This window comes from Enterococcus caccae ATCC BAA-1240 (assembly GCF_000407145.1).
Lineage (GTDB): Bacteria > Bacillota > Bacilli > Lactobacillales > Enterococcaceae > Enterococcus_L > Enterococcus_L caccae.
In genome coordinates, this window is sequence record NZ_KE136475.1 from 1 (window position 1) to 57,671 (window position 57,671).

Annotated in this window: 49 protein-coding genes and 8 tRNA genes (1 of these 57 running past the window's edge); 38 read left to right on the plus strand and 19 right to left on the minus strand. The window is 36.0% G+C overall.

All coding sequences use genetic code 11. The annotated features are described in order from the left end of the window. The first annotated feature begins 11 nt into the window (after window positions 1-11). The 13 genes from I580_RS12770 (at window position 12) to gor (ending at window position 7,758) form a co-directional block, all read left to right on the plus strand. A tRNA-Val gene (locus tag I580_RS12770) sits at window positions 12-84 on the plus strand. Between the two features lie 6 nt (window positions 85-90). Further along, window positions 91-163, plus strand: a tRNA-Lys gene (locus I580_RS12775). 12 nt (window positions 164-175) lie between these two features. Then, window positions 176-257: transfer RNA gene (locus I580_RS12780), tRNA-Leu, on the plus strand. 31 nt (window positions 258-288) lie between these two features. Next, a tRNA-Thr gene (locus I580_RS12785) sits at window positions 289-361 on the plus strand. Between the two features lie 8 nt (window positions 362-369). After that, window positions 370-441: transfer RNA gene (locus tag I580_RS12790), tRNA-Gly, on the plus strand. Window positions 442-451: 10 nt separating this feature from the next. After that, window positions 452-537, plus strand: a tRNA-Leu gene (locus I580_RS12795). Between the two features lie 43 nt (window positions 538-580). After that, window positions 581-654 (plus strand) — tRNA-Arg (locus tag I580_RS12800). 84 nt (window positions 655-738) lie between these two features. Further along, window positions 739-812 (plus strand) — tRNA-Pro (locus tag I580_RS12805). Window positions 813-977: 165 nt separating this feature from the next. Then, the gene (locus I580_RS12810) at window positions 978-1,445 is read left to right on the plus strand and encodes a CtsR family transcriptional regulator (protein WP_010771936.1); all 468 of its coding nucleotides are present in this window, start codon (window positions 978-980) and stop codon (window positions 1,443-1,445) included. Window positions 1,446-1,449: 4 nt separating this feature from the next. Then, window positions 1,450-3,939 carry an ATP-dependent Clp protease ATP-binding subunit gene (locus tag I580_RS12815; protein ID WP_010771937.1) on the plus strand — a complete coding sequence of 830 codons (2,490 nt, stop codon included), beginning with the start codon at window positions 1,450-1,452 and terminating at the stop codon, window positions 3,937-3,939. 225 nt (window positions 3,940-4,164) lie between these two features. Then, on the plus strand, window positions 4,165-5,085 hold the full coding sequence (locus I580_RS12820; protein WP_010771938.1) for a peptidase U32 family protein: 921 nt from the start codon (window positions 4,165-4,167) through the stop codon (window positions 5,083-5,085). Window positions 5,086-5,098: 13 nt separating this feature from the next. Then, the gene (locus I580_RS12825; RefSeq protein WP_010771939.1) at window positions 5,099-6,340 is read left to right on the plus strand and encodes a peptidase U32 family protein; all 1,242 of its coding nucleotides are present in this window, start codon (window positions 5,099-5,101) and stop codon (window positions 6,338-6,340) included. A gap of 65 nt (window positions 6,341-6,405) precedes the next feature. Continuing rightward, window positions 6,406-7,758, plus strand: a complete 1,353-nt coding sequence (gene gor, locus I580_RS12830; protein ID WP_010771940.1) for a glutathione-disulfide reductase — start codon at window positions 6,406-6,408, stop codon at window positions 7,756-7,758. A gap of 146 nt (window positions 7,759-7,904) precedes the next feature. Here the strand turns inward: gor and I580_RS12835 are convergent, their stop codons facing one another. The 4 genes from I580_RS12835 to I580_RS12850 form a co-directional block, all read right to left on the minus strand. Next, window positions 7,905-8,891: a polyprenyl synthetase family protein gene (locus I580_RS12835; RefSeq protein ID WP_010771941.1), complete on the minus strand. Its 987-nt coding sequence runs from the start codon at window positions 8,889-8,891 to the stop codon at window positions 7,905-7,907. 39 nt (window positions 8,892-8,930) lie between these two features. Next, window positions 8,931-9,491, minus strand: coding sequence for a Gx transporter family protein (locus I580_RS12840; RefSeq protein ID WP_010771942.1), 561 nt, complete (start codon window positions 9,489-9,491; stop codon window positions 8,931-8,933). 16 nt (window positions 9,492-9,507) lie between these two features. Further along, window positions 9,508-9,930, minus strand: coding sequence for a NusG domain II-containing protein (locus I580_RS12845; RefSeq protein WP_010771943.1), 423 nt, complete (start codon window positions 9,928-9,930; stop codon window positions 9,508-9,510). A gap of 109 nt (window positions 9,931-10,039) precedes the next feature. After that, window positions 10,040-11,947, minus strand: a complete 1,908-nt coding sequence (locus tag I580_RS12850) for an NAD(P)/FAD-dependent oxidoreductase (protein ID WP_010771944.1) — start codon at window positions 11,945-11,947, stop codon at window positions 10,040-10,042. Window positions 11,948-12,214: 267 nt separating this feature from the next. On the opposite strand from I580_RS12850, the gene pplA reads away from it, so the two are divergent. From pplA to menA, 3 genes are all read left to right on the plus strand, one after another. Continuing rightward, entirely contained in the window at window positions 12,215-13,144 is a 930-nt protein-coding gene (gene pplA / locus I580_RS12855) for an extracellular electron transfer flavoprotein PplA (RefSeq protein ID WP_010771945.1), read from the plus strand. Between the two features lie 172 nt (window positions 13,145-13,316). Beyond that, window positions 13,317-14,390, plus strand: coding sequence for an FAD:protein FMN transferase (locus I580_RS12860; RefSeq protein WP_010771946.1), 1,074 nt, complete (start codon window positions 13,317-13,319; stop codon window positions 14,388-14,390). Window positions 14,391-14,401: 11 nt separating this feature from the next. Continuing rightward, window positions 14,402-15,355, plus strand: coding sequence for a 1,4-dihydroxy-2-naphthoate polyprenyltransferase (gene menA, locus I580_RS12865; RefSeq protein WP_010771947.1), 954 nt, complete (start codon window positions 14,402-14,404; stop codon window positions 15,353-15,355). Window positions 15,356-15,747: 392 nt separating this feature from the next. Here the strand turns inward: menA and I580_RS12870 are convergent, their stop codons facing one another. After that, window positions 15,748-16,734, minus strand: coding sequence for a biotin--[acetyl-CoA-carboxylase] ligase (locus tag I580_RS12870; protein WP_010771948.1), 987 nt, complete (start codon window positions 16,732-16,734; stop codon window positions 15,748-15,750). A gap of 290 nt (window positions 16,735-17,024) precedes the next feature. On the opposite strand from I580_RS12870, the gene I580_RS12875 reads away from it, so the two are divergent. Continuing rightward, window positions 17,025-17,621 (plus strand): hypothetical protein, encoded by a 597-nt coding sequence (locus I580_RS12875; protein WP_010771949.1) that lies wholly within the window; start codon window positions 17,025-17,027, stop codon window positions 17,619-17,621. Between the two features lie 213 nt (window positions 17,622-17,834). Continuing rightward, complete coding sequence (locus tag I580_RS12880; protein ID WP_010771950.1) at window positions 17,835-18,047, plus strand: zinc ribbon domain-containing protein; 213 nt, start codon at window positions 17,835-17,837, stop codon at window positions 18,045-18,047. A gap of 83 nt (window positions 18,048-18,130) precedes the next feature. On the opposite strand, the gene I580_RS12885 is transcribed toward I580_RS12880, so the two are convergent. From I580_RS12885 to I580_RS12895, 3 genes are all read right to left on the minus strand, one after another. Then, window positions 18,131-18,934: an ABC transporter ATP-binding protein gene (locus I580_RS12885; RefSeq protein WP_010771951.1), complete on the minus strand. Its 804-nt coding sequence runs from the start codon at window positions 18,932-18,934 to the stop codon at window positions 18,131-18,133. Beyond that, entirely contained in the window at window positions 18,934-19,884 is a 951-nt protein-coding gene (locus I580_RS12890; RefSeq protein ID WP_010771952.1) for an ABC transporter permease, read from the minus strand. Before I580_RS12890 ends, I580_RS12885 begins: the two co-directional genes overlap by 1 nt. 96 nt (window positions 19,885-19,980) lie before the next feature. Beyond that, a complete protein-coding gene (locus tag I580_RS12895) occupies window positions 19,981-20,958 on the minus strand; it encodes an ABC transporter substrate-binding protein (protein ID WP_010771953.1) in 978 nt (325 codons plus the stop codon). A 492-nt stretch (window positions 20,959-21,450) separates the two neighbouring features. Here I580_RS12895 and I580_RS12900 point away from each other — a divergent pair, with 492 nt between their 5' ends. From I580_RS12900 to rpoC, 3 genes are all read left to right on the plus strand, one after another. Further along, window positions 21,451-22,023: a hypothetical protein gene (locus I580_RS12900; protein ID WP_010771954.1), complete on the plus strand. Its 573-nt coding sequence runs from the start codon at window positions 21,451-21,453 to the stop codon at window positions 22,021-22,023. Between the two features lie 365 nt (window positions 22,024-22,388). Continuing rightward, window positions 22,389-26,006 (plus strand): DNA-directed RNA polymerase subunit beta, encoded by a 3,618-nt coding sequence (gene rpoB, locus I580_RS12905; protein ID WP_010771955.1) that lies wholly within the window; start codon window positions 22,389-22,391, stop codon window positions 26,004-26,006. A gap of 137 nt (window positions 26,007-26,143) precedes the next feature. Further along, complete coding sequence (gene rpoC / locus I580_RS12910; protein WP_010771956.1) at window positions 26,144-29,797, plus strand: DNA-directed RNA polymerase subunit beta'; 3,654 nt, start codon at window positions 26,144-26,146, stop codon at window positions 29,795-29,797. A gap of 48 nt (window positions 29,798-29,845) precedes the next feature. Here the strand turns inward: rpoC and I580_RS12915 are convergent, their stop codons facing one another. Continuing rightward, window positions 29,846-30,565, minus strand: a complete 720-nt coding sequence (locus tag I580_RS12915; protein WP_010771957.1) for a glucosamine-6-phosphate deaminase — start codon at window positions 30,563-30,565, stop codon at window positions 29,846-29,848. A gap of 244 nt (window positions 30,566-30,809) precedes the next feature. Between I580_RS12915 and I580_RS12920 the strand changes: the two genes are divergently transcribed. From I580_RS12920 to msrA, 6 genes are all read left to right on the plus strand, one after another. Then, complete coding sequence (locus tag I580_RS12920; RefSeq protein WP_010771958.1) at window positions 30,810-31,706, plus strand: helix-turn-helix domain-containing protein; 897 nt, start codon at window positions 30,810-30,812, stop codon at window positions 31,704-31,706. Window positions 31,707-32,107: 401 nt separating this feature from the next. Then, window positions 32,108-32,314 (plus strand): hypothetical protein, encoded by a 207-nt coding sequence (locus I580_RS12925; protein WP_010771959.1) that lies wholly within the window; start codon window positions 32,108-32,110, stop codon window positions 32,312-32,314. Between the two features lie 33 nt (window positions 32,315-32,347). Further along, window positions 32,348-33,244 (plus strand): ABC transporter ATP-binding protein, encoded by an 897-nt coding sequence (locus I580_RS12930; protein WP_010771960.1) that lies wholly within the window; start codon window positions 32,348-32,350, stop codon window positions 33,242-33,244. Window positions 33,245-33,256: 12 nt separating this feature from the next. Beyond that, window positions 33,257-33,979: a hypothetical protein gene (locus I580_RS12935; protein ID WP_010771961.1), complete on the plus strand. Its 723-nt coding sequence runs from the start codon at window positions 33,257-33,259 to the stop codon at window positions 33,977-33,979. Between the two features lie 27 nt (window positions 33,980-34,006). Further along, a complete protein-coding gene (locus I580_RS12940; RefSeq protein WP_010771962.1) occupies window positions 34,007-34,570 on the plus strand; it encodes a hypothetical protein in 564 nt (187 codons plus the stop codon). A 290-nt stretch (window positions 34,571-34,860) separates the two neighbouring features. Continuing rightward, the gene (gene msrA, locus I580_RS12945; RefSeq protein WP_010771963.1) at window positions 34,861-35,394 is read left to right on the plus strand and encodes a peptide-methionine (S)-S-oxide reductase MsrA; all 534 of its coding nucleotides are present in this window, start codon (window positions 34,861-34,863) and stop codon (window positions 35,392-35,394) included. 47 nt (window positions 35,395-35,441) lie between these two features. Here the strand turns inward: msrA and I580_RS12950 are convergent, their stop codons facing one another. After that, on the minus strand, window positions 35,442-36,128 hold the full coding sequence (locus I580_RS12950) for a prepilin peptidase (RefSeq protein WP_010771964.1): 687 nt from the start codon (window positions 36,126-36,128) through the stop codon (window positions 35,442-35,444). Window positions 36,129-36,229: 101 nt separating this feature from the next. Between I580_RS12950 and I580_RS12955 the strand changes: the two genes are divergently transcribed. The 3 genes from I580_RS12955 to I580_RS12965 all read left to right on the plus strand — a co-directional run bounded on the left by I580_RS12955 (window position 36,230) and on the right by I580_RS12965 (window position 39,170). Then, window positions 36,230-37,759 carry a gluconokinase gene (locus I580_RS12955; protein WP_010771965.1) on the plus strand — a complete coding sequence of 510 codons (1,530 nt, stop codon included), beginning with the start codon at window positions 36,230-36,232 and terminating at the stop codon, window positions 37,757-37,759. Window positions 37,760-37,820: 61 nt separating this feature from the next. Then, complete coding sequence (locus I580_RS12960) at window positions 37,821-38,558, plus strand: DUF5105 domain-containing protein (protein WP_010771966.1); 738 nt, start codon at window positions 37,821-37,823, stop codon at window positions 38,556-38,558. A gap of 123 nt (window positions 38,559-38,681) precedes the next feature. Next, the gene (locus I580_RS12965) at window positions 38,682-39,170 is read left to right on the plus strand and encodes a Dps family protein (protein WP_010771967.1); all 489 of its coding nucleotides are present in this window, start codon (window positions 38,682-38,684) and stop codon (window positions 39,168-39,170) included. 53 nt (window positions 39,171-39,223) lie between these two features. Here the strand turns inward: I580_RS12965 and argH are convergent, their stop codons facing one another. Both argH and I580_RS12975 read right to left on the minus strand, forming a co-directional pair. After that, window positions 39,224-40,609, minus strand: coding sequence for an argininosuccinate lyase (argH, locus tag I580_RS12970; protein WP_010771968.1), 1,386 nt, complete (start codon window positions 40,607-40,609; stop codon window positions 39,224-39,226). Window positions 40,610-40,910: 301 nt separating this feature from the next. Then, a complete protein-coding gene (locus I580_RS12975; protein ID WP_010771969.1) occupies window positions 40,911-42,113 on the minus strand; it encodes an argininosuccinate synthase in 1,203 nt (400 codons plus the stop codon). A 362-nt stretch (window positions 42,114-42,475) separates the two neighbouring features. Here I580_RS12975 and rplM point away from each other — a divergent pair, with 362 nt between their 5' ends. Together rplM and rpsI are read left to right on the plus strand one after the other, a co-directional pair. Then, window positions 42,476-42,922 (plus strand): 50S ribosomal protein L13, encoded by a 447-nt coding sequence (gene rplM, locus I580_RS12980; RefSeq protein WP_303393681.1) that lies wholly within the window; start codon window positions 42,476-42,478, stop codon window positions 42,920-42,922. Window positions 42,923-42,935: 13 nt separating this feature from the next. Then, on the plus strand, window positions 42,936-43,328 hold the full coding sequence (gene rpsI / locus I580_RS12985; RefSeq protein ID WP_010771970.1) for a 30S ribosomal protein S9: 393 nt from the start codon (window positions 42,936-42,938) through the stop codon (window positions 43,326-43,328). Window positions 43,329-43,387: 59 nt separating this feature from the next. On the opposite strand, the gene I580_RS12990 is transcribed toward rpsI, so the two are convergent. The 6 genes from I580_RS12990 to I580_RS13015 form a co-directional block, all read right to left on the minus strand. Then, window positions 43,388-44,449, minus strand: coding sequence for a tyrosine-type recombinase/integrase (locus I580_RS12990; protein ID WP_010771971.1), 1,062 nt, complete (start codon window positions 44,447-44,449; stop codon window positions 43,388-43,390). Window positions 44,450-44,549: 100 nt separating this feature from the next. Then, a complete protein-coding gene (locus I580_RS12995) occupies window positions 44,550-44,738 on the minus strand; it encodes a MerR family transcriptional regulator (RefSeq protein WP_010771972.1) in 189 nt (62 codons plus the stop codon). Window positions 44,739-44,802: 64 nt separating this feature from the next. Continuing rightward, complete coding sequence (locus I580_RS13000; protein WP_010771973.1) at window positions 44,803-45,969, minus strand: replication initiation factor domain-containing protein; 1,167 nt, start codon at window positions 45,967-45,969, stop codon at window positions 44,803-44,805. A gap of 168 nt (window positions 45,970-46,137) precedes the next feature. Further along, window positions 46,138-47,466, minus strand: coding sequence for an FtsK/SpoIIIE domain-containing protein (locus tag I580_RS13005; protein ID WP_167324174.1), 1,329 nt, complete (start codon window positions 47,464-47,466; stop codon window positions 46,138-46,140). Window positions 47,467-47,470: 4 nt separating this feature from the next. After that, window positions 47,471-47,881: a hypothetical protein gene (locus I580_RS13010; RefSeq protein WP_010771975.1), complete on the minus strand. Its 411-nt coding sequence runs from the start codon at window positions 47,879-47,881 to the stop codon at window positions 47,471-47,473. A gap of 71 nt (window positions 47,882-47,952) precedes the next feature. Further along, window positions 47,953-48,165 (minus strand): hypothetical protein, encoded by a 213-nt coding sequence (locus I580_RS13015; RefSeq protein ID WP_010771976.1) that lies wholly within the window; start codon window positions 48,163-48,165, stop codon window positions 47,953-47,955. A gap of 145 nt (window positions 48,166-48,310) precedes the next feature. Here I580_RS13015 and I580_RS13020 point away from each other — a divergent pair, with 145 nt between their 5' ends. Further along, window positions 48,311-48,883 (plus strand): hypothetical protein, encoded by a 573-nt coding sequence (locus tag I580_RS13020; protein ID WP_010771977.1) that lies wholly within the window; start codon window positions 48,311-48,313, stop codon window positions 48,881-48,883. A gap of 69 nt (window positions 48,884-48,952) precedes the next feature. Here I580_RS13020 and I580_RS13025 read toward each other — a convergent pair whose 3' ends face one another. After that, on the minus strand, window positions 48,953-49,831 hold the full coding sequence (locus tag I580_RS13025; protein ID WP_010771978.1) for a hypothetical protein: 879 nt from the start codon (window positions 49,829-49,831) through the stop codon (window positions 48,953-48,955). Window positions 49,832-49,971: 140 nt separating this feature from the next. Here I580_RS13025 and I580_RS13030 point away from each other — a divergent pair, with 140 nt between their 5' ends. The 5 genes from I580_RS13030 to esaA all read left to right on the plus strand — a co-directional run. Next, entirely contained in the window at window positions 49,972-50,157 is a 186-nt protein-coding gene (locus I580_RS13030) for a YlcI/YnfO family protein (RefSeq protein WP_010771979.1), read from the plus strand. Window positions 50,158-50,220: 63 nt separating this feature from the next. Then, window positions 50,221-51,477, plus strand: a complete 1,257-nt coding sequence (locus I580_RS13035) for a DNA methyltransferase (protein WP_010771980.1) — start codon at window positions 50,221-50,223, stop codon at window positions 51,475-51,477. Window positions 51,478-51,501: 24 nt separating this feature from the next. Then, on the plus strand, window positions 51,502-53,652 hold the full coding sequence (locus I580_RS13040; protein ID WP_010771981.1) for an ATP-binding protein: 2,151 nt from the start codon (window positions 51,502-51,504) through the stop codon (window positions 53,650-53,652). A 1,169-nt stretch (window positions 53,653-54,821) separates the two neighbouring features. Continuing rightward, window positions 54,822-55,118: a WXG100 family type VII secretion target gene (locus I580_RS13050; protein WP_010761887.1), complete on the plus strand. Its 297-nt coding sequence runs from the start codon at window positions 54,822-54,824 to the stop codon at window positions 55,116-55,118. A 234-nt stretch (window positions 55,119-55,352) separates the two neighbouring features. Then, on the plus strand, window positions 55,353-57,671 hold the 5' portion of the coding sequence (esaA, locus tag I580_RS13055; RefSeq protein ID WP_010771982.1) for a type VII secretion protein EsaA. It continues 1,062 nt past the right edge of the window; only the first 2,319 of its 3,381 coding nucleotides appear in the window; the start codon lies at window positions 55,353-55,355; its stop codon lies beyond the right edge, outside the window.

A 57,671-nucleotide genomic window follows, 5' to 3' on the forward strand; every position in this document is an offset into this window, starting at 1 on the left:
AGTGTTGTCTTGGAGGTTTAGCTCAGCTGGGAGAGCACCTGCCTTACAAGCAGGGGGTCGGCGGTTCGATCCCGTCAACCTCCATTTTTTGAGCCGTTAGCTCAGTTGGTAGAGCATCTGACTTTTAATCAGAGGGTCGCAGGTTCGAACCCTGCACGGCTCATAGAAATATTTTGCGGGTGTGGCGGAATTGGCAGACGCACTAGATTTAGGATCTAGCGCCTTACGGCGTGGGGGTTCAAGTCCCTTCACCCGCATTTTTAGTCTCGTATAATACTTGGCGAATACGCCGGCTTAGCTCAGTTGGTAGAGCATCTGATTTGTAATCAGAGGGTCGAGGGTTCAAATCCTTTAGCCGGCATCCAAATTGCGGAAATAGCTCAGTGGTAGAGCACCACCTTGCCAAGGTGGGGGTCGCGGGTTCGAACCCCGTTTTCCGCTTAGCTTGTTCGCCGGGGTGGCGGAACTGGCAGACGCACAGGACTTAAAATCCTGCGGTGAGTGATCACCGTACCGGTTCGATTCCGGTCCTCGGCATTGCTTTGACACATTATGAATGTTGGAAAGCATAAAGTTTTAAGCACCCATAGCTCAACTGGATAGAGTGTTTGACTACGAATCAAAAGGTTAGGGGTTCGACTCCCTTTGGGTGCATAGTTGAAAGGTTTGACTGCGGATTAGAAGGTAATGAGTCTTAGTTCCTTTTAAGCGTTTAGTCTTTTTTTATTATTATAGCTACGGGAAGTAGCTCAGCTTGGTAGAGCACTTGGTTTGGGACCAAGGGGTCGCAGGTTCGAATCCTGTCTTCCCGATTTAAAGAACAGAGTAATTTCTCTGTTCTTTTTTGTTCTAACGTAAACAAATAAATACTTATTTATATTTACTTTTTCTTATCATGTTAGGCATTCTCCTTTATTAAACCCTTAAAATTATGTATAATTAAGGTCAGTATTAGTCAAGGGAAAAGGATGAGTGTGATGAGTAATCAAAATACTTCGGATTTAATAGAAGCATATTTAAAGAAGATTCTTGAAGAAAGCAGTAAGATTGAGATTCGCAGAGCTGAAATGGCTCATTTATTCAATTGTGTTCCTTCCCAGATTAATTATGTCATCAATACACGTTTTACGATTCAGCGTGGCTATTCTGTTGAAAGTAAACGTGGCGGTGGAGGGTATATTCGAATCGCCAAGGTACAAATTTCTGATAGTGATCAATTATTAAAGCAAATTGCCAAATTTACGGGAAATGAACTTTCGGAAAAAGATGCGTTGATTTTTATACAAAAGTTGTACGAAGAAGAAGTAATCACGAAAAGAGAAGGAAATTTGATGTTGTCTGTTCTTGGAAAACAAGTTTTAGGTAAAGCAGGATCGAACGAAGATTATTTACGTGCTCAACTGATGCATTCATTTTTAGAACGTTTGAGCTATGAGGAGGAATGAGAATATGGATGAATTATTTACAGAGAGTGCCAAGGCAGTATTAGCTATTGCGCAAGAAGAGGCAAAATATTTTAGGCATCAATCTGTTGGTTCAGAACATTTGTTGTTGGCATTAGTTTTAGAACCAAATGGAATCGCGGGGAAATCGTTACGCCAGTTAGATGCAGATAAAAATGATATTCGTGAAGAAATCGAGCACTTAACGGGGTATGGAACAGTAAAAAGCTATCCTAAAGGTGCTTATTTACCCTACTCTCCTCGTGCAAAACAAATTTTTGCCTATGCAGGTGATGAAGCAAAACGCTTAGGAGCACCTAATATTGGAACGGAACATATTTTATTAGGATTATTAAGAGATGAAGATATATTGGCTTCACGTATTTTATTGAATTTAGGTTTAAGTTTGTCCAAAATGCGTCAGCTACTGATGAAAAAAATTGGAATTACCGATCCACAAATGAGCGGAAATGTAGGTCGTCGCAGAAATAATCAAGCACAAAAAGCAGCGCCTAAAGGGACACCAACATTAGATTCGTTAGCACGTGATTTGACAAAATTAGCGCGTGAAAATAATCTTGATCCTGTGGTTGGGCGTTCACAAGAAGTTAGACGTTTAATTCAAATTCTAAGTCGCCGTACTAAAAATAATCCTGTTTTAGTTGGCGAACCTGGCGTTGGTAAGACTGCAATCGCTGAAGGTTTGGCACAAAAAATCGTGAATGGTGAAGTGCCAGAAGACATGCAGGAGAAACGCTTGATGATGTTGGATATGGGAGCGTTAGTTGCTGGTACTAAGTATCGTGGTGAATTTGAAGATCGATTAAAGAAAGTTATTGATGAGATTTATCAAGATGGCGAAGTAATTTTATTTATCGACGAATTGCATACGTTGATTGGTGCTGGTGGTGCTGAAGGAGCGATCGATGCCTCCAATATTTTAAAACCGGCATTAGCAAGAGGTGAATTACAAACAATTGGAGCTACCACACTAGATGAGTATCAAAAATATATCGAAAAAGATTCAGCACTAGAACGACGCTTCGCTCGTGTACAAGTGGATGAACCAACACCAGAAGAAGCTGAAGAGATTTTAAAAGGTTTACGCTCTCGTTATGAGGAGCATCATGGTGTAGAGATCACGGATGATGCGTTGCATGCAGCGGTTCAGTTGTCTGTACGCTATATTAATTCTCGTCAGTTGCCAGATAAAGCTATTGATTTAATGGATGAGTCTTCAGCTAAAGTTCGTTTGGATTTGGCGGACGAGCCTTCTGAAATCAATAATTTACGTTTAGAAATCATGCGTTTGACACAAGAAAAAGAAGAAGCAATCCATTCTCAGTCATTTGAAAGTGCAGCTAGGTTGCGTCAAAAAGAAAAAAAATTGGCACGCAAATTAGAGAATATTCTACTATTGGAACAAAAAGAAGCATCTGGTTATGCTAATCGTGTCACGGAAGAAGATGTGGCTAATGTCGTTTCACAATGGACAGGTGTACCTTTACAGCAATTGGAGAAAAAAGAAAGTGAACGGTTGCTTGAATTGGAAAGCATATTACATCACCGTGTGGTTGGTCAAGATGAAGCGGTTCAAGCTGTTTCACGTGCGATTCGCAGAGCTCGTAGTGGTTTAAAAGATCCTAATAGACCAATCGGTTCATTTATGTTTTTAGGACCAACTGGTGTGGGTAAAACGGAGCTTGCCAAGGCATTAGCTGAAACGATGTTTGGTAGTGAAGACGCGCTTGTTCGAGTTGATATGTCTGAATTTATGGAAAAATATAGTACTAGTCGTTTAATTGGTTCTCCTCCAGGCTATGTTGGCTATGAAGAAGGTGGACAGTTAACTGAAAAAATTCGCCAAAAACCGTATTCTGTTATTTTGCTAGATGAAGTTGAAAAAGCTCATCCAGATGTATTCAATATACTTTTACAAGTGTTAGACGATGGACATTTAACAGATTCTAAAGGTCGGAAAGTCGATTTTAGAAATACAATTTTGATTATGACGTCAAATATTGGCGCGACTGCGATTCGTGACGAGAAAAATGTTGGATTCAATGTGCAGGATTTAACGAAGGACTACGGAGCGATGCAAAAACGAATCATGGAAGAGTTAAAAAAGGCCTTCCGTCCAGAGTTTTTGAATCGTGTAGATGAAACTGTTGTCTTCCGCTCGTTGGATCAGGAAGAAATTCACGAAATCGTAAAAATCATGAGTAAATCGATCATTCAGCGTTTAAGGGAGCAAGATGTTAATGTAAAAATCACAGCAGCAGCAATTGAAGTGATTGGAAAGGTAGGTTTTGATCCTGAATATGGAGCACGACCTATTCGCAGAGCTTTACAAAAAGAAGTGGAAGATCGTCTAAGTGAAGCATTACTTTCTGGTCAGATTCATCTAGGTGATAAGGTGACGATTGGTGCAAGTAAAGGAAAAATTACATTAAATGTTAAATCGCCCAAGCCAGAGCAAGTATTACAAACAATTTAAGTCTAAAACCAATAATTCGCTGTGCAAAACGAATCTGTTTTGTACAGCTTTTTTTCTTAAAGAAAAGTAAGTTTACATCAGTTGTTTTGTGAAAAATGAGCGTTAAAATAAAGAGAAGCTATTGGAAAGTTTGTGAACCTATGCTACTATAAAACAGTTGTTAGAAGACTATGGAAAAGATAAGCTTTTGAACTAGCTCATTCAGCTTTTAAAGGAGGATGTAAAATGATTGAACTTATTGCGACTGCTGAGTCTATCGAACAAGCAGAGGCGTTACTAGCAGTAGGGGTAGACACTTTATACATTGGAGAAGAAATGTTTGGGTTACGCTTACCGACGTCATTTTCTCGAGAGGAACAGAAATTTATTACAGAAAAAGCGCATGGTGCTGGTAAAAAAGTAACTGTTGCGTTAAATGGGATTATGCATCCAGAAAAAATGAAGAAGATTCCAGAGTATTTAGCCTTTTTACAAGAAATCAAAGTAGATCAAGTAACGATTGGGGATCCTGGGGTCGTGTTCGTACTACAGCGTGACAAGATCGAAATTCCGTACATTTATGATGGAGAAACTCTAGTGACAAGCTCAAGACAAATCAATTTTTGGGCGAAACGTGGCGCAATCGGCGCGGTATTGGCACGTGAAGTTCCTTTTGAAGAAATGATAGCAATGAAGGACAATTTGATGGTTCCAGCGGAAATCCTTGTGTACGGTGCAACATGTATCCATCAGTCTAAACGTCCATTGTTGCAAAATTACTATAATTTTACTAAAAATGATGAGTCTGCCAGCAAAGAACGAGGCTTGTTTATATCGGAACCTAAAAAAGAAGAAACACACTATTCGATTTATGAAGATAGCCATGGCACTCATATATTTGCGGACAATGATGTAAATTTAATCAGCGAACTAGACAAACTTCATGAGCACAATTACACAAAGTGGAAACTTGACGGTATTTATGCACCAGGAGAAAATTTTGTGAAAGTAGCTAAATTGTTTGTAGAATCTAAAGAAAAACTAGAATCAGGGGTCTGGTCGAGTGACCAAGCTCAAAAAGTAATGGAAGAAGTAGAGACACTTCATCCAGAGCATCGCGGCTTAGATATCGGATTCTTTGACTTAGATCCAGACGAGATAAAATAAGGAGAAAAAACACATGACAAACGAACGAACACTGAAGCGTCCCGAGGTCTTAGCACCGGCAGGGACGCTAGAAAAACTAAAAACAGCCATTCACTATGGCGCAGATGCGGTATACATTGGCGGAAATGCTTATGGATTACGCAGTCGTGCGGGAAATTTCACAAAAGAAGATATGATTGAAGGGGTAGCTTTCGCCAACGAACATGGAGCAAAAGTTTATGTGGCAGCAAATATGGTCACTCATGAAGGAAATCAAGAAGGAGCAGGGGATTTTTTCAGAGAAATTCGTGACGTTGGTATTTCCGCAGTAATCGTCTCTGATCCGGCATTGATTGAAATTTGTGCAACAGAAGCTCCTGGATTGCCAATTCATTTATCTACTCAAGCTTCGGCTACAAATTATGAAACATTAGAATTTTGGAAAAACGAAGGATTAGAACGTGTGGTTTTAGCACGTGAAGTGTCAATGGATGAAGTAGCAGAAATTCGTAAAAATACAGATGTGGAAATCGAAGCGTTTATTCATGGTGCAATGTGCATTTCGTATTCTGGTAGATGTACGTTGTCTAATCACATGTCAATGCGGGATGCGAACCGTGGCGGATGTTCTCAATCTTGTCGTTGGAAATATGAGCTTTATGACATGCCCTTTGGTGCCGAACGTACAAGTTTAACTGATAAAGGTGAAGTGGAAGAAGAATTTTCAATGAGTGCGGTGGATATGGCCATGATTCAACATATTCCTGAGCTGATTCAAAATGGTGTGGATAGTTTTAAAATTGAAGGCCGTATGAAATCAATCCACTATGTATCGACTGTAGCGAATGTGTATAAAAAAGCAGTGGATACTTATATGGAAGATCCGGAAAACTATGAATGTAAACAAGAATGGATCGATGAGCTTTGGAAAGTTGCTCAAAGAGAACTTTCAACTGGTTTTTATTATCATGTACCGACTGATGAAGAACAATTATTCGGAGAACGCCGCAAGATTCCTCAATATAAATTTATTGGAGAAGTCATGGCGTATGATGCTGAGACAAAAGTTGCAACGATTCGTCAGAGAAACCATTTCAGTGTCGGAGATGAAATTGAATTTTATGGTCCTGGGTTCAATCACTTCCATCAAACGGTAGAAGTTATGTATAATGAAGAGGACGAGTCGATCGATCGGGCACCAAACCCAATGATGATTTTAACGATGCCGGTTGTAGAACCTGTAGCAGTTGGTGATATGATTCGTAAGAAGAAATAAATAATTTAAGTGAGGGATTGGCTATTACAGCTTGTCCCTTTCATTGCAGAAAGGATAAGTGAACAATGACAAAACAATATGATTATATCGTAATTGGCGGTGGCAGCGGTGGAATTGCGTCTGCTAACCGTGCAGGGATGCATGGCGCTAAGGTTTTATTGATTGAAGCCGCAGATATCGGTGGAACATGTGTCAATGTTGGTTGTGTCCCTAAAAAAGTAATGTGGCAAGCAAGTTCAATGATGGAAATGATAAAACGAGATACAGCAGGATATGGAATGGATGTAGAAGTAAAATCCTTTAGCTTTAAAAAACTCGTTCAAAATCGTGAGGCTTATATTGAGAATTTACATGCAGCGTATCACCGTGGACTAGATAGTAACAACGTAGAGGTTTTAGCGGAATACGCAACGTTTGTTGACAATCATACCGTTCAAGCTGGAGGCGAAAGTTACACGGCGCCCAATATTTTGATTGCGACTGGTGGACGACCTAAAAAATTGGGGATTCCAGGTGAAGAGTATGCGATAGATTCTAATGGTTTTTTTGCTTTAGAAGAGCTGCCAAAACGAGTTGTATTTGTTGGAGCGGGTTACATAGCTGCTGAACTTGCCGGAACAATTAACGGGTTAGGTGCTGAAACTCATTGGGCATTTAGAAAAGAGCGTCCATTACGTGACTTTGATGAAATGCTATCTGAAAAAGTAGTGGAGCATTATGTTCAAGATGGCATGCATATTTATCCTCATTCAACGCCTCGTTCGATTGAGAAGTTTGAATCTGGAGAGTTGATGATCACTTTTGAAAATGGCACTAAAATAACGGCTGACAGTATTGTTTTTGGTACTGGACGCCAACCCAATACAGATACTCTAGGATTAGAAAATACGCATGTTGAGCTAACCGATCAAGGTTATGTAAAAGTGGATAAATTCCAAAATACTACGCAATCGGGTATTTATGCTGTTGGTGATGTAATTGGTAAAATCGATTTAACGCCAGTGGCAATTGCCGCAGGTAGAAGACTGTCAGAACGTTTATTTAACGGAAAAGAAAATGAGTATTTAGACTATGAAACAATTCCAACCGTTGTCTTTACTCATCCTACCATTGCCACCGTTGGCTTAACTGAAAAAGAAGCAGAAGAAAAATATGGCGATGAGAATATTAAAATCTATCAATCAACTTTTACACCAATGTATTTTGCACTTGGAGAATATCGTCAAAAATGCGATATGAAACTAGTTTGTGTTGGTGAAGAGGAAAAAATCGTTGGGCTGCATGGTATTGGTCTTGGAGTAGATGAAATGCTACAAGGTTTTGCGGTTGCAATAAAAATGGGAGCTACCAAAAAAGATTTTGACAATACAGTAGCAATTCATCCGACAGGTTCCGAAGAATTTGTGACGATGAGATAAGCAAAAAGATGTTTAAGATTGATAAATAGATTAAATTAGAATAAATGGTGGAAAAACAACTTTATCGAATAAAAGAGCGACTGCATGGAAATTATTTTTCCATGCAGTCGCTCTTTTATTCGATGGGGTTAAACAGTTTAAGATGTTTAGTTCGTTCTTTGAAGAATAATTTCAGTAATCTCTAGGAGTTGTTCTTTTGCTTCTGGTGCAGTTTCAGGCAATTTCCGAATGACTTTTAATGCCTGTTGTGTATATTTTTCTGCAAGTGTTTGAGCTTTAGCAACACCACCAAATGAATGGACATATTCATAAATTTTATTGGTTTCAACATCAGTCAGAGCTTCGCCTTTTTCTAAATAAGGAAGTAGCGTTTCTCGTCCTTCTTCAAGAGCGTATAAAAGCGGTAAAGAATAAATTCCTTGACGGACATCCTCTAACACAGGTTTCCCAATTTGCTCAGGACTTTGGGTATAGTCTAAAATGTCATCAATAATCTGAAATGCAATGCCAATATTTTCACCGATTTTCCCACAATTTTTAGCAAATCGTTCCGAAGTCCCGCTTTCATAAGCCCCTACGAAGCAACTTAGTGAAAAAAGTTCAGCTGTCTTCCCAGAAATGTTTTCAATATATTGATCGATGCTCATATCAAGGTTATAACGATTATCCATTTGGCCTAACTCACCGCTCAATATTTTTTCCATACTTCTGGAATTTAACTGGATACTTTTTAAAGTTGAAGAGTAGTCAGCTAATAATTTGAAACAGCTGACAAATAAATAATCGCCAGCGTAAACGGCCGTACTATTGCCAAATTGAGAACGAATAGTTGGCAAGCCACGTCTGATATCTGCATCGTCTACAATATCATCATGGATCAATGTTGCGGTATGCAGTAATTCAATAGCAGCAGCTAAAGCAACAGCTTTTTTGGGTTCTCTATTTTCCCCAAATTGAGAAAATAAAAGCTGATAAGCAGGTCGAAGTAGTTTGCCGCCAGAGTGAATCATAGACATGACTGCATCTTCGACCTCTTTATTTTTTAGATTAACACTATTTTCCATTAACGTTAAAGTATTGTTTAATTCCTTAGCTAGTTCAGGATATGTTTTCCACATAGGATGAATGTTCATAAGATGACCCCTTTGATTGTACTCAGTCAGACTAAAATATTATTGGAAGTATTGGCTCCATTTATGTTTAGTTGTTGATTCGTAATTTAATTGAAATTGTCGCAAGGTTTGAACGTGGCGCAGTAAATAATTGGCTGCGATCCCGATTGCAATCCCGGATAACAAGCCGATAAATGAGAGAAATGGCAGATAAAGCATAGGTGCCCACGATTGAGCAAAGAAACAAGTGGTCAAGAGTTGTCCAACATTGTGTAAAAATCCACCAGCTGCACTAATGCCGATAATACTGACACGTTTTGGACCTAGCTGCATAATGAGCAGCATCCCCAAGTAACTAAGTAAGGCTCCGCTAGCACTGTAAAAGAACGTAGAAATCGTTCCACCAAGCAAGGTTGTTAGAATGAGCCGCATGCAAACTAAAAAGAAACTATCTCTTTTTCGCATTGTAAAAATAGCGATGATTGTAATTAAATTGGCTAACCCGAGCTTAGCACCTGGGGCAAAAGCAAAAGGATAGGGAATCATATTTTCAATCAGGCCAATGATGACACCTTGGGCAACTAACATAGAAATATAAATATTTTTTTGTAATTTACTCATAATATACTGACAGTATTTAATAAATCAGACTGCCATCTTCACTCCCATCAGAAGCTTCAACAGTGATGAATAAATTATGGGGTAAGCAGGCAATAGGTGTTTCTCCTGCTTTAGATATCCAGCCTCGTTGTACGCAAATTTGATCTCCGCAGTTTGTTTCAACCATGCGAATTCTATCACCGCTGACTTCAATCAAGTTATAATCACCATCAGCTGCTTCGTATTTATAGGTATAAGTGGGACCGTCTTCTTTTAGATCAAAAACTTTAATCACTTCGCCGTCCACTTTTAGTACTGCTTGTTTGGTAGCATCATCTTGAGCTGTGTTTTGGATGCCAAAAACAACAAGAGGCAAGAAAGAACTGATTGTTAAAAGTAAAATAATAACAATATCCCAAGGACGTAAGTAACTTTTTTGAATAAATTCTTTAAAATTCACTTCTTTCCTCTCCCTTATAGTTTTTATTTTCTTATATTCTATCATAATGAGAAAAGAAAGTTCTAGGAGCAAACCTAGAACTCTCTTAGATTTTTACTATAAAAAGTAATTATTTACTGCTGTATCTGGACTTAGGTGTTCCGTACCACCATTTGCCTAGTGTACGTTGTAACCAAGGGATAACCCAACGGTCTAAACCAAGCGCGCGTCCAGAACCATTCATTAAAGCAAAGGCTACAAAGATAAACCAAATGTTTACCCAATAGAACATACCTGAAAGACAGAATGCAATGGTTAAACCAATTGTTGCAGCACTACTTAACCAAGTGAATAATCCAGCAATCAATGCTAAAGCGATCAAGACCTCAACAATCGTCATGAATTTTTGCATGAATAAAGCAACTTCTTGGTTTGGCATCATGAATTTCATCACACTTTCAAACCATTTAGGCATGTGATCGAATACTTGCATTGGTTCTTCTCCATATGCATAGCTCAAACCAAATTGAGCAGCTTTCGCTGTTGTTTCAGTTGCCTCAGCACCACCACCTGCTGCAGATGCACCAGTCGTTACTTGTTCTTGTAACCAAGGGAATGGGAACGCAACTTTATCCGTAAACCATGAACCATCACCAAACCAAGTACTTGGTTTTAAGTAATCGCCAGTTCCGACAATTTTCTTCATAGATTCAACTAGCCAAACCATACCATAGAATACACGTAATGGAACACTCCATAAAACATTACCATAACGAGAAGAATGTCCGCGTGTTACGTTGCGGTCGTCTTTAATATGGAAGAATTCGTGCATAATATATTGGAACATGTAATAACCAGAACGGATATCAAAGAAATATTTCAAGTTAACGATGTGTTTCATGATAATTGCTAAGAAACCGCTAAGGTGAATTTTATCAAATAAGTTTGCCACACCCCATTTAGAGCCGACAGAAACCATGAATCCTTGATAATTTCCTTTGAATTTGTGTTTTTCGCCACCTTTGATGTCAGCTACGATATTAGCAGCGGCTGTGTGACCAGTTTGTTCAGCAGCTTGAACGATTTGTGGAGTTGGTGTTTCAGGAAATTCTTCGTAATACACCAAGTCACCAACGATATAAATATTTTTGTCTTCATATCCTTTGGCTTGCATAAATTCGTTTGCAATCAAACGATTTCCACGAGCTGATTCTAAACCGAAGTCCGCAGCATCAGAAGTTGCTTTAACACCAGCAGTCCAGATCAATGTATGTGTTGGAACTGTCGAACCATCTTTTAATTTGATGTGATCTGCAGCGACTTCAACGATTGGTGCATTAAGCAACAATTTCACATTTTTCTTCTCTAAGTAACGTTCAGCTTTTGCTGCATCATTACGAGAAAGCATGTTTAAGATTGTCGGCATTGCTTCAACGACCATCAATGTAAATTCATTAGGATCAAGTTTAAATTCTTTTGCAAGACGATCTTTCCAGTCGATTAGTTCGCCGACCATTTCGATACCAGTAAATCCTGAACCACAGACAACAAATGTAAGCATTGCTTTACGAACTTCTGGATCTGGTTCGATTGCTGCTTTTTCAACTGTTTCCAAGATATGTTCACGAATTTTCAAAGAGTTTTCAAAAGACCATAGCGTAAATCCATGTTCTTTAACTCCAGGAGTACCAAAGTCATTTGGCTCGCCACCCATACCGATGATCAATTGGTCAAATTCATAAGAACCTAACTTCGTTTGAACGACTTTTTTGTCTTTATCGATACCAGTTACAGTGTCTGTTACAAGAGTAACGTTCTTTTTACGTGAGAATAAACGTTGCAAGTCGTATTGGATCGCAGAAGGTTCAACACGTCCTCCAGCTACTTCGTGCAGCTCAGTCATCATGGTGTGGTAAGAATGACGATCAATTAAAGTAATTTCAACGTCAGAATCTTTTTTCAATTTTTTTGCTAAAAATTTAGTAGCTGAAACTCCAGCATAACCAGCTCCCACAACGACAATTTTTTGCTTTGTCATTGATAATCCGCTCCTTAAAATAAATGAAATAAAAAATGATAATAATTACACAATCGAATTCATTATATAGCCATTTTTAGGTTTTGTCTAATAACAATTCTTAATTATAGGAAATAAATTTTTTTTATTAAAAAGTCGTGAAAAACAGGTAAATTTTTGTCTTTCTTTTATAACTTTAATTGACATAATTGTAATTTTCTATAGAATGTAAATTATATCACAAACAAAAAATTGTGAATGTTTAAGAAAAGGAAAAGGTGAACAAAAATGAAAATGAACAAAATTGTAAAGGGCTTCACAGCTATCGCACTTTCATCTCTTTTATTAGCAGCATGCGGATCAGATCAAAAGAAAGACACAGCAAAATCATCTGACTCAAGTACTGCAACATCAAAAACAGCTGAATCTTCTAAAGCAACAGAAAAAGAAGCTGGTGCAGATTTACAAGATGGTACTTATAAATTAGAAGAAAAAAATGAATCTAACGGTTACCGTGCAACATTTGAAATGACTGTTAAAGACGGCAAAATAACTGAATCTAACTATGATAATATCAACGCTGATGGCAAATCTAAAAAAGATGACGCTGACTACAACAAAAATATGAAAGACAAATCAGGCGTAGGCCCTGCTGAATACATCAAAGAATTAAACGATTCTTTTGTTAAAGCTCAAAGCGCTGATGGTGTAGAAGTAGTAACTGGTGCGACTCACTCAAGTGAATCATTCCAAAACTATGCACAACAATTAGTTCAAGCAGCTCAAGTTGGTAATACTAAAACAATCGAAATCGACAATGGAGCTGACCTAAAAGACGGTACGTATTCATTGAAAGAAAAAAATAATTCAAACGGCTACCACACTGAATTTTCAATCGTTGTTAAAGATGGTAAAGTAACTGAATCTAACTACGATAACGTTAATGACGAAGGCAAATCTAAAAAAGATGACGCTGACTACAACAAAAACATGAAAGACAAATCAGGCGTAGGTCCGGCTGAATACATCAAAACGTTGAACGAAGAATTAGTTAAAGCAATGAACGAAAAAGACGGTTCAGCTGCAAACGTAGAAGTAGTAACTGGCGCAACTCACAGTTCTCATTCATTCGTAATCTACGCAGAACAATTAGTGAACGCTGCTGAAAAAGGCGATACAAACGAAATCGTTGTAGACAACATTGTAATGAAAAAATAATTTTTTACACAAATGAACTAAAAAGTATATATGTGGCAGAATTCAGGTATTACTCTGAATTCTGCTTTTATTTTTATCAAAATACATAAATAGCAGATAGAAAATCCTTCCCATTCACGAAAAAAAGCGCTACTATAAACAAGACAATTTTCTATTTAGAAAGAGGGATACAATGAAAAACAAAAAATCACTGATCATTTTAATAGCAGCATTATTTTTAGTCATTCTAGCAGGATGCAATTCAAAAACTGAGGAATCAAAAATCAACAAAGAACCTTATTCAGATCAACAATCACTTCTAGGGACGTATGTACAAGTAAGAATTTATGACGATGGTAAGGAAGATGTCTTGAAAAAAGCGTTTGATCGAGTGAAAGAATTAGGCGATAAGATCACTGTAAATGAAAAAGGCTCAGAAATAGATGCAATCAATGAACAAGCTGGCATCAAACCGGTAAAAGTTTCTGATGATATTTATCCATTATTAAAACGAGCATATGAATATAGTGAAGATTCTTCTGGCGGTTTTGACATGGCGATTGGACCAATCACACAATTATGGCATATTGGTTTTGATGATGCTCGTAAACCTTCCCAAGAAGAGATCGATCAAGCATTAAAATTAGTGGATTATCACAAAGTAAAATTAAATGATGAAGATAAAACGGTCTATCTTGAAGAAAAAGGTATGCAACTGGATTTAGGTGCGATCGCTAAAGGATTTATCACTGATGAAGTCGTTAAAGTGTTAAAAGATAATGGCGTGACAACAGCAATCGTTGACTTAGGCGGAAATGTTTATGTACTTGGTCACAGCCCTCGAGGTAAAGATATGGACTGGAATGTTGGCATCCAAGATCCTAATAAAGCACGCAATACAGTAATTGGAACTATTCAAGAAAGTAACAAAACTTTAGTTACTTCTGGAATCTATGAACGCTTTTTAGAAGTAGATGGTAAAAACTATCATCACCTATTTGATCCTAAAACAGGCTATCCTTTTGATAATGATATCGCGGGGGTAACTGTCATCACAAATGAATCGATCGATGGTGATGGACTTTCAACTGCCGTATTTTCAATGGGCGTCAAAAAAGGCTTGGAGTATGCTGAAGGCTTGAAAGATGTTGATGTGATTTTTGTTACAAAAGAAGATGAAGTATTTGTAAGTAAAGATATTGAAAAAGTTTTTGAGTTAGGAAAAGATTCAGGTTATACCATGGGTGATCGTAAAGACTTGAAATAAGGAGAACGGATATGACGTTGAAAGTGTTTTTGCAAGTTGTGGAAATTCAGACAAAATTGGCGAGTCTGGTTCCTTTTGCAGTTGGGGTATTATTTTCTATTGCTTATTTTCATGAATTTCAAGTAGGCTATACTGTACTGTTTTTCATAGGGATGGTCGTTTTCGATATGGCGACAACAGCGATCAACAATTATATGGATTTTAAGAAAGCAAAGTCTGAAGTCTATAAATACGAAGAGAATATTATCGGTAGTTCAGAAATTTCTCCAGTCTTAGTGAGAAATATGATCTTTGGAATGGTTACTTTTTCTGCTTTGATCGGTATTTTTCTAACAATTAAAACTGGTTGGTTATTTTTGGTGATGGGCGGCGTGTGTTGCTTTATTGGTATTTTTTACACGTTTGGTCCAATCCCATTGTCGCGGATGCCTTTAGGTGAAGTGTTCAGCGGGTTTACTATGGGGCTGGGGATTTTTGCGATGACGATTTATTTAAATGTTCAAGATAATCGTCCGTTTTACCTATTTCTTGATTGGAGTCGTGGAACATTTGCCTTGAATGGGAGTTTGTGGGCAGTATTTGCAATTATTTGGGCGTCATTGCCGATGGTATTTACGATTGCGAATATTATGTTGGCGAATAATTTGAGAGATTTGGATACAGATATTGAGAATCATCGGTATACGCTGGTTTACTATATTGGCCGAAAACAAGGTGTAGTTTTGTTTCAATTACTAATGTTGGCTTGTTATGCTGTTATAGTGATTGGACTACCATTTGGCGTATATCGTTGGCCGATTTTAACAGTATTTTTATCACTTCCAGTTGTTTGGAAAAATCTTCAGCTGTTCAAAAAAGAATTGCCACATCCTAAAAGCTTTGGTTATTCGATAAAAAACTTGATGGCATTTAACGGAAGTTATTTATTAGGTTTACTACTAACAATTATTTCAGAAAAAATATAAATAAAACAGAAGGAAGCAGTAACCAACAACGATTCTGCTTCCTTCTGTTTTGTTTTTGATGAAAAGAAATAGCACAACCAATAAAATACCAGCAATATCAGCAAAAATTGTTGGTATTCTTGATGCATCGGCGAAAGCTTTATCAGTCAATGTGTAGATGGGTGAGTAGTTACCTATTTGCGGAGAAAATTCACAAAACTGAAATTATCTTGGTGAGGAAGCACGAAGTAACATCAGCATCTATTAAGACGGGACTATTTGAGCTAGTGAATGGCTAAAACTCAGGTACTTCTTGCTTCTTTTCGTGGCTTCCACCGATTATTCACATTTCGGGTGTAAAACAAAAGTGATTTTTACTTTTGTCCCACACTCATATTGTTCTAATTTGGCTACTAAGTCGCTGGATTTATACTACTTAAGCTGATTTCACCAGAAGAAAGGATCTTTTCTGAGTTGTCGGGAAGTTGGACAACTAATTCACCATGATCATTGATGGCAACTGCAGTCCCTTCATATTCAATGCCTGATTGAGTAAATGAAACAGTTTTCCCAAGGACAAAGGATTTTTGGCGATATTCTTCTAAGAAACGTTCTTCAGGTAGCTGATTTAGTATGTTATAAAATTGATTCCAAATTTCTCCAATCAATTCGTTTCGTGTAATAGTGGGTTCATTTTCTGGAAATAGAGAGGTTGCTTTTCCTCTTAATTCTTTTGGAAATTCCTGTTGTTTTAAAGAAAAATTGATTCCCATCCCAATGATGACATTTGAAATTTGTCCTGACTCCACATCGCTCATGGCTTCTGATAGAATACCGCAGACTTTTTTCCCGTTTATATAAATATCATTGACCCATTTGATTTCAGTTTGTTCTGAGGTCAAGTTATCCATCGCACGAGCAACTGCTACAGCCATGATCACTGTGTACTGAGCCATTTCTTCGAAGTTTTGATTAGGTCGTAACAACATGCTCATGTAGATGCCGCTGCCTGCTTTTGAGAAGAAAGGGCGACCAAACCGCCCTTTTGGAGCTTCTTGAGTGTCAGCAACAATTAAGGTATTATTTGCTTCTCCGTTGATTGCTGCTAATTTAGCATCTTTCATTGTGGATTCTGAGGAATTCAGAACAGTGATCGAAAGTTTCGGTGTTTCAGGATTCAGCGTTAAATAAATGCCTTCTGCAGATAAAACATCTGATCGGTCATAACAGTAACCTTTATTGCGGCTACTAGAAATATGATGTCCTTCTTTTTTCAATTCGTTGATTGCTTTCCAGATCGCTGTTCGAGATAAAGAAAGTTGTTGCGCCATTTCTTCTCCTGAAATAAATTCTGGTGCCTGTTTCAATAATAATGTTAACACCTGGCTTTTCGTAGACATATACTTCGCTCCTTTATAGTAGTTTCATTGTATCTGATGGGAGGAAGGCGGGTCAACCACAATACGGTTGAAAAATGGTGATTCGGGTAAATGTCAGATGCTTGGCATGTTTTAGATTTTTTGTTTGAAGGGTTAAACAGTATAGCATGTCAATTCTTCGCTATTTGAACCATTATTGGATTTTGAAAGAGTGGGAATAAATGATAGAATTGAGGGAAATGATTTGGGGAATATGACAAAAGTTGGTCCTTATTTCTTTATAAATATATATGCAAAAAAGGAGTAAAAATATGAAAAAATGGATGTTGGTAACATCACTAATGTTGTTATTGTCAGGTTGTGGCAGTACAAATAAGGAAGTTGATGTAAAAAAAGAAGAAACAAAAGAAACGCTTTCCACAGTTGAAACAATTAAACCGCCTAAGCAAAAAAAAGTTTCATTGAGGGAAGTTGATTTTCAAATAATGGAAACGCCTTATAAAATGGATGTTTTAGAAAACTGGGTTGCAGAAAAGCCAGAAGAGCATATGGAACTGGGTATGGGCGATGAGAATAAAGGTGAATATATAGGGGTTTACGCTACGGAAAAAATAGACTTTGAAAGTTTTGATGCTTTTAAACAAAGCTTTATAGAACAAATGATGGTAGATGGAAATCTGCAATTAGTAGGAGATAAGGTAGAGAAACAACCATGTCAAACGGTACATTATTCAGGAGAAGAAGTATGGGCTGTCACAAAAGATAATGGCATTTTGATAGAAATTCACCATTATTTACTAGAAACTGAAACCGCATATGTAGGGATTGATATAATTGCTGTTCCATCATTTTTTGAAAAAAATACAGAGACTGTTGTAGATATTCTTAATTCCTTTGTTGCGATTTAAAGAAATTGGAATCACAGGAGAAAGCTATTTTTCTTAAAAGGTGTTGTGTCAATAATGATAGGTTAATCGACTTTGGCTATACCATCTACAATACGGCTGAAAGAGGAGGTGAAAATCCTTCTTAGGATGTATGATTTCTTTTTGAAAGCTTGTTATACTTAAATGGTAGGAACGAGAAACAATCGTAATGATTTAGAGATGGAGTGGGGAAGAATGGAAAAGCAACAATATGTTTGTGATAAGTGTGGCAATACACATTATGTATCAGATCAGTTTCAAGCCACAGGTGGAAATTTTTCGAAGATATTTGATATACAAAATAAAAAATTTATCACAGTTAGCTGCACGAGATGTGGATTTACGGAATTGTATCGTGGACAAACATCCGATGGCTGGAATGTTTTAGATTTTTTAATGGGTGGATAATAATCATTGAGGTGGATAATAATCATTGAGGTGGATAAAAAAGGAATCGGATTGCACGACGCAATCCGATTCCTTTTTTATCTTTAAACTAACAATAATTGATCATCTTTTAATTCTGTGCCACTGTTTTTATGAAACATGTCCATTAATTCATTAACGGTCAAATCTTTTTTCTGCTCGGCAGGTACGTCTACCACAACTTGACCTTGATGAAGCATGATTAAACGATTACCGTACCGAATGGCATCTTCCATATCATGTGTTACCATAAATGCCGTTAAATTTTGCTCTTGGATCAACTTTTCAGTCAGTTCCATGACCGTAATTGAGGTTTTAGGATCAAGTGCTGCAGTATGTTCATCTAGTAAAATCAACTCAGGGCGAATCAACGTTGCCATCAGTAAGGTAATTGCTTGACGCTGTCCGCCAGATAACAAGCCAATTTCTGCACCTAAACGATTTTCAAGACCTAAATTTAAACTAGCTAACTGTTCTTTAAAAAAAGTGCGATCAGCTTTGCGAACGCCGTTGCCTAAACCACGTTTTTTACCACGCTTCATAGCAAGCGCCATATTCTCCTCCACAGTCAAACGAACAGCGGTCCCCATCTTAGGATCTTGGAAAACACGGCTGATCTGTTTGGAGCGAGCGACAACGCGCTGTTTAGTGATGTCTTTGCCATTTAAAGCTAATTGGCCTTCTTCAATCGGTAAAGTTCCTGCGATACTGTTTAATAACGTTGATTTACCAGCGCCATTTCCACCTATGATCGTAATGAATTCCCCTTGATTGATTGTTAAATCAATCCCTTTTAATACGTGATTTTCATTGACTGTTCCACGTTCAAAATATTGGTGTAGGTTTTTGATTGTTAATACAGGCTCCATTAATTTGCGCCCCCTTTACGTTTTCCAAGTTTAGAAAGTCCTAATTTTTTTTGAATCAGTGGTGAAGATAAACAAATAACTAGAATGATTGCGGAGAATAATTTCAAGTCTGCTGGATCAACACGTAGCTCTAAAACGCACGCAAGGATGAAACGGTACAAAATAGCACCAATCACAATGGTGATCAAACGTAGACCTAGTGATTTATTTTTAAAGAGAACTTCGGCAATGATGATCGAAGCAAGTCCGATAACGATGGTTCCAATTCCTGAGTTTAAATCTGCAAAGTTATTATTTTGTACAAGCAAAGCGCCAGCCAACGCGATACAACCATTTGAGAGCATATAGCCGATGATTTTCATGTTGTCTGTTTTGATTCCGTTAGCTTCACTCATATCGATATTATCGCCTGTTGCACGAGTGGCTAAGCCAATTTCAGTTTTGAAAAATAGAACGAGCAAGACGATAACTAAAAGCACGATGATCAAACCGACAACGATGGCACTGTTGATTTTCGTTAAGCCTAATGACTGAGCATGAGAGAAAATCGAATCTGTTCCAATCAAAGAAATATTTGGAGCGCCCATGATTCGTGAGTTGATACTATAAAGTCCAGTCATAGTGATGATTCCAGCTAATAAAGCGGGGATTTTTAATTTTGTGTGTAAAAGTCCAGAAACAAGACCTGCTAACATGCCAGCGATAAACGCAATAATCAATGCAACGATTGGGGCTATCATATAATGAATATCGAATAAAGATTGGATCGGTGCGGGCCAAGTAGTAGGATCTTTCGCTAAAATAACCGCTGCAACAGCTCCGCCTAAGGGAAAACTTCCTTCAGTAGTCAAATCAGCAATGTCTAAAATACGGTAAGTCAGAAAGACTCCGATAGCTAGTAAAGACCAAAGAAGGCCTTGAGAGGTTGAGGAAAGTAATATGTCTAACAATAAAATCAGCTTCTTTCAATAAGTTTTATGTAGAGGTCGAGCGAAAAGCGTTTAGCTGAGAGCTAATTACTTTTCAACTCAACATTTATTCAGATATTAAGGTGCTTTGATAGTATCTGGATCGATATCCAAGGCTTTTGCCATCTCTTTATTTACGAATAGTTCTAAGTCTTTGGCTTTTTCAACAGGCATGTCAGCAGGTTTTGCTTCACCTTTTAGAATTTTCGCCGCCATTACACCTGTTTGTTTACCAAGTGATTTATAATCGATCCCGACTGTTGCTAATCCACCTTCTTCTACTTGCTCGATCGAACCAGCGATAACAGGGATTTTGTGTTCTTTGGCTACTTCACCGATGACAGCTGCCGCCGAAGCAAATGTGTTGTCTGTTGGAATGTAAATTGCATCGACATCTTTTGCTAAGCTAGTTGTTACTTGCTGCACGTCATTGGTTGAGTTAGCAGTTAAAACTTTTGACTTGATTCCAGCATCTTTTAAAGCTTTTTCTGCCATGTCTGCTTGTATTTTAGAATTTGCTTCACCTGCGTTATACATAATTCCGACAGTTTTTGCCTCTGGGACGATGTTCAACAATAAGGCGATTTGTTTGTCGATTGGGACGATGTCTGTAGTTCCAGTTACGTTTCCACCGGGTTTTTCATCTGATTTTACTAATTTAGCGCTGACTAAGTCGGTAACTGCTGTGACTAGGATCGGAATATCTGAGGTTTCATTTAGCAAAGATTGTGCAGCAGGTGTTGCAATGCCTAAAAGTAAGTCTGGTTTTTCTTTGACTAATTTTTCGCTCATACTTTTTAATTGTGCTTGATCGTTTTGGGCATTACTGTAGTCAATCGTTAAGTTATCGCCTTCTTTAAAACCATTTTCGGCTAATCCTTCTTTGAACCCTTCAAATGCAGCATCTAATGAGCCATGTTCAACGGGTTGTAAAACACCGATTTTTTTATTATCACTATTTGAACCGCTGTCTGTTTTTTTCCCATCTCCACATGCACCAAGAGCCAATAATGCTAACGCTGATACGATACTTAGTCCTACTAGTTTCTTTTTCATTCTGATTCCTCCAGTTTTAGTTGATGTTGATAAAACAAAAAATCCATTCAGACAATATGCCTAAATGGATTGATAAAAGTCGTAAGTAAACACTTCTTTATTCGCCACTTAGGATTGTCTACGTGGCCGTTTGTTCAGTACAAAGCGCTCTAGCCATCATAGATACAAAAACAGGTTTTTGCTGTTTGTACCCACGATTGCATGAATACAAAACTATCTAAAGTAGCTAAAGTAAGCTTTATTCAGTTGTGCGTTGATTGAGTGTGTCATAAAAATCCCTCCGCAAATTGAATTGTGTTTAGTATAAAGGAAAAGTAAGCCAAATGTCAACAGATTATTTTAAATTTTCTGAACATTCATATAAAGGATGTGATTTTGTGAATTTTTTAAATTAATCGTAATAGACCCCATTGAAATAGATATCTTTGTGAATTTAAACGATTTCATGCTACTATTTAATTGAATAAATAGTAAATAATTAGGAGGATGTATATGATTTCAAAAAAATTGATTACATTAGGAACATTAGCAGCAACAGTATTGGTGTTAGGTGCATGTAACAGTGATAATAAAGCTTCTAAAGACAGTTCGTCTGATAGCAAAACAGAAACATCAATGAGTTCAAGTGTGGATGCAGTAAGTGGTGCGTCAATCAGTGACAAACCAGAAGTAATCGAAAAAGCATTAAGTAAAGATGGTAACTGGATCGTTGCAGCAACAGCAGATTTGACATTTGATAAAGATGTGACTGTTGCAGGTGAGTTTCATGATAAAGGTGAAAAATCTGGCGATATTTATAGAAAACTAGCATTATACGCACAAGATTCAGATAAAAAAGTGACAGCTGAGTATACAGTAACAGTTCCACAACTAATCGTTGAAACAGAAAACTTCAATATTGTGAACGGAACTGTTAAAGGGGATATTTTAGTTAAAGCAAATGGCTTTGTTTTAAACGGAACAAAAGTTGAGGGTAAAGTGACGTTTGAAAAAGAAGAATATAAAACGTCTGCAACGTTAGACAAAGAAGGCGCTGAAGTTACTGGCGACGTGACTGTTCAGTAAGCTAGGTTTCATAGAAATAGTAGGAAGACACTCGTTTTTTATCGAGTGTCTTTTTTGAAAAATTTTAGCTCTATTTAACTTCCAAAAACCCTTGACTTTTACTATAGAAGGAAGTAAAATGTATAGATGCAAAAACTATCTGAAAAATGACAAAGCAGGAGCGAAATATTGTCCGTTCCGGTTTTTAATAGGGAAACAAAAGTAGAAACGCACGAGAAATTTTCAAGAGCACATTCTATTTTTGGTTTTTTTTTGCCTAAAAACTGCAAAAAATGCTCAATATTACAGATATTTAATATTTGTAATATTAAAGAAATATTTTCGGTTAGTGTTTTGATAGACTTTTAATTAGAGGAGTGAAGAGCTTGGCTGGACACGTAGTAAAATACGGAAAACACCGCGAACGTAGAAGTTTCGCCCGGATCAGTGAAGTGTTAGAGTTACCTAACTTGATCGAAATTCAAACAGACTCTTACCAATGGTTTTTAGATGAAGGATTAAGAGAAATGTTTGAGGACATTTTACCGATCGATGATTTTCAAGGAAACTTATCTTTGGAATTTGTGGATTATGAATTAAAAGAACCTAAGTATACGGTAGAAGAAGCGCGTGCACATGACGCAAACTATTCTGCACCGTTACACGTTACTCTACGATTGACGAACCGTGAATCTGGAGAAATCAAATCACAAGAAGTATTCTTCGGTGATTTCCCTCTAATGACTGAAATGGGAACATTCATTATCAATGGTGCAGAACGTGTTATCGTTTCTCAATTAGTGCGTTCACCAGGCGTTTATTTCCATGGAAAAGTAGATAAAAATGGTAAAGAAGGCTTTGGCTCAACAGTAATCCCTAACCGTGGTGCATGGTTAGAAATGGAAACTGATGCAAAAGACATTTCTTACGTACGTATCGACCGTACACGTAAAATTCCTTTAACTGTATTAGTTCGTGCTTTAGGATTTGGCTCTGACGATACGATTTTTGAAATTTTCGGTGAAAGTTTAAGTTTACGTAATACAATCGAAAAAGATTTACACAAAAATGCGAGCGATTCTCGTACTGAAGAAGGATTAAAAGACATCTATGAGCGTCTTCGACCTGGTGAGCCGAAAACGGCAGATAGTTCTCGTAACTTGCTGAATGCTCGTTTCTTCGATCCAAAACGTTATGATTTAGCGAACGTTGGTCGTTACAAAGTCAACAAAAAATTAGACTTGAAAACTCGTCTATTGAACCTAACTTTAGGAGAAACATTGATCGATGCTGAAACTGGCGAAATCATTGTTGAAAAAGGCACAGTGTTAACGCACCAAGTAATGGAAACATTAGGTGAACATATCGATAACGGCTTAAACAGCGTAACGTATTACCCAAGTGAAGATGGTGTGGTTACTGAACCAATGACTGTTCAAGTAATCAAGGTTCTTTCTCCAAAAGATCCAGAGCGCATCGTTAACGTAATCGGTAATGGCTATCCTGATACAAGTGTGAAAACAGTTCGTCCAGCAGATATCGTCGCTTCAATGAGTTATTTCTTTAACTTACAAGAAGACATCGGTAACGTGGATGATATCGATCACTTAGGAAACCGTCGTATTCGTTCAGTTGGTGAATTACTACAAAATCAATTCCGTATTGGTTTAGCTCGTATGGAGCGTGTGGTTCGTGAAAGAATGTCTATTCAAGACACTGAAACATTGACACCACAACAATTGATCAATATTCGTCCAGTTGTTGCAAGTATCAAAGAATTCTTTGGTTCTTCTCAGTTATCACAATTCATGGATCAAACAAATCCTCTAGGTGAGTTGACACACAAACGTCGTCTATCTGCCTTAGGACCTGGTGGTTTGACTCGTGACCGTGCCGGCTATGAAGTTCGAGACGTTCACTATTCCCACTATGGCCGTATGTGTCCGATCGAAACGCCTGAGGGCCCGAATATCGGATTGATCAATAGCTTGTCAAGTTATGCCAAAGTCAACAAATTCGGCTTTATCGAAACACCGTATCGTCGTGTGGATCGTGCTACAGGAAAAGTAACAGATAAAGTAGATTACCTAACTGCTGACACAGAGGATCACTACATCGTAGCGCAAGCAAACTCACGCTTGAATGAAGATGGAACGTTCGCTGAAGAATTAGTAATGGCTCGTTTACAAAGTGAAAACCTTGAAGTAACGATCGATAGAGTCGATTACATGGACGTTTCACCTAAACAGGTAGTAGCAGTTGCGACAGCATGTATTCCTTTCTTGGAAAACGATGACTCCAACCGTGCCTTGATGGGTGCCAACATGCAACGTCAAGCAGTACCGTTGATCCAACCTCGTTCACCACTTGTGGGAACTGGTATGGAATACAAGTCAGCACATGACTCGGGTGCCGCTTTACTATGTAAACATGATGGTGTCGTTGAATATGTGGATGCATCAGAAGTACGCGTTCGCCGTGACAATGGCGCATTAGATAAATATATGGTCACAAAATTCCGTCGTTCAAATTCAGGTACAAGTTACAACCAACGTCCAATCGTTCTTTTAGGCGAAAAAGTTGAAAAAGGCGATACATTAGCAGATGGACCTTCTATGGAAGAAGGCGAAATGGCTTTAGGACAAAACGTCCTTGTCGGATTTATGACATGGGAAGGGTATAACTACGAGGATGCGATCATCATGAGCCGTCGTTTGGTGAAAGATGATGTCTATACTTCTATCCATATTGAAGAATATGAATCAGAAGCTCGTGATACCAAATTAGGCCCTGAAGAAATCACTCGTGAAATTCCAAACGTCGGGGAAGATGCTTTGAAAGATCTTGACGAAATGGGAATTATCCGTATCGGTGCTGAAGTCAAAGATGGTGATCTATTAGTAGGTAAAGTAACGCCTAAAGGGGTAACAGAGTTATCTGCTGAAGAACGTTTACTACATGCAATCTTTGGTGAAAAAGCACGTGAAGTTCGTGATACATCTCTACGTGTACCTCACGGTGGCGGCGGAATCGTTCATGATGTGAAAATCTTTACTCGTGAAGCCGGAGACGAATTATCTCCAGGCGTAAACATGTTAGTTCGTGTGTATATCGTTCAAAAACGTAAAATCAACGAAGGCGATAAAATGGCCGGTCGTCATGGTAATAAAGGGGTTGTATCCCGTATTATGCCGGAAGAAGATATGCCATTCTTGCCAGATGGTACACCAATCGATATCATGTTGAACCCACTAGGGGTGCCATCGCGTATGAACATCGGACAAGTACTAGAATTGCACTTGGGTATGGCTGCTCGTCAGTTAGGTATCCACATTGCAACACCAGTATTCGATGGTGCGAATGATGATGATGTTTGGGAAACAGTTCGTGAAGCTGGTATGGCTAGTGACGCGAAAACAGTTCTTTACGACGGACGTACAGGTGAACCATTTGATAACCGTATCTCTGTTGGTGTGATGTACATGATCAAATTGGCCCACATGGTCGATGATAAATTACATGCCCGTTCTATTGGACCATACTCACTTGTTACCCAACAACCACTTGGAGGTAAAGCTCAATTTGGTGGACAACGTTTTGGGGAGATGGAAGTATGGGCACTGGAAGCATACGGTGCAGCTTACACATTACAAGAAATCTTAACGTACAAATCTGATGACGTAGTCGGTCGTGTGAAAACATACGAAGCCATCGTCAAAGGTGAACCAATTCCAAAACCAGGCGTACCAGAATCATTCCGCGTATTGGTGAAAGAATTACAATCACTTGGATTAGATATGCGCGTATTGGACATCGAAGAACAAGAAATCGAATTACGTGATATGGATGACGATGATGATGACTTGATTACAGTTGATGCCCTAACAAAATTTGCCGAACAACAATCAGCGAAACAATTAGAAAAAGAAGCAGCTGAAGCAAAAGAAGCAGCAGAAGAAGTAGCTGTTCAGAACTTCGAAACAGCGGAAGATACTCAAGACTAGTTGTTTTACATTTTGTATAAAGTGCCAATGAAATCCGTTGGTTTTGGGCTAGAAAAATCATATTGATTTTTCTAACTCCGAACCAAGGTGAATAGCTCATTCAGCTTTTCTAACTAATTGAATGGAGGGAATCCCTTTTGATCGATGTAAATAAATTCGAAAGTATGCAAATAGGTTTGGCTTCTCCAGAAAAGATCAGAAGCTGGTCTTACGGTGAAGTAAAGAAACCCGAAACGATTAACTACCGTACGCTAAAACCTGAACGTGAAGGGTTGTTCTGTGAACGTATTTTCGGTCCAACTAAAGACTGGGAATGTGCGTGTGGGAAATATAAACGTATTCGTTATAAAGGTATCGTTTGTGACCGTTGTGGTGTAGAAGTGACTCGTTCTAAAGTTCGTCGTGAACGTATGGGACATATTGAGTTAGCAGCACCTGTTTCACATATCTGGTATTTTAAAGGTATTCCATCTCGTATGGGACTTGTTTTAGACATGAGTCCGCGTGCGTTGGAAGAAATCATTTACTTTGCATCTTATGTAGTAATTGATGCCGGAGATACTTCTTTAGAGAAAAAACAATTATTAACAGAGCGTGAGTACCGTGATAAACGTGATCAATATGGTCAAGGTTTTTCTGCAGCAATGGGTGCAGAAGCGGTTAAACAGTTATTAGATAATGTTGACTTAGATGGCGAAGTAGCTCAACTAAAAGAAGAGTTGAAATCTGCCCAAGGTCAAAAAAGAACACGTGCAATCCGTCGTTTGGATATTTTAGAAGCATTCCGTGCCTCTGGAAATCTACCAAGCTGGATGGTTATGGATGTTATTCCTGTAATCCCACCAGATTTACGCCCAATGGTTCAACTAGAAGGTGGACGTTTTGCAACAAGTGATTTGAATGACTTATATCGTCGTGTAATCAACCGTAACAATCGTTTGAAACGTTTATTAGATTTAAATGCGCCAAACATCATTGTTCAAAATGAAAAACGTATGCTGCAAGAAGCAGTCGATGCGTTGATCGATAATGGTCGTCGTGGTCGTCCTGTTACAGGGCCAGGTAACCGTCCATTGAAATCTCTTTCTCATATGTTAAAAGGGAAACAAGGTCGTTTCCGTCAAAACTTACTAGGTAAGCGTGTAGATTACTCTGGTCGTTCAGTTATCGTCGTAGGACCTAACTTGAAGATGTACCAATGTGGTTTACCAAAAGAAATGGCGATTGAATTATTCAAACCATTTGTAATGCGTGAACTAGTTCAGCGCGAAATCGCAACAAACATCAAAAACGCAAAACGTAAAATCGAACGCGGAGAAGATGAAGTTTGGGATATCTTAGAAGAAGTTATTCAAGAGCATCCAGTATTGCTTAACCGAGCACCTACACTACACAGACTTGGTATCCAAGCCTTTGAACCAGTGTTAGTTGAAGGTCGTGCAATCCGTCTTCATCCATTAGTCTGTGAAGCTTATAATGCCGATTTCGATGGAGACCAAATGGCCGTTCACGTTCCGTTGAACGAAGAAGCACAAGCGGAAGCACGTATGCTGATGTTAGCTGCTCAAAACATTTTGAATCCAAAAGATGGTAAACCAGTTGTAACACCTTCTCAAGATATGGTCTTAGGAAACTATTACCTAACAATGGAAGAAGATGGACGTGAAGGGGAAGGTATGATCTTCCGCGACATGAACGAAGCTGTTTTAGCATGGCGTAATGGATACGTGCATTTACATTCACGTATCGGTGTTCAAACAACCTTACTTGGCGACAAACCATTTACGGATTGGCAAAAAGAACGTATTTTGATCACAACAGTAGGTAAGATCATCTTTAATGAAATCATGCCTGTAGAATTCCCTTACTTGAATGAGCCAACAGATTACAACTTAACTGTGCAAACACCTGATAATTATTTTGTAGAAGCTGGTACAGATATTCCTGCTCATATTAAAGAACAAGAATTAGTCTTACCATTCAAGAAGAAAAACTTAGGAAATATTATCGCTGAAGTATTCAAGAGATTCCATATCACTGAAACTTCTAAGATGCTTGATAGAATGAAAGACTTAGGTTATAAACATTCTACCCATGCTGGTATGACTGTTGGTATCGCTGATATCATGGTATTGCATGAGAAACAAGAGATCATCGATGATGCGCATAAACAAGTCGAAAATATTACGAAACAATTCCGTCGTGGTCTGATTACAGATGACGAACGTTATGAACGTGTTATTGCTGTTTGGAATAAAGCCAAAGATGAGATCCAACAAAAACTGATCGAAAGTATGGATGCTAAAAATCCAATCTTCATGATGTCAGATTCTGGAGCCCGTGGTAACATCTCCAACTTTACTCAGCTTGCTGGTATGCGTGGACTGATGGCCGCACCGAACGGACGCATCATGGAACTACCGATCATCTCGAACTTCCGTGAAGGACTTTCTGTCTTGGAAATGTTTATCTCTACCCATGGAGCTCGTAAAGGGATGACCGATACAGCCTTGAAGACTGCCGATTCAGGTTACTTGACTCGTCGTTTAGTTGACGTTGCCCAAGATGTTATCATTCGTGAAGATGATTGTGGAACTGACCGTGGTCTAGTGATTCAATCTATTCGTGAAGGGAATGAAATCATTGAACCTTTAGAAGAACGTTTACTAGGGCGTTACACTCGTAAATCAGTGATGCATCCTGAAACTGGCAAAATGATTATTGGCGAAGATCAACTGATTTCAGAAGATCTTGCAAGAGAAATCGTAGATGCTGGTGTTGAAACTGTAACGATCCGTTCCGTATTTACATGTAACACGAAACATGGTGTATGTAAACACTGTTACGGCCGTAACTTAGCAACTGGTTCAGGTGTTGAAGTTGGGGAAGCAGTTGGTACAATTGCCGCTCAATCAATCGGTGAACCTGGTACTCAGTTAACAATGCGTACGTTCCATACAGGTGGGGTTGCTGGAGATGATATTACTCAAGGTCTACCTCGTGTCCAAGAAATCTTTGAAGCGCGTAATCCGAAAGGACAAGCAGTTATCACAGAAGTTACCGGTGAAGTGATCGATATTTCTGAAGATCCTGCAACACGTCAAAAAGAAGTAACAATCAAAGGGAAAACAGATACTCGTACGTATACAGTTCCTTATACAGCTCGTATGAAAGTTGCTGAAGGCGATACGATTCATCGTGGTGAACCATTGACAGAAGGTTCGATCGATCCTAAACAATTACTGCAAGTTCGCGATGTTTTATCAGTTGAAAACTACCTATTGCGTGAAGTACAACGTGTGTACCGTATGCAAGGGGTGGAAATCGGCGATAAACATATCGAGGTAATGGTTCGTCAAATGCTTCGTAAAGTTCGTGTCATGGATCCAGGTGACACTGAAATTTTACCAGGTACATTACTAGATATCGCTGAATTTAAAGATCGCAACTACGACACATTAGTAGCTGGCGGTGTTCCTGCAACAAGCCGTCCAGTCTTACTAGGAATCACAAAAGCATCATTAGAAACAAATAGTTTCTTATCTGCTGCGTCATTCCAAGAAACAACTCGTGTGTTAACAGATGCTGCGATCCGTGGTAAAAAAGACCCATTACTTGGTTTGAAAGAAAATGTTATCATTGGTAAGATCATCCCAGCTGGTACTGGTATGGCTCGTTACCGTAACATGGAACCAAAAGAAGTTGGCGTAGCGAGCGAAAATGTCTACAGTATCTCTGATATTGAAGCACAAATGGCTGCTGAAGATGCTTTGAATGAGTTGAATAAATAGCTAAACAGAAAAAGGCTTGAAATCAATCGATTTCAAGCCTTTTTTTAATTAGTGAAGCTCTGATGCAGCATCTTTATCTAAAACGATCGTTATGTTAGGGTGTGTTTGTAATAAAGATGCAGGAACTTCATTTGTAATTGGACCGAAGAATGCACGTTTGATGATAGCAGCTTTTTTCTTGCCTGTAGCAAAAAGCACAATTTCTTTGGCTTGCATCACGCTTTTTGGTCCCATCGTCACATAAAAGTCTGGGCGTTCATTTTCATCTCCGCCAACTTCACTTAATAAGATATCTTTCATATTTTCAGTGGCATTTTCTCCTACATAAGAAGTTAAATTTTCAAATTTGGTTGTTCCTGGCAGGTTTCCGCAATAATGACCATCTGCTCCGATTCCTAATAAAATCAAATCTAATCCGCCATCTTGCTCAATTCTTTTATCTTGAGTTTTGTAGTTATTTTCGTCTAAAGGATGAATCTGGCTTTCAGGAATGTCTGCTGGTTTAAAGAAAAGATTAGTGAGGTTTGTCATGGTTACGCCATATCCTTTTCTTTGTTTGAACGGGATCTCATCGAAGTTGTAATAATGAACATTATCAAGATAAGATTTGTTTTTTACATCTGAAACTAAGTATTCATACATTTTAATGGGTGTTGAGCCAGCGGTTATAGCTAAGTTTACTCGTTTTTGTTGGTACATTTTACCTAGTAGAATATTTGCAGCAACTCGGCTCATTTTTTCGTAGTTTTCTTCAATAATAATTTTCATTTTTTGAACAGCTCCTTCTTTTTATTTAACTTATCATATGGGAACCATCCCATGTCAATGGGATTTTATAGATGAAATGAGTTTAGTAGATATCTTTTGTATACCAATAAGTTCAGAATTACAGTTACTTGGTTGAAAGGCAGTCAATAAATGGAAAAATCTCCCCGATAAGTAGTTGTAATTATACTTAGACTAAAATATAATTAACATACTGAACGAATAGGGGGTTGAGGATGGTGAAATTATGGATATAAAGTTAGAATTAGGAAAAAAAATCCGTATGTTTCGAGAACAAAAAGGTCAAAGTAGAGAAGCGTTTTGTGATGATGAGCTAGAATTAACTGTTAGACAACTTTCTAGAATAGAAGCTGGAGAGTCATTACCCACACTACCGAAACTTACATATATATCAAAACAACTTTCTATACCTATTTCACACCTAATTAACGAAAATGAAATCACGTTGCCTAAACGTTATATCCAGTTGAAAATGAATTTGTTCAAAAGACCTCCGCAATATAATGATGCGATGAAAAAAATGGTCGAGGATACATTTGAGGAAATATATAAGGACTACTACGAGACTTTACCTGAAGAAGAGCAACTTTTAGTGGATACTGCTCAGGCGCACAATGATGTAAATCTTTCTAAGAAAATTGATTTTGGTGAGGGAATACTGCAAGATTATTTTTTTCAAATTAGAAAAAAAAAGGAGTATACTGAAAATGATTTGTTAATTATACATTTATATTTTGCCTGTTGTCATTATAAGCCATTCGATAATCAAGAGTTTGATACTTTGGTGGAGAAGATATTGGAACAAATCAATTACAGTTCAGAATTTGGCTTGATTATTCTAAATAGAATTCTAGTTACAATAGCTGGTCTATACATTATTTCTAATCGATATGATAGAATTTTAAATATTACAAAAATTTCAAATACCATCATGAAAATGAGTCAGGATTTTCATCAAAAGCCGATCATCGATATGCTTGAAGGAAAGCATTGGATGTATCTTAATGATTTAGAAAAGGCGAATAAAAAATATAATGATGCAATATTACTTGCTAAATTACATGGTGAGGAGTTACTATCGGATAGGATTAAGCAAGAATGGGAACAAGATCTAAATAGTTAATTGTAGACTGTGGAGACATAAATTATGTCTTCACGGTCTTTTTGTCTAATTATTTAAAAAGATTAATAACCGGACAAAGATGTCCTGTTAGAAAAAGACAGAAAACAGTAAAGTAATACATGTAAAGAGGACGCAGAACAAAAGATAGAACGATGCTTAAGAATTCTAGTAAGGATTATAAAAAATGACAAAGATGTCCTGTTGGAAAAAAGGATAAAACAGTAAAGTAATACATATCGGGAAGACCTAAATCGAAAAGGAAAGGAGGAATTAGAGTATGGAATTATGGAGTATTTTATGCGGATTTTGGTGGGAACTATAAGATGAATAATTTAAGTAAGTATAAAGTTATAACATGATAGATAAAAAATAATTAGCGAACAAAAAGAGAGGTGATATTCATGACAAATATAAAATATTTTATTAAAGATCAAGAAATCATACATAGAAAATTGGTTATTTTAAATGGTGGCAATGAAGATAAGCTACTAAAAATACTTAACAAAGGCGAGCTACTGAAAATTGTTATGCTCCCTCAAAAAACAGAAAAGGAATTACTTTTTGACTATTTGAATGTAGAAGATGTTGAAGTACTAGAAATAAAATGAAGAAAATCCAGTTAAATCATAGGAGTGATAAACATGCAGGAAGTTAGAATGAATAACTATTTATTAAAAACGAAGAGTTTAGTAAAAAAATATAAAGATTATCATGCAGTAAATGAAGTCTCAATGACGATCAATCAAGGAGATATTTACGGATTTATTGGCAAAAATGGTGCAGGTAAGACAACTTTTATTCGGATGTTAACGAATTTAATCGAGAAAAGTTCAGGTAGTATCGAATTTTTTAATGGTAAGGAAAAAATAAAAGTCGGTGCTGTAATAGAATCACCAGCATGTTATCCCTACCTATCTGCCCAAGAGAATTTGAATTATTATGCTATCCAAATGAATTTACCTGATAGGAAAAATCGTATTAAAGAAGTGCTTGAGTTTATTGGGCTAGGATCTGTTGGTAAGAAAATGTTTAAAGACTTTTCTTTAGGCATGAAGCAGCGCTTAGGTATTGGGTTAGCTATTTTAAATAACCCTAATCTACTTATTTTGGATGAACCAACTAATGGTTTGGACCCACAAGGGATAGTTGAAATTAGAGAAATCATAAAAAAATTAAATAGAGAGTACAAAACGACTATCTTAGTATCAAGTCACATTTTATCAGAATTATCCATGATAGCGACAAGATACGGAATCATTCATCAAGGAAAATTGATTAAAGAAGTGACAACACAAGAACTTGGGAATGAATGTAAAAAAACAATTCTATTATCGAGTATGGACAATCAAAAATGCCAGAATATTTTAGAAAAAGAAGGTTATGTCGTGAATAGTGATGACGTTGGGTTAGTAGTTAGTGCAGAAAAGTCTGAAATGCCAAGCATTTCTCAGGTTCTATTCAACAACCAATTGTATCTTACTTATTTTTCATACAAAGAAGAAAGTCTAGAAGACTACTATTTAAAACTAACAGAGTAGAGGGGAATTTATATGTTAAATCTATTAAAATCAGATACTTATAGAATTTTAAAAGGAAAACTTGGTTTTTATTCAGTCGCAGGTTTAATTATATTCGGAATATTTTTTGGAATAGTGAGAGATGATACGCCGAGTTTAGAAGTGATCCAAGATGGCTTATCCAGTGCTTCGATTTTTGTCTCAATTTTTATGATCAATATTTTTATTATTGTTTGGGGCCATGAGTTTACGAATCGGGTCGTCAATAATTCATTGATTTTTGGGATTAAAAGATGGGTATATTTTCTAAGTAAAGTTGCATTAACCTTTATTCTGGTATTTATCTTTTTAGTAATTTATACAGGATCATTAGCAAGTACGGTGTGGTTTACAGGTGGCGGGTTTTCTCTGTTTGAAATGGCAAAAATAATGCTATTACAACTGCCATTGTATTTTGCAGTCAGTCTTATAGGTGTGTTGTTGTTTAATGTAATTAAATCAAGTAATGTTGCAACTGCGGTATTTGTGGCACTAATTTTAGTAGGAGAAGGGCTCGCCTCAAGTTTTGTTTCAAGTTATTTTTCAGCAGCAAACTCATTATTAGACACGTTATTATTTACTAATATTAGACAATTGACGGACTATCAAAATGTATCAAACCAGACATTTGTAATTGTTTTTAGTAGTGCATTAGTTTACAGCATTATATTTTATGTATGCAGCTATACGTTGTTTAAAGAAAGAGATTTTAAATAATAAAAAGAGAAGAAAGAAGTGAATCATATGAAAAAGAAACTAATGATTTTGATCCTGGTGGTCGCAGCTGTTCTCCTTGTCGGCTATACAACGATGCGCTCAGATAAAACAACAAAAGATATAGCGAAAGAATGGAGCCTTTCAACAGATGTGATTGAATCGCTATCGTTATTGGGTGCAGAACAAAATGTTAAATCAACGATCATTGAAACGGATAAAGAAGAAACAGTCGTTAAATTAACTGGAAAAGTATCTGATAAAACAGAAAAAGAACTCAATAAGACAAAGGCTAAAAAAGAGAGTTTGGAAATTACATTATCTGATATAGATGGCTTCAAATTGATGCCAAGTAACGATGGGAAAAGTGAACTAGAAATGCAGATTTTCTTAGGCAAAAACGCAAGTATAAAACATTTAAAAATAGAGTCAATCGTAGGAAATGTTGATATTACTGTCCCACAAGATTTTCAAGGGAAGTATGTGACGACTGCCAAAAATGGCGGAGAAGTTTTAGAAGTTCCAGATACAAGTAAAGATCAGGATGAAGTTATAGAAATTAACACCATTGGAGATATTCGCATTAAAAAGTAAGGAGAATGTATTATGTATTGTTGAATAAAGTAAGTAAAAAGATAGACGCTTTAGTATTTTATTCATAGAAGATACAAACGCAACCTTGTTCATTAAGTACAGGTTGCGTTTTTTTATTTGTAATAGTAACGAACAGTATGATGAGATAAGTTGATTTTTTAGTGTATCATCTATAGGCTATCTTGACTTTTAGTTTTTCACTCATTATTGAAGGGATTTTTTATTGTAGGCAAATCAATATCATTATTTTTTAATTCGGCTTATGATAAAGAAAAAGAGGTGAAGGAATCATGGAACATAATTACGAAAAAGCGATTTTTGCTGGTGGTTGTTTTTGGTGTATGGTAAAGCCTTTTGACTCTCAACCAGGCATTATTTCTGTGGTATCAGGATATACAGGTGGACATGTTGAAAACCCGACTTATGAACAAGTTACAACAGGAACAACGGGCCATACAGAAGCAGTTGAAATAACGTATGATCCCACGATTATGTCATACAAAAAACTAGTAGAAACTTACTGGCAACAAACAGATCCGACAGATGCACTAGGACAATTTGCAGATCGCGGTGAATCTTACCGTCCTGTTATCTTTTATGCAAATGAAGCGCAAAAAGAAATTGCAGAAAAATCAAAAGCAACACTACAAGCGAGTGGTCGTTTTACTCAGCCAATCGTTACGAAAATTGAACCTGCTAAACCATTTTATCCAGCAGAGGACTATCATCAAGATTATTATAAAAAACACAGTGTACACTATAATCTATATAGAGAAGGTTCTGGTCGTGCTGGTTTTATTCGGAAGAACTGGAAAGATAAATAACTGAGAGAAACGAGACAAAAGTAAACATGTGCTTTTTGTCTCGTTATTTACTTACATAAAAATACAAAAAATAGTCCAATACTTAAAAAGGGGACAAAGGGAAGATGTTTTATTTTTTTCTTTAAAACATATCGGTAAAACAACATAAAAAGTAATCCGCTGCTACTAGCACAGAATAGTAAAAAGATAAGTGACTCACTTCCTAAAAGTGCACCCCATAAAGTTAATAGGATGATATCTCCACCGCCTACTGAATCAGGAAAGAGAAAATTTAATCCATGCAAAGCAAAGAAAAAAATGCCGCTTGTAAAAAGATAAAACGGCCATGCTACATAAAAGTGCCAAGTACATAGTAAAACAGCGAGTGGGAAAAAAATTTTAGGCTCAACGATCAAATAAAAAATATCTGTTAGAGACAAAATCACTGCTGTAAATAAAAAGCAAAGAGAGTACAGTGGATAACTAGATTTGAACGCGATAAAAGAGCAAAGAAGTCCACAAATTATTTCACTACAAAAATAAACAAATGGTAATTTATGCCTACAATAACGGCAGCGAAAACATAGAAAAATAATAGAAATAACTGGAATCAATTCAAAAACTTTTAACTTCGTCTGACAAAAGGAACAATGTGACGCTGGAAATAGAATCGATTCCCCAATAGGAATTCGTTCAGCAACTAAACAAAGAAACGAACCTATCACACTACCAAAGATAAAATAAATAACCAACATATAAAAACTCCTTTCATAAATAAGTACGCAAGAAAATGTCTTTTTAACTAGACAATTCTTTTTTTATTCGGAATAATGAAAGTGAGAAATGAGGCGAGAAAATGGAAAAAATAGCAATCGGAGTAGATATTGGTACGACGCAAACAAAGGCTGTTGCCTTTAGGGAAGATGGAACAGTTCAAGATTCTGCTTATGTACGTTATCCACTCATTCAGGAAGCAGAAGGAATGGCAGAACAGGATATAGAGCAGATATTTCAGGCGGTGGTTACTTGTATCAAACAAGTTGTGGCTAAAGTGCAGCCATTGGAAATTTCAGTTGTGTCTTTTTCCACGGCAATGCATGGGTTGATCGTCATGGATAAAAATCATCAACCTCTGACAAGAGTCATCACATGGGCCGATAATCGTGCAGAAAAATATGCGGAAGAACTAAGAGATACCGCTTTGGGGAAAAAGATTTATCAAAATACAGGATTACCGATGCATCCAATGACTCCTTTTCATAAGATTCGTTGGTTAAAAGAAGAATGTCCAACAATATATGAGCAAGCTGAGACGTTTATTGGAATGAAAGAGTATGTATTTTATCGTTTGTTCGACCGATATATTACAGATATTAGTACCGCTTCGGGGACAGGATTTTTGAATATCCACGACTTGAATTGGGATCAATTAGCTTTAGCCGAGATGGGAATTACAACTGATCAATTACCATTATTAGTAAAACCAACTCATCAACTATCCGGATTAAAAGATGAGTGGACGGAACTGTTAGGTTTGACGGCACAAACAGTTTTTGTGTTGGGAGGAGCGGATGGACCATTATCTAATTTAGGATTAGGTGCTGTGACAAAAGGAACGGCGACATTGACTGTTGGAACGAGCGGTGCTTTGCGTTACATCGTGGATAAGCCTCAGACCCATCCGCAGGAGGAAACTTTTTGTTGTGTGCTAGATGAAAAACATTGGGTGATTGGAGGCGCAACGAGTAATGGCGCTGGGATTTTCGATTGGGCTTGTGAAAACTTGTTGAAAGAAGTTCAAGTTGAAGCTCGAGCGGTCGGTCGCAATCCTTATGATGCTGTAATGGATCTTGTGAAAGAAACACCTGTGGGGGCTAAAGGGTTGCTATTCCAACCTTATTTGCTAGGAGAGCGCGCCCCATTGTGGAATGCTGAAGCTACAGGTAGCTTTGTTGGCCTAAAAAGAAACCACGATGATAAATTAATGATGCGTGCAGTGATTGAGGGGATTTGTTTGAATCTAAAACGTATTTTAACAGAGTTAGAAGAGTTAGGCGGAGCAGTAAAAGAAATCCGGGCAACAGGTGGCTTTGCGGGTTCAGAAGTGTTTAAAAATATGATGGCAGATGTTTTAGGTCATAAACTTTCATTGACAGAAAGTGTGGAAGCTTCAGCATTAGGTGCTGTTCTATTAGGGTGGCATAGTCTAGGGAAAATTGTTGACTTGGAGATGGTTAGTAAGCAAGTAGAAATTTATGAGACAGTTGAGCCTAATAGGGAAAATAGTCAACGTTATCAACAGATTTATCCACTATTCATAACAACGCAACAACAATTATCGGCTAGTTATCATCAATTAGCGAAATTAAGAGCAGATCTGGAATAAATTTTTTTGACAAATAACACTGAACTTGTTTTACTAGTAGTGAGAGAACGGAGGAAATGAAATGAAAAAGCTATGGATCGCCTCTTTGCTTTTAGTAGCAATCATGCTGACAAGCTGTGGTTCTAAAGGAATCTCTGCAGAAGATGCAGGTGCGTTGTTTGTTGATCGTCTTGTTTATCAAAAAGAAGAAAATAAATTCGCTAAAGAATTTCGTGAAGGGGAACAAGTAGGGAAAGAGTTAGATAAGAATATCAAATCTTTCGAGGAAAATTTTGCTAAAGGTTTGTCAGCGACAGGCGCAAAAGTTCCACAAAAAGAAGCAAACCAATTAACGAAAAAACTGTTGGAACAGGCGCAAGAAAAAACATCGTATAAAATTGTTAAAATAGATGAAACAAAAACCGGAGCGGTCATTTCTTATTATGTCACTGGGCTAGATTTGGTGAGTGCAATGCAGGAAATGACTAGGCAGCTCGTAAAAAAAACTTTGGCTGATCCTGAAATAGCAAAGGATGATCAAAAAACGCTAGAAGCAACTTTTTCTATTTTAGAAGAACGAGTTAAATCAATTAAAATCAAAACAGATCCTGTGGAACTTGAGTTGCATTTAGAAAAAGAAAAAGGAAAATGGTTTGTACCAGAAAATCAAAAAGAGGCTGTTTCCAACTTATTCATGGCATTTATTTCTGGTTCTGAAAATACAGAGATGATGAATAAAGAGTTGAAAGATGCGATGAATGAAGTGGCTAAAGAAATTATTGACTCACTAGATACATTGCCGATGCCGAATAATAATTGATGTATCAGTTTGTAATTATTATTAAATGATAAAAATTATAAAAATGAAGATTTTACTGTACTTTTTTGGCATTTCGTACTACAATTATAAATGTAGATAAAAAATTTAGGAGGATGATGTATAATGAAATTTGAACAAACTAAAGAAGTGTTGAACCAACTAGTTGCAGATCTAAGCCAGTTTTCAGTGGTCATTCACCAAACTCACTGGTATATGCGTGGCCCAGAATTCTTAACATTGCACCCTAAAATGGACGAATATATGGATCAAATTAATGACCAATTAGATGTAATATCAGAACGTTTGATTACATTAGATGGGGCTCCTTACTCAACGTTACAAGAATTTGCTGACCATACAGGTATTTCAGATGAAATTGGCACATACGAACGTACAATCCCTGAACGTATGGAAAAATTAGTTGAAGGATATCGCTATTTAGCTGATTTATATCAAAAAGGTATTGAAGTTTCTGGTGAAGAAGGCGATGATTCAACACAAGATATCTTTATTGCAAATAAAACAGATATCGAAAAAAATATTTGGATGCTTCAAGCAAAATTAGGTAAAGCACCTGGGATTGATGCAGATTCACGTACAAAAACCCGTTAATCAAAAGAGTTAAAAGCTGATGGAAGATAGTAAGCTATCTTCCATCAGCTTTTTTAGTATTCTTCACTTTCTAGCTTAAGCTTGCTACGCTTAATTGCGGCTTTTACTTGTTCGAATCCAGTTCCGCCATACGAATGTCGACGCTCAATCGCTGTTTTTGATGATAAGGTTTGATAGATGTCAGATTGAATCAAAGGTGTAATATTTTGATATTGTTCTAATGGAACATCCTGTAAATAAATGCCTTGTTTTGTACAGTCTAAGACTAACTTTCCAACAACTTCATGAGCTTGTCTAAAGGGCATCCCTTTGTTTGCAAGATAGTCTGCTAGTTCTGTTGCATTTGAAAAATCTTTTTCAGTGGATTTTTCCATTATCTTTTGATTCAGTTTCATCGTCTCTACCATACCTGCCATGATCTCTAAACTAGTTAAAATCGTGTGAGACGTATCAAACATGCCTTCTTTGTCTTCTTGCAAGTCTTTATTATAAGCTAGAGGCAAGCCTTTTAAAACCGTCAATAGGCTAAATAAATTGCCATATACGCGCCCAGACTTTCCTCGAATCAATTCTGCCATATCTGGATTCTTTTTCTGAGGCATGATCGAGCTACCTGTAGAAAAAGTATCTGTTAATTCAATAAATTGAAATTCATGACTGCACCACAAAATGATTTCTTCACAAAATCGTGATAGGTGCATCATTAAAATGGAACTATTGCTGAGAAATTCTAAGATAAAGTCCCGGTCACTCACGCCATCTAGACTATTTTCATAGATCGAAGAAAAACCTAACAACTTAGCGGAATAAGTACGATCGATTGGAAAAGTTGTGCCAGCAAGAGCAGCACAGCCCAAGGGGGAAATGTCGATTCGTATCAAACTTTCGGCAAAACGTTCTTGATCACGTGTCAACATACCATAATAAGCCATCATATGGTGAGCAAACGAGATTGGTTGTGCATGTTGTAAATGGGTGTAGCCTGGCATGATCGTCTCAATATTTTCTTCGGCTTTTTGGACTAAAACTTGGCGAAACAAGTGGAGCTTGCCAATTACTTCTTGAACGATTTCTTTTAAATAGAGATGCATGTCTGTAGCAACTTGATCATTTCTACTGCGTCCTGTATGTAATTTCCCAGCAACTGGACCAATTTCGTCATGTAATAGTTTCTCAATATTTAAATGAATATCTTCGTTTTCTATACTGAAGCTGAGTTCGCCAGCAAACAGTTTTTCTTGAATCGTAGTTAGCCCAGAGCGAATTTGTTCAGCGTCTTCTTCAGTTAAAATCCCCGTTTTTGCTAACATTTTTACATGAGCTAAACTTCCAGTGATATCTTGTTTCGCCAACTTTTGATCAAAAGGAATCGAAGCACCGAAGGCATCTATCCATGCTTCACTTTTTCCTTCAAAACGTCCGCCCCATAATTTTTCCATAATGCACACCTCATTTATGTATTATTATTCATTGTGATAAGAAAGAAGGTTGGGACAGAAGTGTTTTACTCCGAAAAACGTAAAAGGAGTGCTTTCTATGCCAACCATTTAGTCTAATTCGTTGAGATTTGGAGATAGTTATATGAAGACTTATCGATTTCCTTATTTCGATCCGCAGACCAAAAAGAAATTCTCCTCGGATAAGTCATGTAAAACAGGTGAATCGGATAACCTTATTTACAACAATGTAAAAGTTAACTCACGTAAAGATTCAACCTAGAAAGAATAAAAGTATCGCTACTTATTTTTTGTGGAGAGATGCTTGGACTTCAGCATTGACTTTGGTTGGAAGTCCCCAAAGTTTGATAAATCCGACAGCAGCATCTTGATCGAAGGTATCGGCAGAAGTATAAGTCGCTAAGTTTTCGTTATATAAACTGTTTTCAGACTTACGACCTTCAACGATAGCGTGTCCTTTGAATAGTTTGACCCGTACTGTGCCATTTACGTATTTTTGGGTAGATTTTAAGAAAGCAATCAAGGCGTCAGTCAATGGATTAAACCATAAACCGTCATAGATAATTTGTGATAATTGATTCTCAATGATCGGTTTGAAGTGTGCTACTTCACGAACGAATGTTAAGTCTTCTAGCTCTTTATGAGCGGTCATCAAGGTTATGGCTGCAGGACATTCATAAACTTCACGCGATTTGATTCCAACCAAACGATTTTCCACATGATCAATCCGACCAATACCGTGTTTGCCAGCTAAATCATTCAAATCCAAGATTAGGTCTGATAACAGCATTTCTTTGCCATTGATTGCTGTAGGAACACCTTCAATGAAAGTTAGCTCGATGATATCAGCTTCATCTGGCGCATTTTCTAAGCTAGCTGTTAGCTCATAAGCGCCTTCTGGAGGTGTTGCCCAGGGATCTTCTAAAATCCCACATTCATTGGCACGTCCCCAAAGATTTTGGTCGACGGAATAAGGATTGTCTAAGTCGGCAGGAACTGGTACGCCTTTTTCTTTAGCATAGTTGATTTCTTCTTCACGTGACCATTTCCATTCACGAACTGGTGCGATGACTTTTAGCTCAGGTGCAAGGGCATTGATCGCGACCTCAAAACGTACTTGATCATTCCCTTTTCCTGTACAGCCGTGAGCAATTGTTGTTGCGCCAGTTTCACGAGCTAATTCTACTAATTTCTTAGCAATCAGCGGACGGGATAGAGCGGAGACTAATGGATAAGATTGTTCATAGAAGGTATGACCTTGCAACGCAATCAAAGCAAATTCCTGTGCAAATTCTTCCTTAGCATCAATTGTATAGGAAGCAGAGGCCCCGACTTCTAATGCTTTATTTTTGATGAAATCTAAATCTTTCTTTTCCCCGACATCTAAACAGCAAGCGATCACATCATATCCTTCGTCCACTAACCATTTAACAGCAACAGAGGTATCTAGTCCTCCAGAATAAGCTAACACTACTTTTTCTTTCATGAGTAACACTCCTTATTTTTTAATTCTCTTTTTGATTGTTCTCATCATATCACTTGAAAATACAAAAATCAACACTTTTTATAAATAAATATACATAAAATTAAATGTTTTGGGAATAATATACATTTTAGGCTTTGAGATTTACATAATATCTATTACGCAAATTTTACGGTGTTCCATTTTCTGAGGAAGAATATTTTTTATAAGGGGAGAACTAGTAAGAAAAATATAGGAAAAACCACAGAAATTCATTGACTTTACTAGTGATAGAAGGTATCATATTAAATGGTATTGTTTGCCCCACAATGAGCCCCGGAAACTCAAGTGAATGTCAAACATCGAATAGAAAATTGGAGGAAAGAATCGTGCGTACAACATATATGGCCAAATCTGGCGAAGTAGAACGTAAATGGTATGTAGTAGATGCGACAGATATCCCAATGGGACGTCTATCAACTGTAGTTGCTTCTATCTTACGTGGAAAAAATAAACCAACATTCACACCACATGTGGATACTGGAGATTTCGTAATTGTAATTAATGCTGATAAAATCAAATTAACTGGTAACAAAGCAAGTGATAAAATTTACTACCGTCACAGCCAATATCCAGGTGGGTTAAAATCTGTTACTGCTGGTGAATTACGCGATAAAAACTCTCGTCGTTTAATTGAAACTTCTGTAAAAGGTATGCTTCCTAAAAACACTTTAGGCCGTAAACAATTTACTAAGTTGAACGTATACGGTGGAGCAGAGCATCCACATGCTGCACAACAACCAGAAGTATTAGATATTACTAACCTAATTTAAGGAGGGAAATTCATTGGCTCAAGTACAATATAGCGGCACTGGCCGTCGTAAAAAATCTGTTGCCCGCGTACGTTTAGTACCAGGTACTGGTAAAATTACTGTAAATAAAAAAGACGTTGAAGAATATATTCCACACGCTGACTTGCGTGAAGTTATCAACCAACCATTTGGTGTAACTGAAACTAAAGGCGCTTATGATGTAATGGTAAACGTTAATGGTGGAGGCTACTCTGGTCAATCAGGTGCGATCCGTCACGGAATCGCTCGTGCATTATTAGAAGTAGATCCTGATTTCCGCGGAGCTTTAAAACGCGCTGGACTTCTTACTCGTGATGCCCGTATGGTAGAACGTAAAAAACCAGGTCTTAAAAAAGCCCGTAAAGCTTCACAATTCTCAAAACGTTAATCAACTCCTTGTTGTATCAACGTTTACAAGAGATTTTTGGTTCAAGTTGGTTCAAATTATCAATTTGACAAAGAATTTAACAAGTTTAAAGCATCGGCATCTTGCTGGTGCTTTTTTTCTGGCATTAATTCAAGATAATAGTTCTGTGTTGTCTGGATATTAATATGACCTAAGCGTTTTGAAACATAAGCAATATCGATATCTTTTGAGAACAGAAAAGACGCATGAGTATCACGTAGTCCATGAAAAGTGGTTTTAGATATGTCTAGCTTCTTAAGCAGTTGAGCAAGCTTAGCAGACTGATTGAAGCCATCTGGATCAAAGAAATATCCATTTGCTTTGATTGGAACAGCTTTCAAAATGTCATAAACTTCTTTATTAATAGAGATATCCCGTTTAGAATTTTTTGTTTTTAATGAGGTATCTTCAGAAGTAGGGCTAATGGAGTGCCGTACCTTAATTCCATATTCATCATCTACATCTACATATAAGTTTTCTGGACGAATTCCTAATAGTTCACCCCGTCTCATTCCTGTTTCTAAAGCTAGTAGTGATAACACATTAAATTCGTTATCAGTATTTTGCAGTAGATAGGTACGCAATTTTTTTAAATCTGTAATAGATAGAGATTTGTTTCGTTTAGGCAATTCTTTTCCTCTAGTTTTCACTAAGCTAGCAAAATCGGTTGCCAAGTAACCTCTAGCATAAGCATCACGCAAAGCTGTTTTAATTTTCAACAATACTTCATGAGTAGTTTTGCGAGAATGGTTTTTAGCATATTCGTCAATTTTTCTTTGAACAACAATATCATTCAAATCTTTTAATTGGATATCTCCAAATAGTTTTTTTACAATATTTGATGTTCGTAGATAATTTTGAAAAGTGGTCTCTTTAACGTCATTCTTTTTGATAATGTGAATCCAATTTTCAAAGAACTCAGCAAACGTGGTAGTACGTTCTGCCAACTGTTTTCCATTTCCTTTTTCTAGTTCATTTTCTAAAGCCCAACGTGTTGCATCACTTTTAGTACCAAAAGTTTTAGTTAATTTTTTATGTTCACCATGTTTGTATAATGAAATTTGAGCTCTAAATTTATTTCCTCGTTTTACAATACTAGCCATGTTCTATCATTTCCTTTCAAAAAAAAGATGGTTGATAGATGCTAGTTGAATACTATTTCATTGTAAGCAGTTTTCAATTACATATCAACCATCAAAAAGTTTAAATTGAATGAGTTTCAATAAATTCTAAGAGTGAATCTACTGTATATCGTTCTTGTTTTCCAATCATGAAACGTTTCAAGGAGTTATTTGAACGAATAAATTTATCGAATGATTTTGGATCAATACCCAAAAAAGTAGATGCTTGTTCGCGTGTTAATAAATAAGGTGTTTTTTGTAATGAATGCATAAGTTTCTGCTCACTTTCTATTGAGATTGAAATATGAGATAATGAAATCGAGACTGATTTTTGGTTAGTCTTGATTGTGTGGGGTGTTGTTCTTGGCTTTAGTCGGCTGAACAGCACTCTTTTTATTATCTCCAAAAGGTTTTCCCTGTTTTTTATATAAGTATCTATATTTGTTTACCCAGCGTGTAACATCTTCATTTGGTTCATAAACAGCGTATTCTTCCATTAAATATTCTTTGAACTCTTTTAATCCATCATAGCCCCATATCTCGTTGATTTTAAACATAGTAGGAAATAAGCCAGAACCATGAAGGATGTGTTCGATGCTTTGCTTTAATTGGTTATCTCTTGGAGAAGGAGAATAAAAGGAGAAATTAGTTTGGTGTATGAGAGCTAGCATCTTTTTTGTGAATACTGTTTGTTTTCCGCTGTTTTTGTAAAAAAATTGATAGCGATCTGTAAATGATGATACCAAAAGCACTTTTAATTCATTTTCTGTATTTATTTTCAAAAGTTCTTCATATAGAGAATGAGCATAATCACCTTTAAATACAGCCTCAAATCTTGTCCAGTCATCAAGTTTTACGGCTTCAATGTAACGAAACCCATAAGTTTGTTCTTGTTCAAGTTTTTTGTCATACACTCGAAGGAATGCTTTTATGTTTTTGCCTCTCGATCCGATATAGAATGTTGAGACATGGTTGTTTTTAATAACTGCTGATAGGGTCGAAGAATTTTTACGCCCTGAATTATTTCTAATAACTTGATTGCCTTTTGATAATTGATTGTATATCGTATTGACAGAAACCTTCTCATTCATAAAATCAAAGGCTATATCTATACGTGATAGTCTCGAAGTATAGAACTCCGATTGAATCATTTGTAGGTAATTGTGAATTTGGATGTTCTCTTTATAAATCTGTCGATAGTTTTCTTGAAACACCGCCCAAGCATGAGCAGAGAATTTAACAATGATTCCCATTTCGATATGTTCAGGATGATAAGCAACGCAGAAATAGAAAGGGTTATCACCGTAGATATAACCCACTGCATATCCTTGCGGAACACCATACGGTATCTCTTTAGCTTCCCCAAATACTGTATCTAGTTTGCTGAGTTTTTCAAAATGTTCAATTAGAATCAGACCTTTAACTCCCCAGTTTTCCCAATCTTGAGATTTATTGTTAGATTGTAGAACAACCGTAAATTCATCAGTACTTAGTTGTAACATAAAATGTAATCTCCTTTGATGATTAGTTGAAATTCGTCATTAAATGCTGATATATCAATGTTTAATGGCGGTTTTGCTAATTCTGGAGCTGGGGTTATTACAATACCCCAGCTCTGACGCATGGTCGCTTCGCTAGAACTGCTCTTTGAGCAGTTCTCCCATGCTTGTTCACGTCTTCTTATTTAGTAATTCGTCAAATGCAAGATTAATATCAAATTTTAAAACTGGGAAAGCTAGTAGCTTTGGTCTATTAGCAAGCTGAGGATAAGTGTACACGCCTTCACCTAAGCCCAATTTCTTTTGCGGAATTTCACTATTTGCACTTGCGCCAAATGTTGTTACATATGTCGTTGCTTCTGCGTTACCTAGAACAACTTTGAATACGAGATTATCCCTTAATTGGGTTGGTAAGGTAGTAGCGTCAGACTTTTGCATGATAATCCATAAGAAGCACCCAAGTTGCCGTCCCATTAAAATGATGGACTGTAATTGACTATCTACCTTATCACGAGTTTTCTTGTCTAAGGTGTTCAGTACACCTTTGAAGCTTGCGTATTCATCGAAAATTAAAATAATTGGGGGCATGTCGAAATCTGTATAGTCAGCATCAATTTTTTTTGAGAGATTCTTCTTCAAAATAGATTGCCTTTCAATCATATTTTGATAAACTAGCTCAATTAAAGCGATAATATCTTGAATGTTGTAAGCAGTTCTCTCTTGATCAATCTTTTCACCTAGCTGAGCTAAAGAACTATTCTTAGGGTCAGCAAAGTATAAATTATATTGAATTGGTTTGAGTAGAGCTTGTAATATTAACGAGTAAAGTGCATACGTTTTCCCTGTACCAGTTGATCCGACAATCAAAAAATGATGTATTCTAATGACAGTTACATCATCAATAAATACTTGGTATTTCTCTATATGATGCGTGTGGGATTCGAAATCTAGTAATGTGTCAAAATATAATTGTCGTTCGATTTCAGTGTTATAGATTTCATATACGTAATGATTTTGACTGTCTGTTAAGTAGTACTGTTCAATTGCGTATTTTCCTAGTGCTGAAGAAAGCTCGACGGTAGATAGACGTTTTTCAAGTTTTATTGAATTTTCAATGAACAGAATTCCATAATTGAAATTTTTTTCAAAATCGATATAAATATCGGGAAGTACAGCAATTTCATTTCCTAAGTAATTTGCCAAATGGAAGTAATTCGCATGGATTAAACTTTTTCGTAAGCTGTAAACAATTTTCCAATGTCTTAATGATCCTAAAAATCCGTACTTTTTCAATTGATTTTGTTTTGACCAACGAAAAAAGATGAGAAGTGGAGGGATAATGGTTATAGAGATAAGTATATTGCGAAAAAAGTCTAAGCTGAGTTCAACATGAAGAATTAACTGGGAGAAAATTTCTATGAGATAAGTCGAAATTGACAAGATGAAAACAATAATCAGAAAAGCAACAGCAAAAATAGTGTTGCTTTTCTTTTTTGTCATTTGTTTACTTGTTTGCATTTTGAATCACATTTAAATCAGTTAAGACAATAGATACCCCAGATTGGTAGGTAGTAGCCTTTACTACTTTAGCTGGGTCTACTTTAACCAAAGTGCGTTTAGGAACATCGAATTTCAAATTTTGAAGCTTAACATTAAAGGGCTTGAACTCAATATTATCAATTTGCTTACCAGCTTTTGTCTGTCCGTATTCGTGTCGATCTTGAATACACATTAATGTTACTTTCATAGCTTCAACCGTATCAGTCTTTTGGTTATTCTCATCGTATTTGTACGCTGGTTGGATACCAGTGACGATAAAATCACGTTCATCATTAAATAATTCTTCGATTTTTACGATTGATTGTGTAAATAGGTATTCATTGGGTAAATGATTCGTGGGGGCTGTATTTGCCATATTGCTTTTCCTTCTTTCTTCTTTATATTACTTAGCTTTTAATGTCGTCATAGCATTTGGACGATTAGTTGTTACCAGTTGTGTTTCTCATTTAAGGCATTGACCGCGTTTGAATAGATAGTAGCTAAGACTGCTTCTATGTTGTATTTCTGTTCCCCGTGAAAAAAGTTTATAGCAGGGAGTTGATTCTTTTGTTTGTTAAACATTAGTGCTAAAGCTTTAATGCTTTGTAATTCTGCTCTCATCTTTTCGTTTTCTTTAGTAAGTTCGTAATAGCTTTTCATAAGGTTCCTCCTGTTCTTTTCTGTGCTTAATTATAGCGCGATTTCGTTATAAATCATATTGTTTCATTGCGAAAATAGATAGGGAGTGTTACAATATAGGCATGGTATTTATCTTGAAATTCGTTATGAGAAAGAAGGTTTCGCTATGGAAGAAAGATTGTCAACTAGGGATATGTTGGAAATAATTGAAGAAAAATATGAGATGACGGGAATTATTACTGTGCGCACATTACAAAATTGGATTAATGAGTTGAAGATCAAACCTGTCACAACAGATGAAACTCGACAAGCTGATATAAGATACTCTAAGAAAGATTTTGAAATGTTACTTGAAAGAAAGGAAGAATCTCTAAAAAAAAATAAAAAGAATGCGTGGCGACGGCAGGTTAGCTTTTCAAAAGCTGAAAAGATCGTTGATAAAGCTAATCAATCAGAGTATATGACTATTGATAATTTAATAAGAACAAGAGAACAAGACAGTCTGAAAAATCTTTCTGATGGCTTGTACTATACCAACAAGCAAGCTGTTGAACAGATAATAAAAGATGATATGCTAGAATTGTGTTTTAAAAAACTATTCCCTAAAAAGAGTTTTGATGAAGAGAAAATGATTGAAATGTATTCAATTAAAGTAGGAGATTTTGATGCTACAGATGTAGAACGAGCAGAAGCAATCAGATATATGAAAGAAAAAGAGTATATTAAAAATACTTATTGATTTCTAATTAGTATAAAAAACCACAATCAAAACTGATTGTGGTTTCTTTTAAATAGAAAATACTATTGTTTAATCATCTAATTCTATGCCCTCTGCTCCAGGTTCATCTGCGATTATCTTAATAGAGGAATCCTCTACTCTGGTACAAAGAAACTTGTTTTTAGCAATTCTTATTACCCTGTAAGTTGAATCATAGACAGGAAAATTTGCGTCTAGAGAGATATCGCTGGCTTCTAAGTTATAACTTTGTTCTTCTGTCTTGATATCCCACAAGTAAGCTTCACTATCAATCATTTTCAAAATGTTTTCAGTATATAATCCGTCTCCGATGACATTAGGGATATCTAGAATTTCTTTATTAAATGAGAGTGATTCAATCTCTGTTTGATTACCGCTATTATCAGTAGACACCGTTAATGCATATGGAGAAAAATTTCGTTTTGTTGCTTTGAAGTTTTCTAAACTATTTATGGCTCTATTAGTATAGTCAAGCTCTGCTTGATAGAAGTCAACTAAATCTTCGGAAACGCTATCCAATTTTTTTTGAGTAACTTGTAAATGTTCTGTTATATACTCAATTCTTCCCTCTACTAAGGTATTATCATAATCTACTTGTTTGTCGGCTATGGACGATAGAATTTCTCTATCGTCTAGTTGTGCTAATGCTCCTAAATTTGAATAAAGATCGCCATCATATGTAGCAACTTTACCATCTTTAAATACATAAATTTCGCTAACTGATGTATCTTTACCGAAATCTTCAATATCCTCATTTACATAAAACCAAATTTTGGAATTATCATTGGATTTTAAATATTCACTTAATGTGAATTGTTCCTTAGTTGTTGAGGTGTCCTTATTTTTTGACGTTTCTTCATTGGTATTTTGAGTACAACCAACTAATAATATGAATGCGATAACTATTATTAAATTAAGTTTCTTTTTCATGTTTACCACCCTTTATTTTTTAGTTACAACTTATTGTATCAAGTGTATCAAATTTTTGCAATTCAAAATGCAATGCAAATGGCAATGCTTCTTTTTCGTGCGAAACGAAATACAATTAATTATGACTGGAGGCATTGCAATTGAAAAATTTTAAACTTAAGCCTAATCGAAAAGAGACTGAAAATAAAACAATCAGATTTCCTGTGCCACTGATAGAAAAAATTGAGGAAGTCATTACAGAAAATGATACAACTTTTTCTAGTTTTGTAATTCAAGCCTGCGAGTTTGCTTTGGATAATATGGAGCAAAAAAGTACAAAGGATTGAATTTATTAAAATTAGTATATTATTTGTGATATAATGAAATCAAATTATGTATAGGACGGTGCAATGGTGTCTATAACCGAGATATTGAAGGAAAAAAGCATTGATTATTGGGACTTTGCTGATTCTAAGCTATTTGGTATCCATAAAATCAGTTCTTACCCCGCAACTATGGTTCCTGATATGCAAAAAGAGTTAATTAAAATGGTAACTGAGGAAGATAAGTCTGTAAAAAACATATTAGATCCTTTTCATGGGTCGGGAGTAACATTAGTTGAAGGAACTGGTTTAGGATTAGACCCAATAGGATTTGATATTAACCCTTTAGCTAATCTTATGACGCTTGTTAAATTGCAAGGAGTTAATAAAAAAATAGTGGAGTCTAGTAATAGAAGAATAATGAGAAAAGTTTTGGAAGATGACATTAATTTTGTAGTTCATGATTTTTATAATATAGAAAAATGGTTCCGCACGGATATTATTGAGAGTCTTAGTAAAATAAAACATATTATTCAACAAGAAAAATATAAATATATAAGACAGTATTACTGGGTGTGTTTAATTAATGTTATTAAGAAATATAGTAATACTAGAAGTTCAACTTTTAAGCTGCATATAAAAAAAGAAGAAGATATCAACCAATTGAAAAATGATGTTTTTAAAGATTTTTTTCAAAACATTTCTACTTCTTATAAATATTTACCTGATTACTCTAGGCATAAAAAAGTGCTATTGTCTGTTGGAGATACAAGAGAGTTATTATCCAAAACAGAACAAAATAGTATAGATTTGATTTGTACATCTCCTCCATATGGTGATAATGGAACAACAGTTACTTATGGACAATATTCAATGCTACCATTGTACTGGATTAATAAGAAAGACTTAACAAAATTTGATGATAGTCTATTGGAAAATTACTCAAGTATTGATTCTGCAAGCTTGGGTGGGCCTAAAAGCATTCCAAGCAAAGTACACTATACTTCTGATAGATTAATAAATTATTTGGATTCTATATCTCTTTCCAAACATAGAAAGGTAATAAATTTTGTTAATGACTATCTGGATGCTTTTGATAAAATGCATAATGTTTTAAAACCTGGTAAGTTCATGATTGTAACGCTGGGTAATAGGCGAGTTGATAATGAGATTTTACCACTTACTGAAATTACCAAAGATTTTTTACTGGAGAAGGGTTTTAGTATTGAGGCCGAATTATCAAGAAATATACCTGTAAAAAGAATGCCTAGAAAAGTTTCAAGAGTGAATAATAAAGCTGTCAGTTCAATGAATACTGAATATGTATTAATTTTAAAAAAATAAGTAAAATCTAGGAGTTGATGTTGGATGGAGGAACTTACTGTTGAATTTTCCGTGGATGATGTTATTTCAGTCATTTCAAATGTAACTAGTCCGTTTGTAGTTATTTCAGAACTTATTAAAAATGGTGTGGATGCTAATGCGAGTGAAGTTAAAGTGGATTTGGATACATTAAATGGTTCTATATCTATTAAAGATAATGGGGATGGTTTTACCCGCGAGGAAATTATGGAATTGGCAAAAATTGCTCAATCAAGTAAAAAGAGAGGAGGCTACCTAGAAAATAGTAGAGGTAATACATTATTAGGGAGTAAGGGATTAGCAATTTATTCTGTTTTCTCATTAGGAAAAAAACTGGAAATATGGTCATATTCAGATGATGGGAATTTTCATGTGTCATGGGAAATGGAAGATGGATTGTTTTATGAAGAACTCCCAATAGGAACTATTGATAGTGGTACTGTAGTAATTATTTCTGAGATAGAGATTGATGACATGGTGTTATTGAGCTCAGATAAAGAATTAAATAAATTTAAGCATATATCTATGAATAAATTTGTGGATGATATGAGCTTAACTAGTCTTATAATAACGAAAAATGGTGAGAATTTTGATATTTCAGTTGATAATATAACGACTTTCGAATCGGATTTTGATGTTATCATTTCTTTCGAATATAATTCTGATGAAAATTCTTTAACCTATTCATATGCGACAGATGATGTTAGAGTCACATCAGATGACTTGGTTTTTGATCTAAATTCTTCAGAATCGGTGGATTCCATTTTGGAACAAAAATATCAATTTGATCCTGTGGAAATTAAATTTGATGACTATTTAACAGGTGGATTGGTACATTTGAATGAAATCGCTATTCCACATTTTGAAGGTAAATGGTATGTTAAGAAAAATAGAAAAACCAATCAGATGAATAGTTTTGAAAGCGGTATTAGACTTTATGTGAATAAATTTGCTTTGTATAACTATCTCAATAAAAATAACGACTGGCTACAATTGACTAATATAAGTCAAACGAAGAAAATAAATGATCTTAGACAACATAATGTATATGGGTATGTATCATTTGATAATTTTAATGACCTTTCAGAAGGGTTAAGAATTTCAAATGAAAGAGGTGGCTTCATTGAAAATAAATATTATCACAAATTTATTGATATTTTGTACAACTACATTTTATATCCTTCCATAAGTATTAATTTAGCGGTCAAAAATGGATTGTTTGTCGAGCGAAGTGAAACTATTCAGAATCAAGAAGAGGAAGAAGAAAATGATTCAAATGTTGAAAATCGAGACTCGGAATCTGATAATGAAGAAAGCATAGATGATAATACAACGGTTTCTAACGATCCTCCTTCTCCAGAGAGTAGTGGGCAGGTGGGTTCTAACGATCCAGACAGTAATGAGATAAAAATACTAAAAATGAATTCTAAAGAAATTGAAGCTGGAGAGCAACTCCTTCTTAAAGACTCGGAATTAATTGAAGAGATGTTTATCGATGGTATTACGATTATTCACAATAAATTGAATGTAGATGCGAATGAGGTGGTAACTTCTGATAATTTAGCAGGAGAATATCCTGTTGAGTATTGTTGGAATGGTCACAAGGAAATCTTATATCTAACTATAAAAAATCGTGAAATTATAAATAATAGAGAAGGAAATTATTTCTTTAGAAATAGTAATCATTTTGTGGGAGATATAGATTTGTCTGATATTAATGAGTTGGTTCATCAACTTTATGATTTAGATTATGATAATAAATATTTGCTTTTTATCATTAGTTTTAGGGCTATTTTTGAAGATATTACTAAATCATACATTGGAAGCAGAACAGATCTATCTTTGATGGGACAGCTAAAATTGAATGTAGAAAAAATGATTGACGATTTGATTGAAGTTATTGCTATCGCTCCTAATGATGCTCTGAAAGATAAAAAAATAAGAGTTCATAAGAAATTTAAAGGAAGAGACGCTTTGAAAAACTTTTTAACCTCAATAAAAGTTAAATTTTCTAATGAGTCCTATGATCAATTTCTGCATTCGTTGACACATAACCCTGCAAAAATAGATAAAGAGCTTGCTCTAGAGATTTCTAATGATATAATATTACCACTATATGTTTTAATAAAATGTTTAAGAGATGAATCAATTATTTAATGGAAGATTATTATTAAGAGGACTAAAAAAGTATTCAACTAGCATCCATATTATTTTTTGGTTCAAATTGGTTCAAGTACCATCAATAAACATCCGAATTTGTCCATCTCAATCCATATTCTAAACTAGTAAGTTATTGATATAAAAGGATTCCTCTGGATTGACATTCGTAATTGATAGTAATTTCTGTTTTCAAAACGTTAATCTTTGTTATATCAAGGATTTCAAGACACTTTCCAGTTTTTGGAAGGTGTCTTTTTTTGATTTGTTTACGACTGTTTCGTCCATCACTCTTGATTCACTCGTCTATGTTCCTCCAAACGTTTAATTGTGTTAATTTAGGTTTGTTCATCTGTATGTCCATAAACGTCTCGAATCATCATTGAAGCATTACAAAATCTTTAGCGTTTAAGTTAAATCCACCACCAAGAAGATGTCTTAGTAAATAATGCCCGTTAAGTGTTGGACGTAACGTAAATGATATTGTAGACACTGTTTTATGATCCAATAAATGATAAATATAGTATAAAGTAACTATTCATACCAAAATAAATAGAAAGATGAGTTACTTTTATTTAAAAGTTCATATAAAAAATGTAGGGGAGATACGAATGTGAACCGTAATCTCATGTTCATAAATCAGGAATATATAATATTTTTGGATAAAATGTTAAAAATAAAGTATGTAGCTACTATGGGGGTGTTCATTTGTTTGCTAGGATTAGAAAAAATAACGAGATACACGTTCATGACATTCATTCTAGAGAAGAGATGGCTAAACTTAGAGAGGCTGATAAACAAGGCAGTGGCTATTTGTTGGACAGTTTTGCCTCTTCATTTGTTAGGATGAACTAAAGCGTGATTTTCATGAAGGGCAAAAGGGATTTATAAGAATTTTATTAAAATAAATTCAATTAGTCATCTAATTTTTGATACAAAACTTAGGGAGTTTTATTACCTATAAGCAGTTAGTATGTACTTAAATATATATGATAAAAATGATTTACAATTAAATAATCTATTTTTTCTTTAAAAATAATAAAATGTTCAATTGGAGTTAAAGTATTTTCTTAAAATCACATTTTATTTCTAAAAACCGTTGACAATCAGACTTAATGACCGATATACTATTTATGTAAACAAATTGATTATACAGAGGAGAGATTATAATGGCAGGAGCAATTTCGGTCACGCCCGAGCAACTGAAATCACAAGCAAAGGTTTATACACAATCACAACAACAAATTCAAGATGCGATTCGTAAAGTAAATTCTATGAATCAACAAATCGCTCAAGAATGGAAAGGTCAAGCGTTTCAATCATATTTAGAACAATACAATCAATTAGAAGGAAACGTTAAAAAAATGGAAGAATTATTGATCAGCATTAATAGTCAATTGAACAAATATGCTGATACAGTTGCGCAACGCGATCAACAAGATGCAAGTTCTTTCGGTTTAAACTAAATTAATTTTGAAATAAAAAAGCGTCAGTGCAATTCATTGCGCGGGCGTTTTTTCATTATCTAGCTGCAAGAGTTAGCGCTACGCCTGGCTTTTACCGCATCAATTGCTAAGAGCTAAAGCTCTAAGGATTGAAGGGTTCGGGAAAAAGATAAAAAATGACTGAGGTAATGTTTATCTTTTCCTGTCAGAGCTGAACGAGCTCTTTTAGCTTTTACATTAGGAGAGAAGAGGAAATTGAAAAATAAATTAAAAAAGTATCTTCCTGTTATTTCGATTGTTTTCAGTAGCATATTGTTCTTATCTATTCTTTCTTATATTGGTTTTAAAAGTGATAATATCCAACAAACGTCTAATGAAAAGGTAACGAAAATGCAGTATGTATTGGTAAATGAAGACAAAGGGACTCTGTTTGAAGGGAAAAAATACTCTTTAGGAACTGATTTTGTTACCTTGATCAATCAAGATACCGCTAACCGATGGGAGACCACGACCAGAGATATTGCTAGTCGTGGAGTTACTGATGGACAATTTGATGCGCAGATTATTATTCCGCAAGATTTCTCTGAACGATTACTTTCATTACAAAGTATAAATCCAGAAAAAGCTTTAGTAGAGTATCAAGTAAGAGAAGGTCAAAACGAGATAACCAATCAGGCGATTCAGGTAAAAGTAAATGATATTTTAAAAGATTTCAATCAACGAATTGTACAAATGTATTTTTCAAGTATTGTAGGAAATTTATCTGAAGCGCAACAAAACGTTAACCAAATTGTTGGATTAGAAACAAATCACAAAAATAATTTGGAGAAAACAATTTATTTACCATTTAAAGAAGTACCAACGAATTTTTCAAATGTCATTGATACAGCAAGTATCTTAGATGAAGACAATAAAATGTTTACATCGGAACAAAAAGCATTTGTTCAATCAGTGAAGCAATTGATGGAAAGTAATAACGCTGGTTTGGAAGCGAATAGTCAGTCAACAGAGGAAGTACAGAAATCTGTGAATGATTATGCAGATGAAGCAAATAAAAAATTAGAAACATCCATTAAACAGTTCAATGCGCAATTTGAGCTACAAAAAGAACAATTAGAAGCGCAATGGCAAAATGACCTAAAAGGTTACAAAGCGCAATATGATGGTTTTGATGAGAGTATAAACAATCAATTAGGGCTGTTTCTTACAAAAGGGTCTGAAGAATCTAAAGACACTGGCGTTTACGCGAATTTTTTAACGAATGCTTATGCATTTAAAGAAACACAAAGTAAGAGAATTAAAGAGTTAACAAGTGAAATAAAAGATTTGGAAAAACAAGTAACAGAATTAACAACTTTAAAAGAGGATGTTGCAGAAAAGTACTACAACGATAAAAATGCTGATTCCGAAACTGCGGAAGAAGACCAAGTGAAACTAGCTATTTCAAAATTAATATCACCTGTGGATAAAGATTCTGAGATTAAGGAAGATGGAGAATACTTAACTGCTGTAAAGAACGAACTTCAAAAATTACAAGAACAGGCACTTCCTTCGAGCACGGATTTTCCGATTCTTTTAGCAAAACTTGTAGGTGATGGACTACTTACGCCATCAGAAAGTGACAAATTAAGTGCTTCATATAATTTGGTGACGCATTATGATCCTACTCTCACCTCGGGGAATGGGAATCAATTTAACATACTGTCAACGGTTCCGAAAGAAGATCGTTTATCTAATTTCAATGTAACGAATACAGTGAATGTAGATTTGACACGGGCCAATCAGAGTGTGCAATTCGGACATATATTTAATGCTGGAAGCAGTGGTGAAGTCAAAGTTATTAATATGGGAACAATCAGAGATAATTTAGAAAGAGAAATCCTTCGTCATTTATCTGGTTCAGACTATACCGCAACTGTTTCTAATGATGAAACACAGCTAACGATAGCAATTATACTTAAGGACACTGAAAGTACTGAACCGCCCAAAGCACCTGTGAATTCTAATATGTCGTACACATTTGACTCCCAGATACAATGGACATATCCGGATGATTCTAGTGATCATAATGAATATTATCAATGTAACTATTTTTGGAAATGGAACAATTCAATCACAGCGTCTGGACAATTGGCCGCTTATATCGATAAAGACCAGCCTTTAAAACAAGATTTACCTGAACTTTTTAGTCTTTTTACAATCTTAACATCAGCTGCTGAGAAATTAACCACTATATACGCTGATCCGACTCAACAAGATGTTGCTAGCTTTGCTGGCTATGTCACAAGTAATCCAGATAAATCATTCAATGAATTAGCTACACCTAATTCTGTTTATTGGCTATACGATAATGTCACGGATACTAAAAAAGTTTCACAAATTTCGGAGTCGCTCTATAAAAATTATAGGGAAAACGGCGATAGTCTATATAAAGACATTGTAGCGCAAATCGACAAACTAAACGCTACAATCGGAACACGTACTGATAAAAATGAAGGCGAAGCGATGACGTTATATGGCACATTAAATCTGATGACCGTACCAGATATGATGTTACAAGAAGCCTCGACTTTA

Coding starts and splice junctions, on each gene's coding strand:
- I580_RS12810 (WP_010771936.1), top strand. CDS start 978: ATGAGTAATCAAAATACTTCGGATTTAATAGAAGCATATTTAAAGAAG.
- I580_RS12815 (WP_010771937.1), top strand. CDS start 1,450: ATGGATGAATTATTTACAGAGAGTGCCAAGGCAGTATTAGCTATTGCG.
- I580_RS12820 (WP_010771938.1), top strand. CDS start 4,165: ATGATTGAACTTATTGCGACTGCTGAGTCTATCGAACAAGCAGAGGCG.
- I580_RS12825 (WP_010771939.1), top strand. CDS start 5,099: ATGACAAACGAACGAACACTGAAGCGTCCCGAGGTCTTAGCACCGGCA.
- gor (WP_010771940.1), top strand. CDS start 6,406: ATGACAAAACAATATGATTATATCGTAATTGGCGGTGGCAGCGGTGGA.
- I580_RS12835 (WP_010771941.1), bottom strand. CDS start 8,891: ATGAACATTCATCCTATGTGGAAAACATATCCTGAACTAGCTAAGGAA.
- I580_RS12840 (WP_010771942.1), bottom strand. CDS start 9,491: ATGAGTAAATTACAAAAAAATATTTATATTTCTATGTTAGTTGCCCAA.
- I580_RS12850 (WP_010771944.1), bottom strand. CDS start 11,947: ATGACAAAGCAAAAAATTGTCGTTGTGGGAGCTGGTTATGCTGGAGTT.
- pplA (WP_010771945.1), top strand. CDS start 12,215: ATGAAAATGAACAAAATTGTAAAGGGCTTCACAGCTATCGCACTTTCA.
- I580_RS12860 (WP_010771946.1), top strand. CDS start 13,317: ATGAAAAACAAAAAATCACTGATCATTTTAATAGCAGCATTATTTTTA.
- menA (WP_010771947.1), top strand. CDS start 14,402: ATGACGTTGAAAGTGTTTTTGCAAGTTGTGGAAATTCAGACAAAATTG.
- I580_RS12870 (WP_010771948.1), bottom strand. CDS start 16,734: ATGTCTACGAAAAGCCAGGTGTTAACATTATTATTGAAACAGGCACCA.
- I580_RS12875 (WP_010771949.1), top strand. CDS start 17,025: ATGAAAAAATGGATGTTGGTAACATCACTAATGTTGTTATTGTCAGGT.
- I580_RS12880 (WP_010771950.1), top strand. CDS start 17,835: ATGGAAAAGCAACAATATGTTTGTGATAAGTGTGGCAATACACATTAT.
- I580_RS12885 (WP_010771951.1), bottom strand. CDS start 18,934: ATGGAGCCTGTATTAACAATCAAAAACCTACACCAATATTTTGAACGT.
- I580_RS12895 (WP_010771953.1), bottom strand. CDS start 20,958: ATGAAAAAGAAACTAGTAGGACTAAGTATCGTATCAGCGTTAGCATTA.
- I580_RS12900 (WP_010771954.1), top strand. CDS start 21,451: ATGATTTCAAAAAAATTGATTACATTAGGAACATTAGCAGCAACAGTA.
- I580_RS12915 (WP_010771957.1), bottom strand. CDS start 30,565: ATGAAAATTATTATTGAAGAAAACTACGAAAAAATGAGCCGAGTTGCT.
- I580_RS12920 (WP_010771958.1), top strand. CDS start 30,810: ATGGATATAAAGTTAGAATTAGGAAAAAAAATCCGTATGTTTCGAGAA.
- I580_RS12925 (WP_010771959.1), top strand. CDS start 32,108: ATGACAAATATAAAATATTTTATTAAAGATCAAGAAATCATACATAGA.
- I580_RS12930 (WP_010771960.1), top strand. CDS start 32,348: ATGCAGGAAGTTAGAATGAATAACTATTTATTAAAAACGAAGAGTTTA.
- I580_RS12935 (WP_010771961.1), top strand. CDS start 33,257: ATGTTAAATCTATTAAAATCAGATACTTATAGAATTTTAAAAGGAAAA.
- I580_RS12940 (WP_010771962.1), top strand. CDS start 34,007: ATGAAAAAGAAACTAATGATTTTGATCCTGGTGGTCGCAGCTGTTCTC.
- msrA (WP_010771963.1), top strand. CDS start 34,861: ATGGAACATAATTACGAAAAAGCGATTTTTGCTGGTGGTTGTTTTTGG.
- I580_RS12950 (WP_010771964.1), bottom strand. CDS start 36,128: ATGTTGGTTATTTATTTTATCTTTGGTAGTGTGATAGGTTCGTTTCTT.
- I580_RS12955 (WP_010771965.1), top strand. CDS start 36,230: ATGGAAAAAATAGCAATCGGAGTAGATATTGGTACGACGCAAACAAAG.
- I580_RS12960 (WP_010771966.1), top strand. CDS start 37,821: ATGAAAAAGCTATGGATCGCCTCTTTGCTTTTAGTAGCAATCATGCTG.
- I580_RS12965 (WP_010771967.1), top strand. CDS start 38,682: ATGAAATTTGAACAAACTAAAGAAGTGTTGAACCAACTAGTTGCAGAT.
- argH (WP_010771968.1), bottom strand. CDS start 40,609: ATGGAAAAATTATGGGGCGGACGTTTTGAAGGAAAAAGTGAAGCATGG.
- I580_RS12975 (WP_010771969.1), bottom strand. CDS start 42,113: ATGAAAGAAAAAGTAGTGTTAGCTTATTCTGGAGGACTAGATACCTCT.
- I580_RS12990 (WP_010771971.1), bottom strand. CDS start 44,449: ATGGCTAGTATTGTAAAACGAGGAAATAAATTTAGAGCTCAAATTTCA.
- I580_RS12995 (WP_010771972.1), bottom strand. CDS start 44,738: ATGCATTCATTACAAAAAACACCTTATTTATTAACACGCGAACAAGCA.
- I580_RS13000 (WP_010771973.1), bottom strand. CDS start 45,969: ATGTTACAACTAAGTACTGATGAATTTACGGTTGTTCTACAATCTAAC.
- I580_RS13005 (WP_167324174.1), bottom strand. CDS start 47,466: ATGACAAAAAAGAAAAGCAACACTATTTTTGCTGTTGCTTTTCTGATT.
- I580_RS13010 (WP_010771975.1), bottom strand. CDS start 47,881: ATGGCAAATACAGCCCCCACGAATCATTTACCCAATGAATACCTATTT.
- I580_RS13015 (WP_010771976.1), bottom strand. CDS start 48,165: ATGAAAAGCTATTACGAACTTACTAAAGAAAACGAAAAGATGAGAGCA.
- I580_RS13020 (WP_010771977.1), top strand. CDS start 48,311: ATGGAAGAAAGATTGTCAACTAGGGATATGTTGGAAATAATTGAAGAA.
- I580_RS13025 (WP_010771978.1), bottom strand. CDS start 49,831: ATGAAAAAGAAACTTAATTTAATAATAGTTATCGCATTCATATTATTA.
- I580_RS13035 (WP_010771980.1), top strand. CDS start 50,221: ATGGTGTCTATAACCGAGATATTGAAGGAAAAAAGCATTGATTATTGG.
- I580_RS13040 (WP_010771981.1), top strand. CDS start 51,502: ATGGAGGAACTTACTGTTGAATTTTCCGTGGATGATGTTATTTCAGTC.
- I580_RS13050 (WP_010761887.1), top strand. CDS start 54,822: ATGGCAGGAGCAATTTCGGTCACGCCCGAGCAACTGAAATCACAAGCA.